Annotated in this window: 50 protein-coding genes, 1 tRNA gene and 1 pseudogene (2 of these 52 only partly in view); 23 read left to right on the top strand and 29 right to left on the bottom strand. The window is 62.4% G+C overall.

Translation table 11 applies throughout. The features are described from left to right. Both fmt and truA read left to right on the top strand, forming a co-directional pair. Window positions 1-397, top strand: the end of a protein-coding gene (gene fmt / locus BDOA9_RS03150; RefSeq protein WP_025032499.1) for a methionyl-tRNA formyltransferase. 527 nt of this gene lie to the left of the window's left edge; the window shows 397 of its 924 coding nt (coding positions 528-924); the start codon falls outside the window, past its left edge; its stop codon occupies window positions 395-397. Window positions 398-509: 112 nt separating this feature from the next. Continuing rightward, on the top strand, window positions 510-1,247 hold the full coding sequence (gene truA / locus BDOA9_RS03145; protein ID WP_025032498.1) for a tRNA pseudouridine(38-40) synthase TruA: 738 nt from the start codon (window positions 510-512) through the stop codon (window positions 1,245-1,247). A 137-nt stretch (window positions 1,248-1,384) separates the two neighbouring features. On the opposite strand, the gene dapE is transcribed toward truA, so the two are convergent. From dapE to rpmH, 11 genes and pseudogenes are all read right to left on the bottom strand, one after another. Next, entirely contained in the window at window positions 1,385-2,551 is a 1,167-nt protein-coding gene (dapE, locus tag BDOA9_RS03140) for a succinyl-diaminopimelate desuccinylase (RefSeq protein WP_025032497.1), read from the bottom strand. Continuing rightward, on the bottom strand, window positions 2,548-3,141 hold the full coding sequence (locus BDOA9_RS03135; RefSeq protein ID WP_025032496.1) for a DUF805 domain-containing protein: 594 nt from the start codon (window positions 3,139-3,141) through the stop codon (window positions 2,548-2,550). The genes dapE and BDOA9_RS03135 overlap by 4 nt, the downstream gene beginning before the upstream one ends. Window positions 3,142-3,282: 141 nt before the next feature. After that, window positions 3,283-4,128 (bottom strand): 2,3,4,5-tetrahydropyridine-2,6-dicarboxylate N-succinyltransferase, encoded by an 846-nt coding sequence (gene dapD, locus BDOA9_RS03130; protein WP_025032495.1) that lies wholly within the window; start codon window positions 4,126-4,128, stop codon window positions 3,283-3,285. Window positions 4,129-4,266: 138 nt separating this feature from the next. Then, complete coding sequence (locus BDOA9_RS03125) at window positions 4,267-4,956, bottom strand: pyrimidine 5'-nucleotidase (RefSeq protein WP_025032494.1); 690 nt, start codon at window positions 4,954-4,956, stop codon at window positions 4,267-4,269. A gap of 14 nt (window positions 4,957-4,970) precedes the next feature. After that, window positions 4,971-5,957, bottom strand: coding sequence for a DUF1036 domain-containing protein (locus tag BDOA9_RS03120; protein WP_025032493.1), 987 nt, complete (start codon window positions 5,955-5,957; stop codon window positions 4,971-4,973). Between the two features lie 164 nt (window positions 5,958-6,121). Continuing rightward, complete coding sequence (gene argB / locus BDOA9_RS03115; protein ID WP_025032492.1) at window positions 6,122-7,009, bottom strand: acetylglutamate kinase; 888 nt, start codon at window positions 7,007-7,009, stop codon at window positions 6,122-6,124. 276 nt (window positions 7,010-7,285) lie between these two features. Further along, window positions 7,286-7,650 (bottom strand): annotated as a pseudogene (locus tag BDOA9_RS03110) (DUF423 domain-containing protein). Beyond that, a complete protein-coding gene (gene yihA / locus BDOA9_RS03105; RefSeq protein ID WP_025032491.1) occupies window positions 7,650-8,303 on the bottom strand; it encodes a ribosome biogenesis GTP-binding protein YihA/YsxC in 654 nt (217 codons plus the stop codon). Before yihA ends, BDOA9_RS03110 begins: the two are co-directional and overlap by 1 nt. Before the next feature lie 114 nt (window positions 8,304-8,417). Next, a complete protein-coding gene (gene yidC, locus BDOA9_RS03100; RefSeq protein ID WP_025032490.1) occupies window positions 8,418-10,289 on the bottom strand; it encodes a membrane protein insertase YidC in 1,872 nt (623 codons plus the stop codon). Between the two features lie 16 nt (window positions 10,290-10,305). Continuing rightward, entirely contained in the window at window positions 10,306-10,692 is a 387-nt protein-coding gene (rnpA, locus tag BDOA9_RS03095) for a ribonuclease P protein component (protein WP_025032489.1), read from the bottom strand. A 27-nt stretch (window positions 10,693-10,719) separates the two neighbouring features. Further along, window positions 10,720-10,854: a 50S ribosomal protein L34 gene (gene rpmH / locus BDOA9_RS03090; protein WP_008542748.1), complete on the bottom strand. Its 135-nt coding sequence runs from the start codon at window positions 10,852-10,854 to the stop codon at window positions 10,720-10,722. A gap of 350 nt (window positions 10,855-11,204) precedes the next feature. Between rpmH and BDOA9_RS03085 the strand changes: the two genes are divergently transcribed. From BDOA9_RS03085 to BDOA9_RS03050, 8 genes are all read left to right on the top strand, one after another. After that, window positions 11,205-12,704, top strand: coding sequence for a sensor histidine kinase (locus BDOA9_RS03085; RefSeq protein ID WP_025032488.1), 1,500 nt, complete (start codon window positions 11,205-11,207; stop codon window positions 12,702-12,704). 219 nt (window positions 12,705-12,923) lie between these two features. Further along, window positions 12,924-13,000 (top strand) — tRNA-Arg (locus BDOA9_RS03080). 554 nt (window positions 13,001-13,554) lie between these two features. After that, window positions 13,555-14,754: an IS256 family transposase gene (locus BDOA9_RS03075; protein ID WP_025032487.1), complete on the top strand. Its 1,200-nt coding sequence runs from the start codon at window positions 13,555-13,557 to the stop codon at window positions 14,752-14,754. 281 nt (window positions 14,755-15,035) lie between these two features. After that, window positions 15,036-15,413 (top strand): hypothetical protein, encoded by a 378-nt coding sequence (locus tag BDOA9_RS03070; RefSeq protein WP_152033100.1) that lies wholly within the window; start codon window positions 15,036-15,038, stop codon window positions 15,411-15,413. Window positions 15,414-15,437: 24 nt separating this feature from the next. Continuing rightward, window positions 15,438-18,956 (top strand): protein NO VEIN domain-containing protein, encoded by a 3,519-nt coding sequence (locus BDOA9_RS03065; RefSeq protein WP_244521449.1) that lies wholly within the window; start codon window positions 15,438-15,440, stop codon window positions 18,954-18,956. 21 nt (window positions 18,957-18,977) lie between these two features. Next, window positions 18,978-19,892 (top strand): ASCH domain-containing protein, encoded by a 915-nt coding sequence (locus BDOA9_RS37645; protein ID WP_210183834.1) that lies wholly within the window; start codon window positions 18,978-18,980, stop codon window positions 19,890-19,892. Continuing rightward, window positions 19,882-22,833, top strand: coding sequence for a DUF1156 domain-containing protein (locus tag BDOA9_RS03055; RefSeq protein ID WP_025032483.1), 2,952 nt, complete (start codon window positions 19,882-19,884; stop codon window positions 22,831-22,833). The genes BDOA9_RS37645 and BDOA9_RS03055 overlap by 11 nt, the downstream gene beginning before the upstream one ends. 18 nt (window positions 22,834-22,851) lie before the next feature. Next, entirely contained in the window at window positions 22,852-26,172 is a 3,321-nt protein-coding gene (locus tag BDOA9_RS03050) for a DUF499 domain-containing protein (protein WP_025032482.1), read from the top strand. A 143-nt stretch (window positions 26,173-26,315) separates the two neighbouring features. On the opposite strand, the gene BDOA9_RS39365 is transcribed toward BDOA9_RS03050, so the two are convergent. The 10 genes from BDOA9_RS39365 to BDOA9_RS03000 all read right to left on the bottom strand — a co-directional run bounded on the left by BDOA9_RS39365 (window position 26,316) and on the right by BDOA9_RS03000 (window position 36,687). Beyond that, on the bottom strand, window positions 26,316-27,902 hold the full coding sequence (locus BDOA9_RS39365; RefSeq protein WP_025032481.1) for a hypothetical protein: 1,587 nt from the start codon (window positions 27,900-27,902) through the stop codon (window positions 26,316-26,318). A gap of 252 nt (window positions 27,903-28,154) precedes the next feature. After that, window positions 28,155-29,189 carry a hypothetical protein gene (locus BDOA9_RS03040; RefSeq protein WP_025032480.1) on the bottom strand — a complete coding sequence of 345 codons (1,035 nt, stop codon included), beginning with the start codon at window positions 29,187-29,189 and terminating at the stop codon, window positions 28,155-28,157. Window positions 29,190-29,370: 181 nt separating this feature from the next. Continuing rightward, window positions 29,371-30,459: a hypothetical protein gene (locus tag BDOA9_RS03035; RefSeq protein WP_025032479.1), complete on the bottom strand. Its 1,089-nt coding sequence runs from the start codon at window positions 30,457-30,459 to the stop codon at window positions 29,371-29,373. A 1-nt stretch (window position 30,460) separates the two neighbouring features. Further along, window positions 30,461-31,732 (bottom strand): hypothetical protein, encoded by a 1,272-nt coding sequence (locus BDOA9_RS03030; RefSeq protein WP_025032478.1) that lies wholly within the window; start codon window positions 31,730-31,732, stop codon window positions 30,461-30,463. 195 nt (window positions 31,733-31,927) lie between these two features. After that, on the bottom strand, window positions 31,928-32,986 hold the full coding sequence (locus BDOA9_RS03025; RefSeq protein ID WP_025032477.1) for an AAA family ATPase: 1,059 nt from the start codon (window positions 32,984-32,986) through the stop codon (window positions 31,928-31,930). Further along, window positions 32,983-33,954: a toprim domain-containing protein gene (locus BDOA9_RS03020; protein WP_025032476.1), complete on the bottom strand. Its 972-nt coding sequence runs from the start codon at window positions 33,952-33,954 to the stop codon at window positions 32,983-32,985. Before BDOA9_RS03020 ends, BDOA9_RS03025 begins: the two co-directional genes overlap by 4 nt. Then, window positions 33,947-34,153: a helix-turn-helix transcriptional regulator gene (locus BDOA9_RS03015; RefSeq protein ID WP_025032475.1), complete on the bottom strand. Its 207-nt coding sequence runs from the start codon at window positions 34,151-34,153 to the stop codon at window positions 33,947-33,949. Before BDOA9_RS03015 ends, BDOA9_RS03020 begins: the two co-directional genes overlap by 8 nt. Before the next feature lie 76 nt (window positions 34,154-34,229). Beyond that, a complete protein-coding gene (locus tag BDOA9_RS03010) occupies window positions 34,230-34,943 on the bottom strand; it encodes a hypothetical protein (protein ID WP_042335452.1) in 714 nt (237 codons plus the stop codon). A 15-nt stretch (window positions 34,944-34,958) separates the two neighbouring features. After that, window positions 34,959-35,426, bottom strand: a complete 468-nt coding sequence (locus tag BDOA9_RS03005) for a hypothetical protein (protein WP_025032473.1) — start codon at window positions 35,424-35,426, stop codon at window positions 34,959-34,961. Window positions 35,427-35,517: 91 nt separating this feature from the next. Beyond that, on the bottom strand, window positions 35,518-36,687 hold the full coding sequence (locus BDOA9_RS03000; protein WP_025032472.1) for a site-specific integrase: 1,170 nt from the start codon (window positions 36,685-36,687) through the stop codon (window positions 35,518-35,520). A gap of 286 nt (window positions 36,688-36,973) precedes the next feature. On the opposite strand from BDOA9_RS03000, the gene queD reads away from it, so the two are divergent. The 3 genes from queD (at window position 36,974) to BDOA9_RS02985 (ending at window position 40,414) form a co-directional block, all read left to right on the top strand. Beyond that, a complete protein-coding gene (gene queD / locus BDOA9_RS02995; protein ID WP_025032471.1) occupies window positions 36,974-37,330 on the top strand; it encodes a 6-carboxytetrahydropterin synthase QueD in 357 nt (118 codons plus the stop codon). Between the two features lie 259 nt (window positions 37,331-37,589). Next, window positions 37,590-39,455, top strand: coding sequence for a tetratricopeptide repeat protein (locus tag BDOA9_RS02990; RefSeq protein ID WP_025032470.1), 1,866 nt, complete (start codon window positions 37,590-37,592; stop codon window positions 39,453-39,455). Window positions 39,456-39,514: 59 nt separating this feature from the next. Beyond that, a complete protein-coding gene (locus BDOA9_RS02985) occupies window positions 39,515-40,414 on the top strand; it encodes a hypothetical protein (RefSeq protein WP_025032469.1) in 900 nt (299 codons plus the stop codon). A 77-nt stretch (window positions 40,415-40,491) separates the two neighbouring features. On the opposite strand, the gene BDOA9_RS02980 is transcribed toward BDOA9_RS02985, so the two are convergent. Both BDOA9_RS02980 and BDOA9_RS02975 read right to left on the bottom strand, forming a co-directional pair. Continuing rightward, complete coding sequence (locus tag BDOA9_RS02980) at window positions 40,492-41,283, bottom strand: phytanoyl-CoA dioxygenase family protein (RefSeq protein WP_025032468.1); 792 nt, start codon at window positions 41,281-41,283, stop codon at window positions 40,492-40,494. 184 nt (window positions 41,284-41,467) lie between these two features. Then, complete coding sequence (locus BDOA9_RS02975) at window positions 41,468-41,794, bottom strand: hypothetical protein (RefSeq protein WP_025032467.1); 327 nt, start codon at window positions 41,792-41,794, stop codon at window positions 41,468-41,470. 237 nt (window positions 41,795-42,031) lie between these two features. Between BDOA9_RS02975 and BDOA9_RS02970 the strand changes: the two genes are divergently transcribed. Continuing rightward, window positions 42,032-42,718 carry a class I SAM-dependent methyltransferase gene (locus tag BDOA9_RS02970; protein WP_152033099.1) on the top strand — a complete coding sequence of 229 codons (687 nt, stop codon included), beginning with the start codon at window positions 42,032-42,034 and terminating at the stop codon, window positions 42,716-42,718. Between the two features lie 15 nt (window positions 42,719-42,733). Then, window positions 42,734-43,777, top strand: coding sequence for a zinc-binding dehydrogenase (locus BDOA9_RS02965; RefSeq protein WP_025032465.1), 1,044 nt, complete (start codon window positions 42,734-42,736; stop codon window positions 43,775-43,777). A 46-nt stretch (window positions 43,778-43,823) separates the two neighbouring features. Here the strand turns inward: BDOA9_RS02965 and BDOA9_RS02960 are convergent, their stop codons facing one another. Next, the gene (locus tag BDOA9_RS02960) at window positions 43,824-44,687 is read right to left on the bottom strand and encodes a LysR family transcriptional regulator (RefSeq protein ID WP_025032464.1); all 864 of its coding nucleotides are present in this window, start codon (window positions 44,685-44,687) and stop codon (window positions 43,824-43,826) included. A 99-nt stretch (window positions 44,688-44,786) separates the two neighbouring features. Between BDOA9_RS02960 and BDOA9_RS02955 the strand changes: the two genes are divergently transcribed. From BDOA9_RS02955 to BDOA9_RS02925, 7 genes are all read left to right on the top strand, one after another. Continuing rightward, complete coding sequence (locus tag BDOA9_RS02955; protein WP_025032463.1) at window positions 44,787-46,097, top strand: aspartate aminotransferase family protein; 1,311 nt, start codon at window positions 44,787-44,789, stop codon at window positions 46,095-46,097. Between the two features lie 21 nt (window positions 46,098-46,118). Continuing rightward, window positions 46,119-47,741, top strand: a complete 1,623-nt coding sequence (locus BDOA9_RS02950; RefSeq protein ID WP_025032462.1) for a gamma-glutamyltransferase family protein — start codon at window positions 46,119-46,121, stop codon at window positions 47,739-47,741. 144 nt (window positions 47,742-47,885) lie between these two features. Next, a complete protein-coding gene (locus BDOA9_RS02945) occupies window positions 47,886-50,030 on the top strand; it encodes a GumC family protein (protein WP_025032461.1) in 2,145 nt (714 codons plus the stop codon). A 2-nt stretch (window positions 50,031-50,032) separates the two neighbouring features. Then, entirely contained in the window at window positions 50,033-51,196 is a 1,164-nt protein-coding gene (locus BDOA9_RS02940) for a glycoside hydrolase family 5 protein (RefSeq protein ID WP_025032460.1), read from the top strand. A 57-nt stretch (window positions 51,197-51,253) separates the two neighbouring features. Further along, window positions 51,254-52,813, top strand: a complete 1,560-nt coding sequence (locus BDOA9_RS02935) for a hypothetical protein (RefSeq protein WP_025032459.1) — start codon at window positions 51,254-51,256, stop codon at window positions 52,811-52,813. A gap of 111 nt (window positions 52,814-52,924) precedes the next feature. Further along, window positions 52,925-53,143 carry a hypothetical protein gene (locus BDOA9_RS02930; protein WP_025032458.1) on the top strand — a complete coding sequence of 73 codons (219 nt, stop codon included), beginning with the start codon at window positions 52,925-52,927 and terminating at the stop codon, window positions 53,141-53,143. A 10-nt stretch (window positions 53,144-53,153) separates the two neighbouring features. After that, window positions 53,154-53,612, top strand: coding sequence for a hypothetical protein (locus tag BDOA9_RS02925; RefSeq protein WP_025032457.1), 459 nt, complete (start codon window positions 53,154-53,156; stop codon window positions 53,610-53,612). A 91-nt stretch (window positions 53,613-53,703) separates the two neighbouring features. Here the strand turns inward: BDOA9_RS02925 and BDOA9_RS02920 are convergent, their stop codons facing one another. The 3 genes from BDOA9_RS02920 to BDOA9_RS02910 are packed head-to-tail and all read right to left on the bottom strand — an operon-like array spanning window position 53,704 to window position 55,074. Continuing rightward, window positions 53,704-54,138 carry a hypothetical protein gene (locus BDOA9_RS02920; protein WP_025032456.1) on the bottom strand — a complete coding sequence of 145 codons (435 nt, stop codon included), beginning with the start codon at window positions 54,136-54,138 and terminating at the stop codon, window positions 53,704-53,706. 22 nt (window positions 54,139-54,160) lie between these two features. Next, a complete protein-coding gene (locus BDOA9_RS02915) occupies window positions 54,161-54,514 on the bottom strand; it encodes a hypothetical protein (RefSeq protein WP_025032455.1) in 354 nt (117 codons plus the stop codon). A 56-nt stretch (window positions 54,515-54,570) separates the two neighbouring features. Beyond that, the gene (locus tag BDOA9_RS02910; RefSeq protein WP_042335447.1) at window positions 54,571-55,074 is read right to left on the bottom strand and encodes a hypothetical protein; all 504 of its coding nucleotides are present in this window, start codon (window positions 55,072-55,074) and stop codon (window positions 54,571-54,573) included. A gap of 456 nt (window positions 55,075-55,530) precedes the next feature. Between BDOA9_RS02910 and BDOA9_RS02905 the strand changes: the two genes are divergently transcribed. Further along, entirely contained in the window at window positions 55,531-56,850 is a 1,320-nt protein-coding gene (locus BDOA9_RS02905; RefSeq protein WP_025032453.1) for an aminotransferase class V-fold PLP-dependent enzyme, read from the top strand. 16 nt (window positions 56,851-56,866) lie between these two features. Here BDOA9_RS02905 and BDOA9_RS02900 read toward each other — a convergent pair whose 3' ends face one another. Both BDOA9_RS02900 and BDOA9_RS02895 read right to left on the bottom strand, forming a co-directional pair. Continuing rightward, window positions 56,867-57,298, bottom strand: coding sequence for a TA system VapC family ribonuclease toxin (locus tag BDOA9_RS02900; protein WP_210183833.1), 432 nt, complete (start codon window positions 57,296-57,298; stop codon window positions 56,867-56,869). Continuing rightward, window positions 57,295-57,403, bottom strand: partial view of a hypothetical protein gene (locus BDOA9_RS02895; RefSeq protein ID WP_025032451.1) — the 3' portion only. The gene runs 137 nt beyond the window's last position; 109 of the gene's 246 nt are visible here — the last part of the coding sequence; its start codon lies beyond the right edge, outside the window — the gene reads right to left on this strand; the stop codon is at window positions 57,295-57,297. The genes BDOA9_RS02900 and BDOA9_RS02895 overlap by 4 nt, the downstream gene beginning before the upstream one ends.

Genomic DNA, 57,403 nt, shown 5'->3' with positions numbered 1-57,403 from the left:
CGACCTGATGGTGCGCGCCATGGCCGCGCTCGAGCGCGGTGGGCTCCAGCTCAAGAAGCAGGGCGAGGACGGCGTCACCTATGCCGCCAAGATCGAGAAGGCCGAGGCGCGCATCGACTGGAGCAGGCCCGCGCGCGCGGTGCTGCGGCACATCCACGGCCTGTCGCCGTTCCCCGGCGCCTGGGCCGAGCTCGACAATGCGCGCGTAAAAATCCTGCGTTGCGAATTGGCGAGGGGGGCGGGCGCGCCGGGCGAGGTGCTCGACGATCTCCTCACCGTCGCCTGCGGCGACGGCGCCATCCGCATCATCGAGCTGCAGCGCGAGGGCAAGGCCCGCATGCAGGCCGCGGACTTTTTGCGCGGTGTGCCGTTGAAGGCGGGATCGAAGTTCAGCTAGCCACCTCGTCATACGCGGGCTTGACCCGCGTATCCATCTGCTAACAAGACTCTTTCCTCGGCGATGGATTGCCGGGTCAAGCCCGGCAATGACACCGGACAAGATCGGATAGATGCCCCGCTACAAGCTCACCATCGAATATGACGGCGCGCCGTTCTTCGGCTGGCAGGTGCAGGACACGCTGCCGTCGGTGCAGGGCGCGCTCGAGGCCGCCGTGAAGGCGATGACCGGTGCGGATCTGCGCGTGCACGGTGCCGGCCGCACCGATGCCGGCGTGCATGCGCGCGGTCAGGTCGCCCATGTCGACGTCGACAAGCCGTTTCCGCCGGGCCGTTTCCGCGACGGGCTCAACGCGCATCTGCGCCCACATCCGATCGCGGTGCTCGAGGCCGAGATCGTGCCCGACGATTTCGAAGCGCGCTTCTCGGCGGTCAAGCGCCACTACCGCTATCGCATCGTCAACACCCGCGCCAATCTCGCGCTCGATGTCGGCCACGCCTGGCGCGTGCCGCGCAAGCTGGATGCCGAGGCGATGCACGCGGCCGCCCAGCGCCTGCTCGGCAAGCACGATTTCACCACCTTCCGCGACACCGAGTGCCAGGCCAAGTCGCCGGAGAAGACGCTCGACCAGCTCGACGTGATCCGCGACGGCCGCGAGATCACGATCATCACCTCCGCGCGCTCGTTCCTGCACAGCCAGGTCCGCTCGATGGTGGGCTCCCTGGTCTGGGTCGGCGAGGGCCGCTGGACCGCCGACGATCTCTCCGCCGCGCTGGAAGCCCGGAGCCGCGCGGCCTGCGGAATCGTGGCGCCGCCGGAGGGGCTGTATTTGATGAAGGTGGATTATTAGCGCCTGATACCGCAACGGGCGTCATGGCCGGGCTTGTCCCGGCCATCCACGTTCTTTCTTGTCAGGGGTGCCGAAGAACGTAATTGCCCGGGACAAGCCCGGGCATGACGGCGGTGGGTTGGGCGGAGATTGATGCCCTATCCAAAATACCTTGCCAAAATCCCGCGATACACCTTGGTCAGCTTTTCCAGATCCGCCACCGGCACGCGCTCGTCGATCTGGTGCATGGTCTGTCCGACCAGGCCGAACTCGATGACCGGGCAATAGCTGGAGATGAAGCGCGCGTCCGACGTGCCGCCTGACGTCGACAACTCGGGCTTGCGGCGCGTCACCTCCTCGATCGCGGCCACCGCGAGATCGGTGAACGGTCCCGGCTTGGTCACGAACACGTTGGAGTTCGAGGGCTCCCAGACGATGCGGGCCTTGATGCGGTTGCCGCAGGCCTTGGCGAGACGCGTCTCGACCAGTTCGCGCAAGGAGCCTTGCGTGTGGTTGTCGTTGTAGCGGATGTTGAATCTCGCGCGGGCCTCGCCGGGAATGACGTTGAAGGCCTTGTTGCCGACATCGACCGAGACGAATTCGAGATTGGAGGCCTGGAACTGCGCGCTGCCGTGGTCGAGCGGCTCGTCGGAGATCGCGACGATCAGCCGCGAGATATCCGGCACCGGATTGGAGGCGCGGTGCGGATAGGCGACGTGGCCCTGCACGCCGTCGACGATGAGCGTGCCGGATTGCGAGCCGCGCCGGCCGATCTTGATGGTGTCGCCGAGCGTCTCGACGTTGGAGGGCTCGCCGAGCACGCAATGGTCGAATTTTTCGCCGCGCGCGGCGACCCATTCGAGCAGCTTGATGGTGCCGTTGATGGAGACGTCTTCCTCGTCGCCGGTGATCAGGAACGAGATCGAGCCCGTCCCGCCCTTGCGCGGCTTGCCGCCGTTGGCGGCCAGATGCTCCAGCACCGCGGCGACCGAGCAGGCGATCCCGCCCTTCATGTCGACCGCGCCGCGGCCGTGCAGCACGCCGTCCTTCACCTCGCCCGAGAATGCGCCGACGCTCCAGGCGCTCTCGTCGCCGGGCGGCACCACGTCGGTGTGGCCGGCAAAGGTGATGTGCGGACCGTCGATGCCGATCCGAGCGTAGAGATTGTCGACGTCGGCGGTGCCTTCCTCGCTGAACGTCACGCGGTGACAGGTGAAGCCGGCGGCGGAGAGGATTTTTTCGAGCACCCCGAGCGCCCCGGCATCGGCCGGAGTGACTGAGGGGCAGCGGATCAGGTCGCGAGCAATGGAGAGAGCATCGGTCATGCCTCCGGCTTAACACGCCATTGCGGCGGCGGGCCAGCCTTCTGCGCGGGCATTTCGAGCTCACGCTGCTGATCCCATCCAGGCCTGGCTGGAGGCGAGACGTGGAGCGGATCGGCGCCGAACCGGTTTGTCTTCTTAGAGCCGCGGAAGAACAGCAGTTCGATGCCGCCCCAGGTCGCGAGGATGAACGAGATCAGCCCGAGCGTGAAGCCGATATAATCGTTGCTGATCCGGTCCAGGAACTGGTTGATGAGGCCGGGCACGACGAAGAAGGGCAACACCCACCAGGCGCTCTTGTCGCGGTCATGGAGACGCTTGACGGAGGTCGCGGCGAACACCCATGTGAACAGCGGCGTGCCGATCAGCTTGGTCAGGATCAGCGGGAGATCGTCGCGCGATACTTCTCGATAGGTTTCGGGATCGACGACCTTGAAGACGTCGCCGACCGAAAAGCCGAAGGGCCGGGGGTCGAACGCCGCCACGATCGCGGCCATGAAGATCATCCAGCAGAGAATGATCAGCCCGGCCAGCCAATATTTGGCGCGATTGATGCGGCCGTCGAAGCGGAAGAGATACCAGGTCCAGTCCATGCGAGTGGCTCCGGGCGGAACGGAGCCGCCCGGAAATTGGTCGCGATGGAGGGTGGGTGGGTTCGATCCCAGCAGCGAATAGCCAATCGCGAGTAGGGTGCGCGCCCTATTCGCCACTGGCCATTCGCTACTCGCCTTGCATCAATCCCGCAGCAGCTCGTTGATGCTGGTCTTGGAGCGCGTGCGCTCGTCGACGCGCTTGACGATGACGGCGCAGGCGGTGCTTGGCCCGATCTGGCCGTTCTTCATCGGCTTGCCGGGCAGCGCGCCGGGCACCACGACGGAATATTCAGGCACTTCGCCCATGAAGACCTCGCCGGTCTCGCGGTCGACGATCTTGGTCGAAGCGCCCAGGAACACGCCCATCGCCAGCACCGCGCCCTTGCGCACGATCACGCCTTCGGCGACCTCCGAGCGCGCGCCGATGAAGCAATCGTCCTCGATGATGACGGGCTCGGCCTGCAGCGGCTCGAGCACGCCGCCGATGCCGGCACCGCCCGAGATATGCACACGCTTGCCGATCTGGGCGCAGGAGCCGACGGTGGCCCAGGTGTCGACCATCGTGCTCTCATCGACATAGGCACCGAGATTGACGAAGGACGGCATCAGGACGACGTTCTTGGCGATGAAGGCCGAGCGGCGCACCACCGCGCCCGGCACCGCGCGAAAGCCGGCATCGCGAAAGCGGTTCGGGCCCCAGCCTTCGAACTTCGAGGGCACCTTGTCCCACCAGCTTGCCTTGCCGGGGCCGCCGCCAATGACGTCCATGTCGTTGAGGCGGAACGACAGCAGCACCGCCTTCTTCAGCCATTGATTGACCTTCCACTTGCCGTCCGCGCCGCGCTCGGCGACGCGCGCCTCACCCTTGTCCAGGGTCTCCAGCGCCTGGTCCACGGCCTCGCGCACCTCGCCCTTGGTCGAGGTCGAGATGCCGTCACGCGCCTCGAAGGCGCTGTTGATGGTGGATTCGAGGGCTGCAAGGGACATCGTGATTTCCTCTGGGGAGCGCGTGGTTTCGCGAGAATTGGAGCGCTTTTTCGGGATTTGCAGGGGTGGAGTCAAGGCTCGACCGTAGTTCGCCGTTACCCTCCCCCTCCAGGGAAGGGTAAGATCCGGGCTGCGAACTTAGCGCGACAACCTCGCCAAGAACCCCGCCAGATCATCCGTGACGTGGTCCACATGGGCGGCGTCGCGGCCTTCCAGCTCCCAATCCTCACGCACCACCTCCTTGGTGCCGTCGGGCACCACCAGCACCGTGGTCATGCCGAGCTGATGCGGGACGGTGAGGTTGCGGGAAAGGTCCTCGAACATGGCGGCGCGGGTCGGATCGACCGCATGCTGGCCGAGGAATTTCCGGTAGGTTCTCTCCGCCGGCTTCGGCTCGAACTCGGCGGCGATGATGTCGAACACGCCGTCGAAATGCGAGGCGAAGCCGAGCCGCGCCAGCACGGCATCGACATGGTCGACCGAGCCGTTGGTCAGGATCAGTTTTCGACCCGGCAGCTTTGCGATGGCCGCGCCAAGCGCCGGATTCGGCTCCAGCGGTGAATGGTCGATCTTGTGCACATAGGCGAGATAGTCGTCGGCGCGGACGCCATGCAGGGTCATCATGCCCCGCATCGTGGTGCCGAAGCGGCGATAATAGTCCTTCTGGATCGCCCGCGCTTGCTCCGGGTCGACATTCAGCCAGTTGCAGACGAACTCCCCGATCCGCGCATCGACCTGCTGCCACAGATTGACGTGATGCGGATAGAGCGTGTTGTCGAGGTCGAACACCCAGGTGTCGACATGGCTGAAGCTGCGGGGTGATTTCATCACAAGTCTCTCGTTCACGGCACGGCAAAGCGCAGCGTCTTGCCGCCGCTCGACATGTCCACCGCGCCAAAGCCCGTCGGTGCAAAGCCGCGCGTGCCGCAATCGGTCTGCTCGCTGGTCTCGAACTTGGTCTCGCGCGTGCAGAGCTGCCTGTCGCCGCCCCAGTTCAGCGGCCTGTCCTTCAATTTCACGACGCGGTTGTCGGCATCGACCGCTTCCGCGAAGCTGAAGATCTGCTTCGGCTGGCCGGTCACATCGGGGTGCAGGCAGGTCTTGGGATCGATGCGATACCAGCCGCGGCTCGTCACCGCCTTGCCGTCGTCGGTCGCGATCGCCGCCATCACCTTGTGCGGCGTGTCGTTGCACCAGGTGAGGCCGGTCGCGGACGGCGTCTGCACCGCATCGACCATGGTCTTGAAGAAGTTTTGCGAGCCCACGATGTCGGACGACAAGCCGCGGCTCTTCAGGAACGCGGCCAGCGCGCTCTGCGTCTTCGGCCCGTCGACGCCGTCGATCGGCGCGGCGTCGTAGCCGGCGATCACCAGCAGCCGCTGGATGCCGGCGAGGCGCGCCTGCTCGTCGTCATATTCGGAATCCTCGGCGAGATAGGCGACGAGGTTGCCGTCCGCACCTTGCGTCGGCGTCACCTGCGTGAACGGAACCTGGGTCTGGCCGCTGCGGCACTGCCGCGCCGCGGCGATGACGAAATTGTCCTGCGCGACACACAGCATGTCGTTGCCGCTTTGCGGAATCGGCGAGGCGCCGTAGACGCCGAGCGCGCGGGCGTTGAGCAGGATGCGGTCGGCGGTCAGCGTGCCCTGCACCACCACGCGGCAGGCGGCGGGATCGATCCTGAACCAGCCGCGCGTCGCTGTCGCCGCCTTGTCGTCGATGCCGATCGCGGCCTCGACGACATAGGACATGCGGTTGCAGATCTTGAGGTCGGCGATCGCCGGCGCGGAGGAGAAGAAGAAGGAGACAGCTGCGGCTGGCAGCGTCATCAGGAAGCGGGTGAGGTGGGAGCGGCGGTTGCGCTGCGATCCCCGCTCGTCATGGCCGGGCTTGTCCCGGCTATCCACGTGCAGCGGCGCGCGCGGAGAGCCGTGGATGCCCGGGCCAAGCCCGGGCATGACGACGACCATTTTCCGCTGCGCGCGCTCCCGCATCACTTGTGGATCAGCGTGCCCGTGCCCTGGTTGGTGAAGAGCTCGAGCAGCACCGCGTGCTGCATCTTGCCGTCGATGATGACGACGCCCTCGACGCCCTGCTCGAGCGCGTAGATGCAGGTCTCCACCTTCGGGATCATGCCGCCGGAGATGGTGCCGTCGGCAATCAGCTTTCGCGCGTCCTTGACCGAGAGCTGCGGGATCAGCTTCTTCGACTTGTCGAGCACGCCGGGCACGTCGGTGAGCAGCAGCAGGCGCTTGGCCTTCAGCGCGCCCGCGACGGCGCCGGCAAAGGTGTCGGCGTTGACGTTCAGCGTCTGGCCGTCCTTGGAGGTCGCGAGCGGCGCCAGCACGGGGATCAGCTCGTAGCCGATCAGCTGGTTGAGCAAAGTGAGGTCGACTTTCTCGGGGTCGCCGACGAAGCCGAGGTCGACCGCCTTCTCGATGTGCGAGTCCGGATCGACGATGGTGCGCGTCGTCTTGGTCGCCTTCACCATGTTGCCGTCCTTGCCGGACAGGCCCACGGCCTTGCCGCCGGCCTCGTTGATGTAGCCGACGATCTGCTTGTTGACGGAGCCGGCCAGCACCATCTCGACGATCTCGATGGTCGCGGCATCGGTGATGCGCAGGCCGGCTGCGAATTCCGAGACGATGCCGAGGCGCTTGAGCATGGTCGCGATCTGCGGCCCGCCGCCATGCACCACCACCGGATTGATCGCGGTCTGCTCCAGGAGCACGATGTCGCGGGCGAAGTTCTTCGCGGTCTCCTCGTCGCCCATGGCATGGCCGCCATATTTGATGACGATGGTTTCCTCGTCATATTGCTGCATGTGCGGCAGCGCTTCGGACAGGATGCGGGCCTGGTCGAGCGGAGAGATGTCGGTCATGTCGCGGGTCTCGCTGGCGGGTCGGTCGGTTGCGCGTTCTATCCGATTGGCGGAGACAGCGCAAAGTGTGGCGGTCGCTCTCTTACCATCCCCTGGAGGGGAGGGTCGATCGCGCGCAGCGCGAGCGGGGTGGGATGACGGTCTCTCCGCGATGAGCAGTGCCCGAGTGGAGAGATCACCCCACCCCGGCTCACATTTCGCTACGCTCAATGTGCGCCGACCCACGGGCGAGCTACGCTCGTCCCGGACCCCTCCAGGGGAGGGTAAGAAAGAGCATCAACCTTTTGGCGCCACCGCCGCCAACGTCACCGCCAGCCAGCCCAGAATCATCACCGTTCCGCCCGCCGGCGCCGCCATCGGAAACAGCGCGTGGCCGGCATATTGCCGCAAGGTGAGGTCGCCGCGAACAGCGCGGCGCCGATCGCGAAGCCGAGCGCGGCCACGAGCCCAATTCCGCCGTGCAGAAGGCCGCGCGTGAGCAAGGCGATGGTCGCGAGTATGGCCGTCGCATGAAACAGCAGCATGGTGCTGGCGGAAGCAAGACGGCTCGCGTCCGCGCCATGCGCGGAAGCGGCGGCCAGCGCGACGCCGGCGGCGCCCATCACGCCGGCAAGCGCGATCAGCAGGCGGTGCGCCGGCATCACGAGGCCCGCTCTTCCAACAGCTTCGCCATCGCGGCGCGCAAGCTCTCCATGCCGGTCGAGCTGCGTGACGAGGTCGCGAGCACGGTCGGGAACGCGGCCGGGTGTTTTGCCAATGCAGCCTCGGTCTCGGCGATGCGCGCCTGCAGCTCGGAGGCCTTCACCTGGTCGGCCTTGGTCAGCACGATCTGGTAGCTGACCGCGGAGCGGTCGAGCGTCTTGAGCACTTCGAGATCGACGTCCTTGATCCCGTGCCGCGCGTCGATCAGCACGTAGACGCGCGCGAGGCTGGCGCGCCCGAGCAGGAATTTGTGGATCAGCTCGGTCCAGGACGCGACCTGGCTCTTCGGCGCCTTGGCATAGCCGTAGCCGGGCATGTCGACGAGGCGCAGGTCGTTCTTGCCGGGGACCTCGAAGAAGATCAGCTCCTGGGTGCGGCCCGGCGTATGCGAGGTGCGCGCCAGCGCGTTGCGCCCCGTGAGCGCGTTGATCAGGCTCGACTTGCCGACATTGGAGCGCCCGGCAAAGGCGATCTCCAGCCCCGCCATCGGCGGCAGCGTCTCGATCGAAGGCGAGGCCCAGATGAACTGCCAGTCGCGGGCGAACAGTTTCCGCCCGGCCTCGATCAGCTTCGCATCTTTGTCGTCGGTCATGCGAAGCCTCGCTGTTTCCTTACGTCATTGCGAGCGAAGCGAAGCAATCCAGAAATGCATCGGCCGAGGGACTTTGGATTGCTTCGTCGCAAGGGCTCCTCGCAATGACGGCGCTTACGTCGCCTTTCTCGCGAACGTCGCCTTGAGATTGTCGAATAATTCCACCTTCACGCCGTTGCGGCGCATGATGTAGCCCTGCTGGACCACCGAGAGCAGGTTGTTCCAGGCCCAGTAGATCACGAGGCCCGCCGGGAAGCCCGCCAGCATGAAGGTGAAGATCAGCGGCATCCAGTTGAAGATGATCTGCTGGGTCGGATCGGGCGGCGTCGGATTCAGCTTCATCTGGATCCACATCGTGATGCCCATGATGATCGGCCAGATGCCGAGCGCGAGGTAATGGCCGAACACCGGAATCGTGGTCGGATCGAACGGGATCAGCCCGAACAGGTTGAAGAGGTTGGTCGGGTCCGGCGCGGAGAGGTCCTTGATCCAGCCGTAGAACGGGGCGTGCCGCATCTCGATGGTGACAAACAGCACCTTGTAGAGCGAGAAGAACACCGGGATCTGGATCAGCACGGGGAGACAGCCGGCGACCGGATTGATCTTCTCCTTGCGGTAGATCTCCATCATCTCCTGCTGCTGCTTCACCTTGTCGTCGGGATAGCGCTCCTTCAGCGCCAGCAGCTGCGGCTGGATCGACTTCATCTTCGCCATCGAGGCGTAGGACTTGTTCGCCAGCGGGAAGAACAACAGCTTCACGATCACCGTCACCAGCAGGATCGAGATGCCGAAATTGCCGAAGAAGCGGAAGAAGAAGTCGAGGCCGAGGAACATCGGCTTGGTGAGGAAGTAGAACCAGCCCCAGTCGATCAGCAGGTCGAACTGGTTGAGGCCGAGCGCCTTGTTGTAGCCGCCGAGGCCTGCGAGCGGGAAATTGATGCCGACCACGCCGGCTTCCTTGGCGCCGGCGAACAGCCGCGCATTGGCCGTCGCGGTGCCGCCGATCGCGACGGTGACGGGGTCGAGCAGATAGTCGGTCTGGTAGGTATGGACCTTGCCGACGGGGTTCGACGAGAACCGCGCCTGGAGCTGGGCATTGGTGTCCGGCAGCAGCGCGGAGGCCCAGTACTTGTCCGTGATGCCGAGCCAGCCGTTGGTTGCCTTGAAGTTCACCTGCTTGGCTTCGTCGATCTTGCTGTAGGCATATTCCTGCAGCCTGTGTTCGCCGAGATAGCCGATCAGGCCCTCATGCAGGATATAGTAGCCGGAGACATGCGGCGCGCCGTGGCGCGAGATCAGCGCGAACGGATAGAGCGTGACGGGCGCGTTGCCGACATTGCTCACCTCGTCCTTGATGGTGAAGAGATAATGGTCGTCGACGGCGATGGTGCGGCGGAAGGTCAGGCCGTCGCCGTTCTCCCATTTCAGCACCACGGGTGTCGACGGCGTCAGGCTGCCGCTGCCCTCCTGCTGCCAGACGGTCTGGGCATCCGGCATCTTTGCCGTCACGCCGGTCGCTGCAACCCAGCCGAACTCGGCGTAATAGGGCTCCGCCGTGCCCGACGGCGAATAGAGCACGATCGGCGGCGATTTCGGATCGACCGTCTCGCGATATTGCACCAGCGCGATGTCGTCGATGCGGCCGCCCTTCAGCGAGATGCTGCCGGCAATCCGCGGCGTCTCGATCTTGACGCGCGGGCTCGCTGCAATGGCGGTCTCGCGCGCAACGACCAATTGGGGCGCGCTCGCGGCCGGCGTTGCCGGCTGGGCCGCACCTCCCGGCTGCGGCGCTGAGCCCGGCGTCGCCGGCGCGCCGCCTGGCGTCGCCGAGGCGGTCGGCTGCGGCGTCGTCTTCTGGAGCTCGGCCTGCGCCTGCTGCTGGGCGCGCTGCTTCTCCATCTGCGGCACGTTGTAGAAATACTGCCAGGCGATCAGCACCAGGCCGGACAGAATGACGGCGAGGATGGTATTGCGATTGTCGGTCATCTCGATTGTCTCGTCATCAATCCGGTTTGCGGCTGGTCGCGGCGGCGTGACCCGGCCTGTGGCCGCGCGCCTTGGCCGTATGCCGCGCGGGCTTCGTGAACGCTATGCGCAGATCGTCGAGCATGGTGGCGAAGTCGCGCGAGAGCGCGTCCCTTCGTCCGACCAGGACATAATCATGGTGGGGCTGCACCGATGTCGGATCGAGCCGCTTCACCAGTTCGCGCAACCGGCGCCGGATGCGATTGCGCTCGGGGGCGTTGCCGTTCTTCTTGGTGACGGTGAAGCCGATCCTGACGGGGCCGGAATCATCGCGGGGGCGACTTTGCAGGACGAACGCGGGACTATTCACCCGCGCGCCATTGGCAACGGCGAGGAAATCCGCCCGCTGCCTCAGCCGATCCATGATGAAATCCCAAAAAGGGGGTCCGGCTCAGGCGCTCAGACGCTTGCGGCCGCGGGCGCGGCGGGCGGCGAGAACCTTGCGGCCGCCGGCAGTGGCGAGACGGGCGCGGAAGCCGTGACGGCGCTTGCGCACCAGTTTGCTGGGTTGATAAGTCCGCTTCACGGGTTTTTCTCCGCTGACCGGGCAAGTTGCCTGTGGAATTGATGGTAAAGTCCGGAAGATGCGGCCCAAAACGGGCCCTTTTTCGGCCCCAAGAGAGCCGCTCCCGGTGTCGCACCGGGTCATCGCGGACAATTCGCGCGGCTTATAAGGGAGCGCCTTGTTTTCGTCAACGCCGCACAAGCGCGCGTTTTCGGTGAATATCGCTGTTTGCGCGAGGTTTTTAACCCTTGAGGTAGCGACTCGCGCTATCAGCGCCTACATCCCACCTCGGCAGATTAGCGATCCGTAATTTGACCGGACATCGGTCGGGTCGCATCCTTCATCAGCCAAGGCCAACAGGGGCGAGTTTCGTGCCAGCCACAGATCGCCAGCCGATCCAGGATCTGGATCAGCCGGACCAGCCGGCGACGCGGCCCCGCGGCTCGCGCGGGCTCGGCCTGTCCGGCAAGCTGCTGCTGCTCACGATTCCCCTGGTGATGATCGCCGCGGTGCTGCTCTACGTGCCCGCCATCGCGAATTTCTGGGTCAACCGGCTGAATGATCGCGTCGCGGCGGCCAACACTGCGGCGCTGGTGCTGGATGCGGCGCCGCTCGGCATGGTCCCCGATTCGCTGTCGCGGCAGATCCTGAAGAGCATCAATGCCCGCGCCGTCGCCATCAAGATGGGCCAGCAGCGCCGGCTGCTCGCCAGCGACAACATTCCAGCCGCGATCGAGCACGACATCGACCTGCGCGACATGACGGCCTGGGAAGCCATCACCGGCTCGTTCCGGATGATGCTGGAGACCGGCAACCAGGCCATCCGCATCGTCGGCCCCGGGGTCGGCAATGCCCAGTTCATCGAGATCGTCACCGACGAATTGCCGCTGCGGAAGCAGATGTACCGCTTCTCCCGCAACCTCGTCGTGGTCGCGCTGATCATCGCGGTGCTGACCGCGGGCCTCGTCTATCTCGCGCTCCATTATCTCTTCGTGCGGCCGATGCGGCGGCTGACCGCGAGCCTGGTCGGCTTCCACGAGAACCCGGAAAGCTCGGCCGGCATCATCGTGCCCAGCCAGCGCAGCGACGAGATCGGGGTTGCCGAGCGCGAATTGTCCGACATGCAGCGCGACCTGATGTCGATGCTGAATCAGAAGAGCCGGCTCGCCGCCCTCGGCCTCGCCGTCTCCAAGATCAACCACGATCTGCGCAATCTGCTCGCCTCGGCCCAGCTGCTGTCGGACCAGCTCGCCAGCGTGCCGGATCCGCGCGTGCAGCGCTTTGCGCCCAAGCTCGTGCGCTCGCTCGAGCGCGCCATCGCCTTCTGCCAGTCGACATTGTCCTACGGTCGCGCCCAGGAGGCCGCGCCCGACCGCCGCATGATCCTGATCGAGCCGGTGGTGATGGAGGTGCGGGAGACCGCAGGGCTCGCCAACGAGGCCTCGATCGCCTGGGTTGCTGCGATCGAGCGCGGGCTCGCGGTCGATGCCGACCCCGACCAGCTGTTCCGCGTCTTGCTCAACCTCGTCCGCAACGCCGCCCAGGCGCTCGAAAGCCATGCGGCGGGTGAGGGTCGTGTGCAGCAGATCCGGATCACCGGAAAGCGCGAAGGCGCCGTCGCGATTCTCGAGGTCTCCGACACCGGCCCCGGCGTCCCCCCGAAGACCCGGGAGCGCCTGTTCGAGGCCTTCCAGACCTCGGGCCGCCCCGGCGGCAGCGGCCTTGGCCTCGCCATCGCCGCCGAGCTGGTCCGCGCCCATGGCGGCGAGATCCACCTGGTCGAAGGCACCATCGGCGCCACGTTCCGCATCGTCATTCCCGACCGTCCGGTGGAACTGCTCTCCATCCGCAACGAGCGCCAGAGGGCTTAAGCCGGCCAGCGGCCGACTAAGCGAGGGGGGCGATCTCCATTCCTTCCGTCATTCCGGGCCATTCCGGAATGACGACGGTGACGTCGAAATGCGCAAAAATCTCCCCCTCCCGGACCTTGCCAATCGGGGCAAGAGCGGCTAGTCAGAGCGCTCTTTCGCACCCCCTCCGGCTCCGCCGGGGGCTGCTTGCGGGCCCTGCCCGCGCTGCTTGCGAAACACGCGCCCGTAGCTCAGCTGGATAGAGCATCAGACTACGAATCTGAGGGTCGGACGTTCGAATCGTTCCGGGCGCGCCATCATTTCAATGACTTAGCCGAACTGACGACCGGCTTTTTCCTGTCTAGCTACCAAGTAGCAACCACCGTTTGCAAAGTGGATTTTGAGTCCGCTGAGACTGATCTGCCTCGGCAGAAGCGGGTTCATTTTTTTATTTGACATAGCCCCCCATCGAGCGAGCCGGATCAGACTACGAACCGACAAAAGGCGTTTTTCTCTAACGCCCCTCATCGCAGTCGGCGCGCAGCTTTCGATCTGTAGGGGCATCGTTTCCCGAGCCACTCGGTGTCAGCCTTCTCATGGCGCAGAACAATGAACCAGATCTCAGCCTGCTCCCGTCTCGCCAGGGTCCGCAAGGCTCTCAACACCGCGACCCGGTGCTTCTTCTGGATCGCTTCGGTGCGATAGACCAACTTGGGTCGTGTCCCAAGAAGTGGTGTAGCTGATGAGCAAAGTCGCCCGCCCGCGCGCCCTCCGATAGCGCCGTAGCGGGCGGGCGGCTTTGCGGGTGGTCACCGATGATTCGTCGGTAAGGTTTGGATTGCGACAGCCAACCTGATTCGAGGAACCACCGATGACCGACGACATGATGAACTTGCGCGCGCTCGTAGAGAAGACCCCTGATGCCGATCTGTTGCGCGAGATGATCGGCTTTGCCGCCCACCGGCTGATGGAGCTGGAGGTCGAAGGCCTGACCGGAGCCGCTTACGGCGAGAAGAGCCAGGAGCGTCAGGTCCAGCGCAACGGCTACCGCGATCGGAGCTGGGAGACCCGCGCCGGCACGGTCGAGCTGCGTATTCCCAAGCTGCGCAAGGGCTCCTACTTCCCGGGTTTCCTCGAGCCGCGGCGGATGGCCGAGAAGGCACTCACCGCCGTGGTGCAGGAAGCCTACGTGCAGGGCGTCTCAACCCGCTCCGTCGACGATCTGGTGCAGGCGATGGGCATGAGCGGCATCTCCAAGAGCCAGGTGTCGCGGCTGTGCACCGAGATCGACGACAAGGTGAAGGCCTTCCTCAACCGCCCAATCGAGGGCGACTGGCCGTATTTGTGGATCGATGCCACCTACGTAAAGGTGCGCCAGAACGGGCGCATCGTCTCGGTCGCGGTGATCATTGCGGTGGGTGTCAACAGCGACGGCCGGCGCGAGGTGCTCGGCATGGATATCGGCCCGTCCGAGGCCGAGACGTTCTGGACCGCGTTCCTGCGCAAGCTCGCCCGCCGGGGCTTGCGTGGCGTCAAGTTGGTCGTCTCCGACGCCCACGAGGGCATCAAGGCCACCGTCGCCAAGGTGCTCAACGCCACCTGGCAGCGCTGCCGCGTGCACTTCATGCGCAACGCGCTGGCGCATGCCGGCAAGAGCGGACGGCGCGTCGTCTCCGCCTTCATCGCCACCGCGTTTGCCCAGGACGATGCCGAGGCGGCACGCGCGCAATGGCGGCGCATTGCCGATCAGCTGCGTCCCAAACTGCCCAAGCTCGCGGCGTTCCTCGACGAGGCCGAGACCGATGTGCTGGCCTACATGAGCTTCCCAGCCGCGCACCGGGCCAAGCTGCACTCGACCAATCCGCTCGAACGCGTCAACGGCGAGATCAAGCGGCGGACCGAAGTGGTCGGCATCTTCCCGAACGAGGACGCCATCACCCGCCTGATCGGCGCCATCCTGCTCGAACAGAACGACGAGTGGGCGGTTCAACGCGGTCGCTACATGACACTGGAAACCATCGCCCCGTTGGGCGATGATCCCGCCGTCAGCTTCCCGGCAATCGCCAGCTGACCGATCCGGCCCATGCCGGCGAACGCGGTGAACTGCACTCAGCTACACCACGCCACGGGACACGATCCCAACTTGCACAGTTCGGAGGTCGAAAAGGACGCTGCAGGGGCCTCATCGAAAATCTCCTTGAGCCGTGCTCCGACCTTTCCTAGACCCCTGCTCAAGCTATCTGGCCACGAAGTTAAGTGTTTCCCAACCCTCCGTTCTAAAGTGTAGGTTGCGTGGGTCAATTCTTTCTCGCAAGTAGCGGTGACCCACGCGAGGTGCATTGGATAGCGGGGGTGATCATGCGACTGACGTTGGTCGGGGCTGGGAGAACGGTTTCATTCGAGACTATGGAGGCAGCGGGCGAATGGCTACTGGAACAGGCCGGCGTTCGGAATCTGGCTATTGTAAAGCGGAGCGGGACGGTATGGGCGCTCTGTGAGGCGCTGCAGGACGGGACCAAGAAAGCCTTGGTGGAAGTTTCCGCGAGGAGCGAGCCGCAAGTTGCCTCGCTTCTACTTCGGAAGTTCTATCAGGAATGGCGAGCCGTGCTGGGTTTCGAGGAGTTGAGCAAACCTGCTCAGCAGTCGACCACGCGAGTCGAACGTCGCTCTAACCAGCAGCCTTCGTATTTGCTCGACGAGCGGGCCTATATAGCCGCGTTCGGATACTAGTCCGCTACTTGGGGGGCGGTTCGGTTGGAAAAGCAAACATCTGTGTTCGATTTGATCCGGCCTGGAAGTGTCGTTCGTGGACTCGACGCTTCCGGCCCGGCCGAGATCATTCAAGTCGCCAAGTTTGGCCCAGATGCGATCAACATAGCCTTTCGGGTCAATGGTCGGGTCTCTGAACGGCTTCTCTACCGCGGCGAAGATGCGTCTTTCGAATTGGTTGACAGCGGCCGAGCATACGCATTCGATGCTGATGGTGGGTTGCTGCGCTTAGCGTCGGAAGCCTACCGCATCCGGCTCGCTCATTTATTCGATCCCTATCTCGCCGTCAGTGCGTCCCAGATCGAAGCACTCCCTCACCAAATAACGGCTGTGTATGGCGAGATGCTGCCGAGGCAGCCGCTCCGCTTCCTACTCGCGGATGACCCCGGAGCAGGAAAGACCATCATGGCTGGTCTTCTGATCAAGGAGCTGATGATCCGTGGTGACGTGGATCGGTGTCTGATCGTTGCCCCCGGGAGCCTTGTCGAGCAGTGGCAGGAAGAACTCGCTGAAAAGTTTGGGCTCGGGTTCGATCTCCTAACGCGAGATCAGATCGATGCCTCCATCACCGGCAATCCATTTGTCGAGAAAAATCGCCTGATTGTACGGCTGGACATGGCTGCGCGTTCAGACGAGTTGAAAGCCAAGCTGGAGGCGGCTCCAGACTGGGACCTGATCATCTGCGATGAAGCTCATCGCATGGCGGCCTCCTACTTCGGTGGCGAGGTCAAGGAAACCCAACGTTACAAGCTGGGCAGACTGCTCGGAACAAGAGCCCGCAACTTCCTGCTCATGTCGGCGACACCGCACAACGGCAAGGAAGCGGATTTCCAGTTGTTCATGGGGCTTCTCGATGCGGATCGTTTCGAAGGGCGATTCCGCGAAGGTGTCCACAAGGCCGACGTGTCAGACATGATGCGGAGGCTCACCAAGGAGGAGCTATATCGTTTCGATGGCACTCCGCTCTTTCCGGAGCGGCGAGCCTACACAGCAAGTTATGCGTTGTCGCCGGTCGAAGCTGACCTGTATCAGGCAGTCACCACCTACGTTCGCGAGGAGATGAATCGCGCTGATCGAACAGGCGATGACAAGCGCCGATCGAGCGTGGGTTTCGCTCTCCAAATCCTTCAGCGTCGGCTGGCTTCTTCCCCTGCAGCCATTCACAGGTCACTGGAGAGGCGCAGAAAGCGGCTGGAGGAAAGACTGCGGGAAGAGAGGTTGCTGCGACAGCCGGGCGCTACACCCCTCAGCCGGACGCCAGTGCTCCCCTCTTATGATCCCGACGACATTGACGAAGTTCCAGGAGCCGAGGCCGAAGCGGCGGAGGATCAGATCGTCGATCAGGCGACGGCCGCCGCAACGCTGGCCGAGCTTGAAGCTGAGATCGTGATACTTAGGGACCTAGAAGAGCGCGCATTGCGCCTGAAATTGTCCGGCCATGATGCCAAATGGCGTGAACTCGAGTCCATTCTTGATGAGCCCGTGATGCTTGACCGAAGCACGGGCCTCCGTCGGAAGGTGCTTATCTTCACTGAGCCAAAGGACACCCTCGAATATCTGCAGCAGAAGATCGCCGCGCGCATTGGAGATCCGTCTGCCGTCGTAGTGATTCATGGAGGCATTGCGCGTGAGGCGCGGCGGGCTGCAATCGCTGCGTTCAATTCCGATCCGGTGGTTCGCGTCATGATCGCGAACGATGCCGCGGGCGAGGGCGTCAACCTTCAGCGTGGCGCTCACCTGATGGTGAACTACGACCTACCTTGGAATCCTAATCGGCTTGAACAGCGTTTCGGCCGCATTCACCGTATAGGTCAAGCAGAGGTTTGCCATCTTTGGAACTTGTGCGCCGCCAATACGAGAGAAGGCGAAGTCTATCGGCGCCTGCTCGAAAAATTGGAGGAGGCGCGCGCAGCTCTCGGTGGTAAGGTCTACGACGTGCTCGGCGAGCTGTTCGAAGGGCATTCCTTGCGTGATTTGCTTGTCGATGCCATCCGCTACGGCGATCGTCCAGAGAAGAAGGCCGAACTCTTCCGCAAGGTCGATGGCGCGGTGGACGCCGATGCCATCGAGAAGCTCGTAGCCGAGCGGAAGCTTACCTCAGAGGGCATGAATCCGAGTGCGGTGGCTGAAATTCGGGAGCAAATGGAGCGAGCACAGGCGCGTCGACTTCAGCCGCACTTCATAGGCGCGTTCTTTCGTGAAGCGTTCACAATGTTCGGTGGCCGAATTGCAGAGCGTGAGAAGGGGCGCTTTGAGATCCTTCGTGTTCCTTCGATCTTGAAAGAGCGCGACAGGTTGATTGGTCGCTCCGATCCGGTGCTGGACCGATACTCGAGAATTACGTTCGAGAAAGATCTCGTAGTAGGTCAGCCACAGGCTGAACTCGTTGCCCCTGGCCATCCGCTGCTTGAGGCAGTAGTTGACGTGGTGCTCGAACGTTACCAACCGCTCTTGTCTCAAGGGGGTGTGCTGGTCGATGAGACAGATGAAAGCGAGAATGCTCGCCTTCTTGTTTATCTCGAACACGCAATTCGCGATGCAAGGACTAGCAGGTCTGGAGAGCCGCGCGCCGTCTCGCAACGCCTTCAGTTTCTTTTCCTGAAGGAGGAGGGCTCGGCAGTCGATGGAGGCCCCGCGCCCTATCTCGACTTTCGCCCGATCAGGGCAGAGGAACGGTCGGCCGTCGCAGATGTGATCTCTGCGCCTTGGCTGGCAGACGACGTAGAAAACCGGGCACTTAGCTACGCAGTTCGCATTCTCGTCCCCGACCATCTGAGCGAGGTCAAATCGCGGCGACTCGCTGAAATCGACAAGGTCGAGCGTGAGGTTCGCGCCCGGCTGACCAGGGAGATCAATTACTGGGATGCTCGCGCTGCGCGCCTTCGGGAAGAGGAGCGGGCTGGCAAAGAACAGCGTATTAACGCTCAGAATGCCGAGGCGACAGCGGCGCGTCTTGTCGAACGCCTACAGCGGCGTCAGACGGAGCTGGATCGTGAGCGGCAGATCTCTGCATTGCCACCGATCTTGAAGGGCGCTGCGCTCGTCATTCCGGTTGGGCTTCTCCGAGCAAAGTTGGGACATGCGTCTAAAGCCGGTCCGGATGCTTTTCAGGAGGATCCGATCGCCCGCGCGCTAACTGAACGGCTTGCGATGGAGGCAGTGATCGCGGCCGAGCGTGCCCTTGGTCACGAGCCTCGCGATGTCTCAGTCGAAAAGAGAGGATGGGACATTGAGAGTCGAGATCTCAAAGCCGGTCATCTCCGGTTCATCGAAGTGAAGGGGCGGCAAGCAGGGGGCCGCGAAATTATCCTTACCAAGAACGAGATTCTGGCGTCCCTGAATGCGCCCGATGCGTTCATCCTCGCTATTGTGCAGATCGAAGGAGGTTATGCACAGGAGCCGGTCTATGTACGGCGGTTTTTCAACAGGGACCTAGCGTTCGCCGAAATGGCAGTGATGCTGAATGTGCAAGAGCTGCTAACGCTGGGACAGGCGCCTTCCTGAGACGGAGCGCCGGAAATTCTGATGACATCAGATTCGAACGAAAGTTGGGGAATGAAAGGCCTAATTGTTGACGAGCCGTGGATCAGCCTGATTCTTCAGGGCGAGAAGATTTGGGAGATGCGCAAGACCGCTTGTCATCACCGTGGCCGCATTGCGCTCATTCGCAAGGGCAGCGGTCAGGTTGTCGGCACCGCTGCCCTCGTCAACTCCCTGAACCCACTCTTATCAGCGACCGAATACGCCGAGGCTGAACCGAAGCATCGGATTCCTCGGGGCCGTCAAGCCCAGGCGTTCGCGGACGGGTGGCGGACACCCTGGGTCCTGGCCAATGCCCGTCCACTATCCCGTCCCGTTCCCTACAAACATCCATCTGGGGCGGTGATCTGGGTTAATCTGGGGCAGGACGTACTTCGGGCGATTGAGGCCCAGAGTAACCAAGTCGTGGACAAGGTGCGCATTCCGGCGAAACCAGATTCGGTCGAATTGGATGAAGAGGGTGATAGACACCGATCATACTTCCCGCGTGCATTGCCCCCGCTACCGCTGGAAAAGACAGCCAAGTCGCCTCCTCATCCGCGAAGTGCGGTACCGGTCGAGCCGCGCACGGACGTTGCGCGATCGGGGACCAGTCGCATCGTCAAAGTTACAGGCGGTAATATTCGCAACAATCACATTTATGTTCCGCTGGATTTCTTCCCCAGCGACGCGATTGGAGGCGGCAACCGGTCAGAGATAGCTCCGAGGGCAGTCACTATCACCTTCAGTCCTGGGAGTACGATCGAGACCGACATAGACGGTACCAAGCGCATCCTGCGTGCGCGCAGCGCAGTGGCTGACTTCATTTCGCGTGCCGGGCTGAAGGAGGGCGACGCCGTCCGCTTGAGCAGCACTGCTCCCTACTGCTATAAAATCTCGAAAGAAACGAATGCAAGATAAGAGCAACGGTCTTCCTCGCAAGAAGCTTATTGAGGTTTCGATCCCGCTTGAGGAGATCAATAAAGCTTCCACGCACGAGAAGTCGATCCGCCATGGTCATCCCTCAACTTTGCATTTGTGGTGGGCGAGACGGCCTTTAGCGGCATGCCGCGCGGTACTGTTCGCCCAGCTCGTTGATGATCCATCAGCATGGCCGGATCGGTTCCCGACTGAGGCTGCACAAGATGCTGAGAGGCGCCGACTACACAAAGTCATCGCCGACATGGTGCCTTGGGAGGCCTCGAACAACGACACAATCTTGGACGCAGCGCGCTGGGAAATTGCACGCTCCGTAGCGTGGGGTCTGGACGAAGAGCCTCCGCCGAAGGGTGACAGCCAGGCGATCCTCAACTATCTGCAGACGAAGGCGCCACCTGTCTATGATCCGTTCTCTGGTGGCGGCTCGATTCCGCTGGAGGCGCAACGGCTCGGCCTGCGCGCGTTCGGCTCGGACCTCAATCCGGTGGCAGTACTGATCGGTAAGGCTCTGGTAGAGATCCCGCCAAAATTCGCCGGGCTCCCACCGGTCAATCCAAAGGCGCAGGCAGAACTCAAGCGTAGCCAGGCCTGGCACGGGAGGGGCGCACAAGGCCTTGCCGAGGACGTGCGCTACTATGGTCAATGGATGCGCAATGAGGCCGAGAAACGCATCGGGTATCTCTATCCCAAAGCGAAGCTGCCGGATGGTTCCGAAGCAACAGTTGTCGCTTGGCTCTGGGCTCGCACCGTGCGTTCACCTGATCCCGCTGCGAAAGGCGCGATGGTGCCGCTGGTATCCTCGTTCATGGTCTCGACGAAAGCTGGTAAGAAGTCGTGGGCGCAGCCGGTAATCGATCCGAAAGCTGCCGAGGGCTGGCGTTTCGAAGTAGAGACAGGAACCCTTTCAAAGGAAGATGAAAAGCGACGAAGCGAAGGAACGAAAGCGGGTCGCGCGACCTTCCGCTGTGTGCTTACAGGCGCGAATATCAGTGGCGCCTATATCGACGACGAAGCACAGGCCGGTCGCATGGGCGCGCGTTTGATGGCCCTCGTCGCTGAGGGTGCGCGATCGCGCGTATATCTTTCGCCTAACGTTACTCACGAAGAAGCCGCGGAAAAGGCAGATCGCAAGGTCTCGGAAAGCGGAGATGAGATGAATCTTCCGCGGCAAGAATGCCGCGGAACATTCGCTAGTAACGCGCAGGGACGTCGATATTGTTTCAATACATTTGCAGACTACTTCACTTCACGTCAGCTTGTTGCACTGACCACGTTTTCTGATCTGGTTACCGAGGTGCGGGAGCAGGTACTCAGCGATGTTCGTGCGGGCGGCTTTGGTCATAGCTCTTTGTTAGAACAGCATGGCGGCGATGCCACGCCGCTGCATGCCAACGGCAATGGCCCTGAAGCTTATGCGGATGCAATAGCTACGTATCTTGCGTTTGCCTTGAGTAAACTTGCAGATCGCGGATCATCAATATGCACGTGGTTCACAGAACGGGACAGTACCCGCCCGACCTTTGCAAGGCAGGCCATCCCGATGAGTTGGGATTTTGCAGAACTCAATACGCTGCTCGATGGTACGGGAAGCTTTGCCGGCGCGGCCGAGTGGACAGCAGAATCTGTTGAGAACCAGGGTGTTGGGGGCTCAATTGCTGCTATCGCGAACATTGATGCGGCGAAAAATTCCTTTCCAGTGCGGCCCATCGTTATCTCAACGGATCCACCTTACTACGACAATATCGGTTACGCGGACCTTTCCGATTTCTTTTATGTATGGCTCAGGCGTTCGCTATCGCGAACTTGGCCAGATTTGTTCCGCCGTCTGACCACGCCCAAAGCAGAGGAGTTGGTCGCCACACCCTATCGACATGGCGGCAAAGACGAGGCTGAGGCATTCTTCATGCAGGGAATGGGTGAGGCGCTTACTGCTATGCGCAACGCCGCAACCGATGCCGAGCCACTGGCTATCTACTATGCGTTTAAGCAGTCTGAGGTCGCGCAGGACGGGGTGACGTCGGCAGGCTGGGCATCGTTTCTGCAAGCAGTTGTCGATGCCGGGTTGGGAGTCGACGGAACATGGCCGATCCGCACTGAACTAGCTAATCGAATGATCGGTAAGGATGCCAACGCGCTCGCCTCCTCCATTGTCCTTGTCTGCCGCAAACGCACAAGTGAAGCTTCGGTTGTCACTCGGGCTGATTTCGTTCGCGCCTTGAAGCGTGAATTGCCCGAGGCAATTGACGCCATTCGCAAGGCTGGCGTTGGCCCGGTGGACATGCAGCAATCGGTGATCGGTCCTGGCATGGGTATATTCTCGCGTCACGCTAGAGTGCTCGAGGATGACGATAGCGCCATGACTGTGAAGACGGCGCTTACTCTGATTAATCGGGTCTGGGATGAGATAGAGAACGAAGCTGTTGCTTCCTTTGATCCGGAAACTCAGGTCGCATTGGCATGGTTCGAGGCTTACGGATTTGATGCCAAATCATCCGGTGAATTAATCGTTGTCGCCAACGCCAAGGCGGTTCCGCTCAACGCGCTTTTTGAGTCTGGGGTGTTTTTCGATGGCAGAGGGAAGGCCGGCCTGACACCGCGCGCCGATCTGCCTTCCCGTTGGAATCCAACATCAGACAAAACGGTTACGATATGGGAATGCGTGCAGCACACGGCGCGCGTTCTTGCTGCCGAAGATGGAGGTCAGCTTGCCGCAGCCCGGCTGATCCGTTCGATGGGACGGAGGTCGTCGGATGCGCTCACCTTGACTGACCTTCTCTACAAGGTCTCTTCACGCAAGGGGTGGCATAAGGAAGCTTTAGTTTACAACGAGCTTGCCCAGGAATGGCCAAAGCTTGAAGAGCTGGCGCAGGATATCGAAGCGGATCGGCTCCCAGGTGGGCCGGCCCAAGCCAGCTTGCTGTGATCGAACGGGGGAGCCGACATGTCGAGGGATAAGGAAACCCTGCAGCGCGTGCAGGAAGGCCTTTTTCATTTGCAGAAGGCCATTCAGCCCTTCGTGGCCGAACGCATGGAGGCGAAGCTTGGCAAACGCTGGATCATGCACGCGAGCCGGGCGCAGGGATCATCGCCGCTCGATCCGCTCGACACCTATGGTCTGCTCAAGACAATGCTCGACAACTGGCGCGACGTGTTCGACGAAGGTTTTGCCCGCAACGAGAAATTCAAGGTTCGCAATTTTGTATCGACGTCCTTTGAAGCCAGAAACACCACCTCTCATCTGGCGCTGCCGCTGACCGATGCAGAGGCGCTGCGCTACCTCGATGCGATGGTTTGCCTCGCTCGCGCAGTGAAGGGGCCGAAGAGGGAAATCGATGAAATCGCGAACCTTTACGACTCTCAGCGGCGCGAAGGTTTCGCAACTGGCTCCATCGAAGTATCCGAACCGGCAGTCAAGGCGCAGGAGAAGCCCGGAACCCTAAGCCTTGGGCTGGACTCATCGGAAACCTCTGTCGGCGCTTTGCGGCCATGGATCGAAGTGGCCTTTCCGCACACTGACGTGCTGGAGAACCGCTACAAGCAATCCGAGTTTGCTGCCGACCTCGCCGCTGTCGACCTTGGGCATGCGAGTGAGGACTACTCTAAGCCAGACAATTTCTTCCGCATTACTTTTCTGACTGAAGGGCTGCAGCGCGTGCTCCGCACTGCGCTAGAGAGACTTTCGAATACCGGCGGCGACCCGATTCTCGGACTTCAGACTTCGTTCGGTGGTGGCAAAACCCACACAATGCTGGCGCTGTATCACCTCGCAAACGCTACGGATCTGACCCTGCTTCCGGGCGTGCGCGAGCTTGCGGCGGAAATGGGCGTGAAGTCCTGGAAGCCTGTCAGGACGGCGGTCTTTGTTGGGACCGCCAAGGGCATAGACTCTTCACTAGTCATCAATGGAGGCCCGAAGGTTCGAACCCTATGGGGTTTCATCGCTTGGCGGCTTGCTGGCGATGTCGGTCTCAATCTCCTCCGTGAGGCGGAAGCGAACGGCAGCAATCCAGGCTCGGAGCTGATGGTCGAGTTGTTCCGCAAGGCCGGTCCAAGCATCATTTTGCTCGATGAGGTCGTGGCATTTGCGCGCCAGTTGCCCGATGATCGCTTTGAGGCGTTCCTCTCGTTCATCCAATCGTTGACTGAAGCAGTCAAAATGGTGCCGAACGTACTCCTCGTCGGGTCCCTACCTGAGAGTGACGAAGAGGCGGGCGGTGCGACGGGTATTGCGGCGCTTCGTCGACTTGAGAAAGTGTTTGGCCGTGTCGGTTCTCCTTGGTTAGCCGCACATGGAAACGAAACGTACGAGATTGTGCGCCGCCGCCTGTTTCAAGAACTCGACGCGGAAGGCGAGAAGGCGCGCGATGAAACGGTGAGGGCATTTCACGAACTCTATAGGCGCAACCCCGGTGAATTTCCTTCTTTCACCCGTGAGGCAGCCTACAGCGATTTGCTGAAGCTATCCTATCCGATTCACCCCGAATTGTTTGATCGGCTGTCGAGGGACTGGTCCACGCTTGCCAACTTTCAGAAAACACGCGGAGTGCTTCGCTTCATGGCTAACGTAGTGAGCGTGTTGTGGCAGGCTCGTACGCGGGATCCGATGATCTTGCCCGCCCGTATCCCGATCGCCGACCCGCGCATCAAGGCCAGCGTGATCTATCCGCTCGATGCGGCTTTTTCTGCGGTCATTGACGCCGAAGTCGACGGTGAGGGTTCGCGTCCGGCCCGGATGGAGGCCAACACGTCAAGGCGCCTTGCCCAGGCGCGGGCGGCGACGCGCGCTGCACGGGCTGTGTTCTTGTGCTCGGCACCGACAGTTGGCCAGCCAAATGCCGGCGTGACTGGGCAAAACGTGCGGCTCGCTGCTGCGGAGCCTGGTGACCAGCTGGCCATCTTCGGTGAGGCTCTGCGCGAGCTGCACGAAGGTGCAACCTATCTCTATGAAGATGCTGGGCGTTACTGGTTTTCCACACAGCCGACGCTGAATCGCCTAGCTGATGAGAGAGCCAGGTCTTTGCCAGCCCACGAGGTAGATGGCGATATTCTGCGCGTACTGCGGTTGGAGGCAAATCAGAGGAGCGGCTTCAGCAAGATACATGCTGCTCCCGATGAACCCAGCGCAATTGACGAGGCGACGGCGTTGACGCTGATCATTCTGGGGCCTTCATACATCCATGCGAAGGGTGCCACGGTATCGGCAGCCATGGATGTGACCGTTGACGCATTAACCCGGTGCCGGACTACGCAACGCCGCTATCGGAATACACTGATCTTTGTCGCCTCCGACGAAACGGCCTTGAACAGTGCTCGCGATGTAGTGCGCAAGGCGTTGGCATGGAGTTCCATCGAGAACGACAGGGGCACCCAGCAGCAGCTTACACAGGGACAGGCAGCTGACGTCAAAGAGAAGGCGAGAACAAGCCGCGAGGCCGCTGAGCGGGCGATACGCATGGCTTGGACTCATATCCTGTATGCAGAGAAGGACGAGACGGTCCTCGACGGAAAGCCGTTCGAGATCGGACAAGCTACGCTGCTCTCCCGTGAACGCCCGTCGATCACGGCGTCAGTATACGAAAAGGTATCGCCGCGCGGCGACGGCCTGGTCAAGGATACGCTGGGACCTCGCATGTTAATGGGAAAGCTGTCGGCGCTTTGGCCTAGCGACAAGCCGCACATTCCGATCTCGGAAGTTCGAGAATGGTTTGCGGTTTACCCCTATCTGCCAAAGCTGCGCGATCCTGCGGTGCTTGAGAGTGCTATCAGTGAGGGCGTATCCAGCGCCGATCCACAGTTCGCCTATGCGGATCGCTTTGACGAAGCTACGCAGCGTTACGTGGGGCTTGTATGTGGCAGACTCGCCCCGCCAACATTCTCAATGGATGCAGTCATCGTTCGAAAGGAGATTGCCACAGCACAAGCCCCTGCTGGTGAAAAGATCAACGTAGGCCCAGATGGTCCGCCGACGGTAGCGGTTCATGAAGGTGGCGACAGCCGCTCACCAACAACGACTGCACCCCAACGCCCCAAACGATTCTATGGATCTGTTGAGATCGATATGGTCCGGCCCGTGAAGTCGTTCGATGCGATCCTAAATGCTGTCGTGATGGAGCTTCAGCGCACGCCCGGAGCTAAAGTTAGATTGACGCTCGATGTCGAGGCTGTGGCGGACGGGGGCTTTGCTGACGCCGACGTCGGGATTGTCCGAGACAACGCTCGCCAGCTCAAATTCAAGTCGGAGTCCACCGGTTTCGAGGAATGAAAGTGGCGGGACCTGGAATGCGGTAAATGCAAACCAAGTTGCCCACTCCATAAAGGCCGAATTTATTTAAGGGCGATAATTGCCTAAGTTATTGTTTTACAACGAGAAAAAATTCGTCCGAGAATGGGGAAAAATTCAGAAATTCATGAGTTTTGGGTGCTGCTCCTTTGTCGCGCGTCTCCTGGGACAAGTCGTATCAATGAGGTCATTGATGCCCAGACATGATGGTTGGGGATGATCGAGAACTGGGAGTCCTTTTCGAAATAGAACTGTGCGAGTCCGGAGAGCCATTCGTGTGTTAGGGGTATACGGGCGTTCGGGTTGTGAAATATCTGCAACTCGTCGGACCAACCTTCGACATAGGATGGATCGGCGACATCTTCCGAAAACCAAATGCCTCTTGTGGCATTTGGATCCGGATCGAAACGGAAACCCATTCGAAAGTACTTGTGCTCCGGTGCTGCGAAGCCCGCGACCACGCCCATGCGATCAAATTTGGCGATCGTTCCGGCATTGGAAAAGAGAACAGCCGAAACGTTCTCAGCCCCGGGCTGGTCAAAAAAACCAGAAGGGATGCTCTTGGTGCCGAAGGTGTGGGACGAATTTTTCACCGCCCGCGTAATGAGCTGGCCATCTTTCATTTCCCATTCTACGCGGTGACCATAGAGGTAGGGCCATAGAGCAGAGTGCGTGAATGTCATCGAGCCGAGCTGGTCCTGTTCCGCCTGTTTGTGGAAGTCCGCCACAGCAAGAACAAAGGGCTTATCTTTAGTTTCTTCGCGCTCCCAATAATGACGTCCTTGAGCGTCCGTCTTGTTGAGCTTGCTCATCAAGGATGACCCGAATTTCATGGGCATGTAGTTCGCCAGGAAATCCTTCACTTCCTCGGGGGTCTGAGGGTTGGGATGGGCTGCCAGAGGGCCTGTCTGCGAAGGAGAGACTGTGGTCGCTTCGACAGTGAAAGCGATTCCTGGAGCACTGCAGGCAAAGTCGGGCGCCTCCAGTTGCTTGACATCAAAACCAAGTTCACGGAATGCCGCCCAAAGGTAAAGCTCCCACAATCGTTGATCAAAGTGTTGGCATTGAAATTCCTGCACGAAATGCGGGTCGGATGGCGCCAACCACGGACCAATCTCCCTGACAGCGGCTCGTGCCGGTGCCCGGCCGGCGGTGTCCGTGAGCTGCCGAAAATAAGGATGAAGCTTGGCCGGATCGATTTCAGGTGACACTCTCAAGAGGTCGAAAGGTTCGTTTGGCTCATCTCCCTGAGAACCCAGCTCGGCGAGATTCTCCGTCCTGAGCGTAGAAGCTATCGCGCTGCGCAGGCCAACTGTTGCGTAGTCCTCGCTCCTCTTGCTGTGCTCCATTTTCACCCAACGGAATCGGCCGGCCCGATCCCTAGCTAAGAGTATCCAGCCATAGTCATCATCCTGCCTATCGCGGAATACGAGGCCGATAATCTGCTCATCAAGATCGGACCAACATGAAAGCTCCTGGGCCAAGACACGCGCCATCGAGTGCCGCGTTCCCAACGTGTACAGATCGAAGCGAGCACGGCTTAGCCGCTTGCTCAAGAGGCTGTCCTCTTGCCGCTGCTTCTTCTTTCGCTTGCCCTCTCCCATTGATTGCTCCTGAATGCGGATGATCGACTCGCTCGTCAGCATAAATCGGTGGCGCACGGCAGTCGTCGCCTCGCGGGTCCGCAGCTCGACAGCCGACGGCGGACGCAAGAAGCAAGCGCTTCCTGCTGCATGCGATGCTCTGGGCGACACCAGGGGAGACCGCCCCCGAGATAAGTCTGCACTGGGGTCATGGATTGTCCCGGTGTCCCACCGCTAAGGACGGGGACAGCGGGACGGCAGTGCTCTGCCTCGGCAATGTAGGCTCGCATCGCGATGAGAGATCGAAACGGCAGCTCGTTTGCTAAGCGACCCACTTCTGGCGCCAATAGCTAATACCTTCACCGCTTCGAACATCCCCGATCACTTGTCCCAATTCGTCGGCAACATGGGGCTGCGCGTATCATCGGTATCGTTCCATGCGTGGCAGAGTTTCTCAAAGGTCTGTTTTGCCGCATCCGCCGCCTCGGGCCTCACGGATAAAGGAGGCTCCCAGTTCGAGTTCCAGATGCCGTTGAGCTGAAAAGCTTCAGCGATGGCGTTTGGATGATCGGTGAGATTCCATTCAGTATTGAGAAAAATGATCCCGGCGATAGACGGATGATCGCGCAAGATTCCAGCGCGCTCCAGCCGACCGAGATTTTTGATCTCGTTGCCCCATTCCTCAAAGAAATAGAATGGCTCTCCAACGAGGTGTGCTGCGACCGCAAACAGTTGACCGCTCGCGGCCTGCACCTGATGCGGCCAGGGAATGGCCTTACGCAAGTCGTTTGCGCGCTGATGGAGCGCAGAACGCACTGCCGATACGACCAGGAATGTGGGCAAAGCTTCATACTGCCCGGTCTTTACGTTGCCGTCGATCTTCTTCATGATTTGCTCGACGACCTCGAGTCTGTCTTTCGCCTTGCCGTGTGGCGAGATCGAGCCGGCAACAATGCCGACTCCGTGTTGACGGGCGAGTTCATGCGCGCGGAGTTTGGCCTCCAATCCCTCTTCCATCGTTTGATCGTAGGTCGCTTTAGGATCCGCAACATCGATGGTCTTCACCTCGAATCCGACCACCGGCTCGGCTTCGGTCCTGAAATCGGGAGTCTTCCCCTTGTCAGCGCCTGCCTGGATTGAGCGAAGCCGCACGCCCCGCATTTGCGCGACGAGATAGAACACTGCCTCGTAGTACGTCTCGAACAGCATGCTAAAGTTCTTGTGGTCTTGTAGTCCTTTCCAAGCCGTCATCGCGGCGCGCAGCTTGCCGCGAATGTCGGCAAGAGAAGCGTCCTGGTCGGCGCCATCATCGATGGCGTCGAGAACCGGGAGAGAGATGTGATGAGCCGTGAAATTTCCGCCGTACTCATTGAGCGTCTGCACAAGCGGAAGCAACGTGTCGTAAAGTCTAGCCATACTGAAGCTCTCTGCGAAGTCGTGGTACCGTCGAGCTGTTTGTCTCCCCGTGTGGGTCCTGTCCCACCGTCCCGCGCGCAAGCAGCGGGACAGGCGGGACAATCCCGAGAGTGTTACCCGATGTTCGATTTCCTTGGTACGTTGAGCCGAATAGCCTTGACCAGACCGCCCCGCCGAACGACTACAACCTCAGGGCTCCTGGATGCGGAGTGTTTCGTTGATCAGGTGCGGAGGTATTTGGTGGTTGTTCAGGTTCGGTGCCAATCCAAATCAATGTGTTGTTCGGACCACTGTCGTCAGCAGACTTCTTACTGAGCGCCTTCCCGGCCTGATATAAATCTCCAAGGTTCTTCCCAATTGACATCAACTTTTGGATCGCAGCAATGCGGGCGTTGTGATCCCTTATGGCGGCAGCCTCCTTCCGCATTTCGTTGGCGGAGGTCACGGTAGCTTGGATATCGTTCTTCATCTTCACTTGAAGATCGCCGATCGCTGAAGGGCTTGACGCTGCTACTGGAACATTCCAAATGCGATCTAGCGCCTCCCGCGCTTCAGTGAAGGTTTTCAGATCTCGCTCTGCGCTGGCGATCTCCGCGTCATAACGCTTTAATGCCGCATCCGCAGCTCGCACACGATCCCATAATGCTGGCTGCAGTTCTTGAGATAGATCGTACCAACTCATCGGCAGAGAGTGCCCTTCGAAGAGCACAACTATGTTGAGGGGCACGTTTCCGAGTTCCCTCCCTATTCTATCTGCGACCTCGCGTGCAGTTGCTTCCGTTGTCGCGTAGGCTTCCCGCGTGCGAGTGAGGTCATCGCGCTGCCGTTCGAGTGCATGAATTTCATTTCTTCGAACGTCGACCGCTTGCTGCATCTTGCGAAGCTCCGCGCTGCCGGAAATGACCGTCGTCTCGCCCGCGGTAGCAAATCTCCGCAAACTGGGGCGGCTCATAAGCGGCTCTAATTGAGCGGGGCTTAACTTATCCAGCTTTTCAATATCGACGCGAACTCGCTCCACGTCTTTGTAGTCAAGAAACGATTTGGATGGTTTTGTTTGATCGCTCAACCATTTCGAAACACCAGAAAAGAACTGCACGATGCGCGACGATTCAGGCGTATGCTTGTTCAGCTCCGCCAAAATCGAGACAGCGCTATCGACAATCTTCTTCCCGATTGCCCCCGTTCCGTCCGTCGTTCGTTGCTGCTCTTTGGCTGATGCCGTTGGAGCGAGAACCATCAAGAACAGAATGACTAAAATGTGCCTGTACACGTCACGCCCTCAATATTGAACTGATCCGTTTGCAACGTTCTAAATCCGCGGAGGCAACAGCTTGAATTGACAGAAGGCGACTCTCTTCAGCGACGTAGCTGTCATAGAGCTGAATAGCATTTAAGAAAGCATCGAGTTCGCCTGGGGGCAGGCCCGTCTTTTCGTCGATGAACACCGATCTGCATCCAGCGATTTTTCCCGGATCATCAGATTTGGAATCTGGAAGGGTGCTCCAATTTTCGCCGCTGTGCTTTATGCGCGACACATGTCTCACCCACGTAAAGCGTTCCCACTGATCAGAAGGGATGTTATCTAGTTCGTAGAAGGACTTTCCGCCGTAGAAGACCTTTCTTCGCAGCTTGAATTTGGATCTAATGACATTTGTGTATACATCAACATTGACGGAGTAGGTGCAGAACTCGGATGCATAGTCACCCTTACCACGAGTAACGCAGAAAGAGCTGGTGTTACTGGTTGCCTTCTCGCCTCCAGCATGCATGGTGCACACCTGCCGTACATCCTCAATTTCTTGGCCAACATCTTGTCGCTTCGCATCGAAGTCCTCCGGCAAGATCCGCAGTACCTTATTGTGATTACGCAGGGCCGAGGTGGCTTGTTGATACGTCGCCGGATTAGGAAAGTTGGCTTTGATGCCGCGAGCTGTCATCCGTTCTAGTGAGGCCCGCAAATATGTGCTTGCGTCCACCAGCCTTGAACGAACCTCGTTCAGGGTCTGCTTGCCGGCCTTCTTCGCGACAGCGTCGATCGAGTTCAGAACGTTATGTGCGGCCAATGCGACGTTGGGCGCGGGCAAGGCATAAGAGGATGCGTGATCAAGTCGGGCCGCCAGCTCGTAAGCACCGTTAGGGCCGTTGATGCGCGCAACGATATCTTTCGGAGTCCCGTGATCGAAAGCGTCGGCCAAAGTACTGCATAGTAACGCGGAGTCGGACAGATGCTGGGCTGCTATTACTTCGGTTGGTATCTTGCCAAGCTTCTCAACGATTAGTTTTACGTCAGTGGCGAGATCAGATACTGCCTGCAGGATCGTTAGTTGATTGCGGAGAAGCTGGTCGAGCTTCACATGGAGAGCATTCAGCTCGTTTTCGAAATCACCGCTCTTCTTGAAAAACTCCAGAGCGCTTGAGCCGACGTTGGATGCCGCAGAGACAACTGCCATCACGGTCATCGGCTCAACCGCGTAAGCTCGTCTCGTCGGGTAACCAAGTAGTGTTAAGGCGCTAATGAGGAACGTTCGACGGTCGAACTGCATGCCACCCCCCTGCCAAACCGACGGTAGAATTTAACACTACTGCACGCTTAGAGTTCAAGTGTGAAATAGCAGCGGAGATAGTCGCGCAAATATGTCCCTGCGCTCTGGCGGCTGTCTTTCAGTGGCGGGGGCTTCGGTCCTGTCCCACTGTCCCACACGCAGGCAGCGGGACAGTGGGACAGTTTAGACGCCGTGTTACTCCTTGTTCAGTTTTCTCGCTTCTTTGAGGCGCCGGCCAACGACCGACTTAGATTTGCCCATCATCTCCGCGATCTCACGAACGGATTTTCCTTCTTGGGACAACGTCAACATCTGATCCAATTCCTCCTCATCCTCTTCTCCGAGATCGCGGCAGACCCATGCCGAAGCTCCACCCTCCGTCTGAACCAGCCTCGCTTCGAAGCCCAACGCTTTCTCCCCGAAGATGCCGCGCGCTTTCTCCAGATGGACCTCGAACCGAGCGCCCTCCGACGGATCGTAGTCGTCCGGGTGCTTGAGTTTGATGACCGTATCCAGGACATCCTCTCGCTTCGAGGTACCGCGAGCATTGCCGTTCCGCGCAGCATGGTGGACCAGGAGCACGGTGATGTCCCGGCGGCGCAGCTGCAAGAGCCACTCCTGCATAGAGACCCAAGACTCAGCATCGTTCTCGGGACCGCCGTTCATTAAGGTGGAGAGATTGTCCAACACCAAGAATGCTACATCCTCTAGGTGGCGGTCCAAGAAGCCCTGGTGCTTGGGGTTGGCCAGGTTGAGCGAAAAGCCGAGTTCCTGTCGATCCATGCAGAGCAGCCTGAAAGCGCCGTCTTCCGGCTGTTTCTCAGATGCATCCATCAACGCTGACAGGCGCTCCTGCAGCGCTTGCTGGGGCATTTCGCCGTCGACGTACAGCACGTTCCTGGGCTTCTCCGCGTGCCATCGGAGAAACTCCCCACCGCAGCTAACTGCATACGCCATCCCGAGTGCCGTGTGTGTCTTGCCGATGCCACGCCCTGCAAACAACATCCCCAGCCCCTTCTGAGGCAGGATCGGATCCAGGATCATCTTCCGCGGGGGGAGCTTCAGTCGGGCGAACTGTCGGAGGCAGATCGTCTGAAGGCGGGGTGCTTTCCGTTCAGCGCCTTCGTGCACCGTCTCGTCATCACGCGACTGATCCGGATCGGCGTCGCAGTCCATCATCATCTCGTCGAACATCTCTCGCAACCTCTCGGAGCCTTCGCTCATCAGAATTTCGTTGGCATCTTGCTTGATCATTTTTGGACCGGTCCCTCCGAATTGCGGATGGCGGGCCACCGCCCCAGCTCTACGTGAAACCCGTGAGCCCGCAGCGCTGCGGCAAGCTCAGTGGCGTGCTTCAATCCGGCATCGTCGTTGTCGGGGACGATGCAGATAGAGTCGACGTAGCGCGGTACGGCCGCTGCGAGCTTCGGTAGGCGAGACGCCGCTCCTGCAGCCCAGGTTCCGAGCCCCGTAGCTGCATGCCAGGACAGCGCGTCCTCGATGCCCTCTGCGATCGCCAATCCCAGCAGGTCATTCGGCGGCGCGACGATGATCGGAGAGCCCGTGCTGCTGCCGATCATGACCTTGTCGCTCTCGGTGCCTGCTTTCCCGGTGCCATCAGCGCGGATGCGCGTCAGGTGGACGCCGGCAACTTCACCCGGTGCTATCTCAAGCACTCCAGGCTCATTCTCCCGCGCCATGCCGAAAGCGGCGATCATGGCTGCCGGATATCGGCCCCTCGGCTTCAGATACCGCACTGTCGACGGCAGTTCGCCCGAATAGCTCCGCGCAACCCGCAGGTAGGTCTCAGCCGGAGACCCGGCGATTGGTGCCGCCTGTTTCCAGAGCCATCGGGCCTTCTCCAACTGCTTCGCTGAGCGGTTGTCGCCGGGCACATGCCGTTGTCCGCCCACGCGACCAGGAGCCGATTGGGTCTGCAGCCGACGCGGACGGTGCTTGGCGATACCGAATGCCGGCAAGCCGAGCGCGCGCCGCACGTAATCCTTGCAGACGATCGGATCGTCGCCTGCAAAGGAATGGACCAAGAAACCGTCTGCCGCGTCCGGTTCGAGCTTGACGCTGAGAGACCGATCCTTGCGTGAATGACCGGGGCCCGGTGCTTGCACTCGGTTCCGGCCGACCACGTCACCGCCGAGGGCGCGAGCGACGGCATGGGCATCGACCAGCGCTCGGTGGTTTCCGGCTTGACCCCTCTCAGACATTGCAAGCTCCCCGATCGGACGTGGAGGTACGCGCGTTGTTGTCGAGCCACTGGTCTACGTCGCTGCGGCGGTAAAGGACTCGCCTGCCCGCTTTGAGGTAGGCCGGGCCGCATCCTTCGACGCGCCACCGTTCGAGCGTGCGTTCCGAGACGGCGAGGATGTGGGCCAGTTGTTGTTGGGGAAGTAGGTCTGTTGTCATTCGTGCCTCTTGCAGTGAATTTCTGCGAGGCTTCTGTCACGGGCGAGAACGTGTGTCGGCCGGTAACGGTCGGTAACTAGTTTCCGACCTCCTTCCTGAATCTGTCCAGGAACCGGCGGATGCGTCCCTTCAGCTCCGTGTCACCAGGTTCGGTGTCCCAGTTGTTCTGACACCATTGAGCCATTGCCTTCACCATGTCCGCCTGGGTCTTCGGAATACCGCTTTCATAGATCCAAGCCGCAGCTGCAGCATAGAAATCAGGCCAATCGTATTTTGCAGGTCGACCACCGACATTCGTTCTGACGGGCGCACCGGAGACCGGGCTCGTAAGGGCAGGGAACGCGGACAATACCTCATTGGTCGGGAGGACCACGGGCTCAAAGAAGGCTCGGTTTCCCCACGCAAAGAAATCGCCTGAGAAATCGAGCGCGTCAAACATCTCACCTGGCAGATCAAACCCTTCGGTTATTTCCAGTGCAGATGCGTTCCATCGAATGTCCCCTGAATACCAAGTTGAGGATGGCACCTCGAATGGCCCGATCTGGGGAATAGGGACGGGCGTCAGTGGATCTTCACCCTCGTAGACGACGCTGATCTTGGCAGTGGCCGTTAGCTCCCCGTCAGCCAGCAGCGCGAGGAGCCGGCGCAAGGTATCGTTGGACCCAAGTTCATCCTCGTCCAAGCGCACCTTCGTGCGTGCAAACAACTGTTCGGGTACTGGTCTGATTCCCCGAGCGATCCATAGCGCCACCTGGGCGAGAGAAATCTGATTGGGCAACTCGGAAGGCATGCTTGACTCCGCTCGTTACTGCATCCCGGACTGCACTAGCTGGCCGTTATCGACCGCCCGACTACTCGGCACCGGAAAGGTTGGTCCGGTGAAATGAAAGCTCGTCACATCCCCATGACCGCGGAACGGCTTGAGGTAGGTAGCTTCGATGCGGGTGATAGCACCGGCCTCGCACCTGGCCTGAAGGCCCCAAAGCAGGCCCTCCGGCACATAAGCGAATAATGACCGGGTGGTTCGCGACAGCTGTATTGAAAAAAGGCTCAGACGTGAGTCGGAATCGCCAACACGATCTTCCCTAAGGCTGCGCTCAAAGGTGAATGCGCATTCGATGGCCTGGCCGATGTGCTCGGGTTGAGGGGGATCGATTTCAACTATGCTGCCGAGCAGGGTGATGATTGCTTCCTCTGTCGTATGGCGCGGCCGTTCCGACGAGTGACAGCAGGCGAAGTAGCTGAATGAACAGTTCCGGATGTCGATGATCATACGGTGTTCGGGGACCTGGGATTTGCGGGCAGAAGATTTCGGGCGGGACATCTCGATCTCGCTCTTGCGTGATGGATTTATTGAGAAGGGCTCAACGCGCCTCTGGCGCCTTGGGGGTTAGAGCGGCTCCCAGGCTATCGGCGATTTGCTGGCCGACGGATCTGAGCGGATCGTTTGCGAGATGGGCGTAACGCTGGGTCGTGGCTGGATTCTTATGACCCAGCAGCTTGCCGATGATGTACAGAGATGCGCCAGAACCGGCGGCAATGCTGGCGAAGGTGTGACGCATGTCGTGGAGCCTAACGGTCTCCAAGCCTGCTCGGTGCCTAATCGATTTCCAGGTGGTCTTCAGTTCCTTGACTGACTCTCCCTCCTTCCGTCCTGGAAGGACGTATGGGTTACCCGCCAGCCTGGGCAGCTCGCGAAGAACCGCAGTTGCCAAGGCGTTCAAGTGGATGGGCTTCCTGCCGCTCTTGCTGTCGGGCAAGAACAGCATCGATCGCTCGAAATCGACGTAGTCCCATTTGAGTGTCAGAATCTCACCGCGGCGGGCTCCTGTGAACAGAAGGAGACGGATAGCCGCGATCGTGGATGGCAGGCTGCGACCGCTTTGCTCGGCCTCCTGGATGGCCTCGGCTAGGCGGTTAATCTCCTCCGTGGTGAGAAAACGCTCGCGAGGACTCTCGCGATATTTCTCGATATGGCGACATGGGTTGCTATCTTTGGGAACCAGTTCCCGCGCTTCAGCGAACGAGAACATCTTTGAGACGACGGCAACGGTCCGATTTGCCTGGTACGGGGTCTCATGCAGATCGTGATGGAGGCCGGCAATGTCAGCGTTCTTGACGTCCTTAGCGATCCGCTTTCCCAGCTTCGGGAGAACGATCCGGTTCAGGATGTCGCGGTAGAGGCTGGCCGTACTGGCTTTGCGCTTCGTATCGACGTGTTCGGCTAGGAACAGCTTTGTCAGCTCCTCGACGGTGAGGTCTTTCGTCGTCGACCTCCCGCTCGACGGATCTCCGCCACGAGCGATCTCACCTAGCATGCCGACGGCATGACGCCGCGCTGTGTCCGGCGTCCATGGGGCGCCATGCTTGCCTATCGTGAACCATCGCTGGCGCCCGTTCACGCGCGTCTTCAGGCCATAGACCTTGTCCCTCCGCTGGCAACGAACGGAGAACCCGGACAGCTCGCCGTCCCAGACGATTTCGCCGGGTTTGAGGGAGTCGACGACGCGCTTGGTAATACGTTTCGTAGTCATTATACCGGCCGAAATAGCTACACCGAGTAGTAGCTACCAGATAGCAACCTAGCAACCAGGAAATAGGGCGTAGATCCGCGACCGGATGTCGCTGACTTGATTGAAGAATATGGCTAAATCGTAGTGCTTCGTACGTCTGAGTATTTAGACCCTGAAACTACGAATCTGAGGGTCGGACGTTCGAATCGTTCCGGGCGCGCCATTCTTCGCCGAAAGGTCAGGACAGGACAGCATCTGGTCGCCAGACCGGCCCGAGACCGGATGGCCATGCCGTGTGGGGAGCTGGATGAGGATATCGCAGGCGTTCAAGTTCGAGGCGGCGCATCGGCTGCCAAACGTGCCCGAGGCCCATCGATGCAGCCGGCTGCACGGCCATTCCTACCGGGTCGAGGTCCAGCTGGACGGTCCGGTCGACCCGCACACCGGCTTCGTCGCTGATTTCTTCGATATCGAAACAAGTTTCGCCGGCATCATGGCCGCGCTGGACCACCAGTGCCTGAACGAGGTCGACGGCCTCGCGAACCCGACCGCCGAGAACATCGCGGTCTGGATCTGGGACCGCTTGAAGCCGAAGCTGCCGCAGCTGTGGGCGGTCCGCGTCTATGAGACGGCGGAGTGCTGGGCCGAATATCAGGGGCGGTGACGACGGTCCGACCACGCTGAGCCGGCGCCGGCCTCACCGCCGCCATGAGGTGCAGCCGCTCATCTGCTCCGCCAAATGGGACCCGGCAGGGAAACCCAGGATCGGCCGTCTGCGCGGAGTGTCCCTGCCTGCAGACCATCTGACGGGTCTCATTGCTCACGCACATATGAGCTGTGTTGATAACCGCATGCGGGTTGGAAGGTTTAGTTTCAAGCTGGCGCCGAATGTCCGCAATGCCCCTGTTCAGGGAAAACCGCTGATGGAACGCAAGCTCGCCGCGATCATGGCCGCCGACATCGTCAGCTACAGCTTGATGATGGCCGAAAACGAGGCCTCGACCTATAAAGAGCTGCGCGCGGTCTTCGACAATCTGATCGAGCCCACAGTCGCGCAGCATGGCGGACGCATCTTCAAGAAGACCGGGGACGGGTTCCTGGCGATGTTTCCCAGCGTCAACGAAGCCGTTGATGCGGCCGCTGCCATCCAGCAAGGGTTCGACAACGCCCCATTTGAGCTGCGTATAGGCATCAACCTCGGTGATGTCATCGAGGATAATGGCGATATGTACGGCGACGGCGTCAATGTCGCCACACGGCTTGAGACGATGGCCGATCCCGGCAGCATCTTCGTTAGCGGCGCTGTCGTCATGGCCGCAGACCGCAATCGCGGCGATGTGTTCGCGCGTGTGGGCCGCAGGCGCGCCAAGAACATTCCCGAGCGTCTCAATGTCTACCGGGTCCGGCGCGCGGAATCCTCGTGGTCTCGCTGGCGAAAAATCCCGCGCGTTCTACACAGCACCGCTGCGCGCTGGTCGTATGGCGTCGCCGCCCTAGCCCTTGTCCTCATCGGCACGCAGATCCAACCGCTGTCCCTGGCGGCGATGGTCAGCCGGCTCCCGGCCGCGCTATCTTTCGACCAGACCCGCGCCGACCCGCGGCCGTCAGTCGCGGTCATGCCCTTTGCCACCATGGGCGGGGACCAGTCGTACTTTGCAGACGGGCTGACCGAGGATGTGACCACGGCGCTTGCAAGGAATTCCGAGCTTCAGATCATCGCGCGCGACTCCACCTATGCCGTGCGCGGGCAGGAAAGCGATATGCGCAGGCTCGGAGCAAAGCTGGGCGTTTCCTACGTTGTGGAAGGCAGCGCGCGCCGCGAGGGGGACCGGCTTCGCGTCTCGGCGCAGCTGATCGATGTGAAATCGGGCGCGCACCTTTGGTCGCGCAGCTTCGACAGGCAGGTTGCCGACGTCTTCACCGTACAAAGCGAGCTGACCACCGAAATCGTCGCTCAGCTCGCGCCGTATATCGGCCGAAATGAAGCTATCGCTGCCGCGCAACGTCCGACCGACAACCTTCAGGCTTACGATCTGCTCCTGCGGGCTCGTCATCGATACCGGCACGGCGTCCAGGATGCGGAAGCACTTACGGAGGCACGCGGCCTATATCAGCGCGCGCTGGAAATGGACCCGGCCTATGCTGCCGCCCGTGCGGGTTTGGCCCTCACTTACATCGCGGATGTGGCCAAGAGGTCGAGCGGTCGGGCGACAGCGCATGAGCTGGAACTAGGTCTCAGCGAAGCGCGCCAGGCTGTGCGCCTCGATCCCAATCTCTCGCTCGGCTATCAGGTGATCAGCTTCGGGCTGGCGGTGCAGGGCGATTATGCGGGCGGCTTGCAGGCCGCCAAGCGCGCCGTCGAACTGAATCCCAACGACCCGGATAGCATGATGGCCTTGGCAAAAGCGCAAGTCCGTTTCGGGGACTACGCGGACGCCGTTGCCAATGCCGAGCGGGCACGTCGCCTTCATCCCATGGCGCCGGAATATTACGCCTATGTGCATGGCCAGGCTCTTTACGCCGCTGATCGTCGTGATGAGTCGGCTAGCGTGATCTCCGAATGCCTTGTAAGGGCGCCGCGCGATGCCAACTGCCTGCTCATCCAGGCTGCGCTGCAAGGGCGGCGCGGTGATATCGAAGCGGCGCAGCTGACCATGGCAAGCTTGGTAGGGGCCCAACCGACCTTTTCGTTGGAGGCAGAGCGCTCTTATCGCCGCTTCGGCAACAAGCCGCTCATGGAGCAGTTCCTGAACGACCTGACGCGGGCGAAGGCGCCGGGGGCTGCGTAGGAGGATTTTTGTTCAGTTTCATCTCGTCGGGCGCGCCGTTTCGATAGTAAGTTCGTCCGATGCGCACGATCGATCGTCTATTTTCCCGCCTCGTTTTATTCCTTGCCATCGCCGCCGCCCCGCTTCCCGCGCGCGCGGCCGAAACCTGCCCGTTCATCAGCGCGCAGGAGCTCGCCCGCGCGATGCCGGCGCTGAAATGGTCGCTGATCTCGAACCAGGACGGTCGCGGCTGCATCTACCAGGCCGGGCGCGGCGACACGATGATGCTCTCCGTGTTCCGCAATCCCGACAAGGACCGCGCCCGGGAATTGTACGCGACCTTCGTCAAGACGCTCGGTGAGCGCATGAAGCTGAGCGCAGTGTCCGGAATCGGCGACGAAGGCCAGGGCGGAACCAGCGCCGCGGGCGCCGAGCGCCAGGAGGCTTCGGTCGTCGCCCTGTCCGGCGATTACATCCTGCAGATCAGCGTCTATCCGATCGGCCGGCGCGCCGACGATGCGCTGCTCGGACCCGTCACCGAAGCCGCACGCATTGCCGTCGCAAGCGTGAGCAAGAGCAGCGAGCGGTTCGGCAATTGCGAGTGGCTCACGGCCGCCGATGCCGACGGCTTTCTCGACAACGGCACGCTGACGGTGCAGCGCACCGGCGCGGGCAGCTGCATGATGTTCGATCGCGAGGCCAACACCATGACGGTTGCGGTGATCGCGACCTCGCGCGATACCGCCATCGGCATGATGAAGCGCGCAGGGCCGTGCACGCACGTGGCGATCCCCGAGCTCGGCCGCGAAGCCTTCGGCGAGCATTCCTGCACCAAGGGCAACGGCAATGCCGTCACCATCTATGTCTGGAGGAACGGCCGGCAGGCCTCGATCCTGTTCGCCCCGGTCAAGCCGCATCCGCAGTCCGGCTCGGTCGAGCGCCTGAAGGCGGTTGCCGCGCGGGTGTATGGGAAACTGTGACGGCGTGACGTTGCGGCGTATACGCCCGCGGGTCAGGCGGCTTGGGAGATGATCTTCTCCGAGAGATCGTCCATCCCCTACACCGTCAGCCCGCAAGCCCGCCGGATCGCGATCTGAATCGGTGAAGGCGGCAATGCCGGATCGAACTCGCCCCTCGGCAGCAGCGGAGGCTGTGCCATGAAGCGCGGCCGTTTCCCGCGGTGCGGTTGCGCGGCATGAACCAGGAACGGGTGGCACAGATAGACGGTGCCTGCCTTGCCGGTCGCAAGTTCAACCTTGCAATCCCTGGTCGACGCCCAGTCGCCGGCAGCAAGTTGCCGGAGCGTCGCGCCCGCCTCGCCATGGGGCAGCAGCTCCCGCGCGATGGCCGCATGCGAGCCTTTCCGGATCCGCGTGGGCGCATCATCGTTTCCGACCTCCGAGAACAGGAAGAGCATCAGCAGCGCACGGCCGCTGCTCTTCACATCGGCACGCCATTCCATGAAGTCGGCATGGGCGGTGCCAAAGCTCATGTCCACATGCCAGCCGTCATCGCCTGGCGATTGCGATGACGGGAAGCGGATCGGAAAGGTTCCGAGGCCCCTGGGCGCAAGCCAGCGCCCTTCGCCGGCGAGCTGATCATAGGCCTTGTGCAGACGCGGCGTATTCGCAGCTTCACTGAAGGGGGGCGTCGCTTTGGACGCTACCCGGACAACGGGCTGGGTCCAATGTTCCGGCTCGTCCGGCGACAGGCCGATATCCGCCCACAGCTCGTCCCTGCATTGCTTGGCAAGGTCGGCGCTGAAGGCATTCTCGAGTTTGACGAAACCGTCGTCGATGAAGCTCTGGACCTGACTGGGCGTCAGGCCAGCCTGTTCGGTCTTGGGCATTGCACATTTCTCCGTTCGGCTACCGCATCGCGCGAAGCCGTTTGATCTGAGTGGCGCAGGAGCGCCGGAACGGCGTTCTGCCGTTCAGATCAGCGGGAAGAATGTGGAGATGAACTTCATGGCGGGAACGTATAGCGCGGCGGAGTGCGGAATCAAGACACGGACAAACGGATGGGCGAGGCTTTCACCGCAGGCCCTGCTCGTCGATCAGGATGCGGTGGATCTCGATGCGCTCCGGCAGCTCGATCAGGAACTCCGCGTCGCGCGCGAGATGATGGACCTTGGTCGGCTCGCCCTTGGTGAAGGCGGTCATGGCTGCGATGTCGGCCCAGTAGGAAATGGTGGTGAACCACGTCTCCTCGTCGCGGTCCTCGCGCAATTGCTGCACGCCGAGCGCGGTCTTGCGCAGCGGCGGGATGCCCTCGGCCTGCAGATAGGCCTGGTAGGCGTCGGCGAGGTCGCGGCGAGTACGGCCGCGCCAGATGCGGGCGATGGTGGGCTTGGTCGGCATGGCAGGATTCTCCTTGCTGCCGAACGCCGCAAGGCGCGTTCGCGTTCCAGCGTCGCCATGTCACGGCCACCGGCAGCCGCAGCTGGGAACCTCGCGCCCAAATCATCGGCCGGTTCTTGACCGGCGCCGCCGCAGCATTTCCACATCATTGATCTGAAACAATGATGGCCTTGGCCACAAATGCTAGGGCGAGTCGCAAGGTCACGTGCGAGGCTCCTCAGGCCGCACTCTCCGCGCGTGATGAAATCCGAGGGCTCAATGGGACGACTGCTGAATATCGTGACGCCGCTGCACACTGCGACCAAGCGCGACTACATGGGCCGCATGAACGACGACAAGATCGGCTGCTCGCTGAAGGCGCGGGAATACGAGGCCGATTATTGGGACGGCGACCGCCGCTTCGGCTATGGCGGCTACCGCTTCATCGAGGGGCGGTGGGCCCCGGTCGCCAAGGCGCTGATCGAGACCTACGGCCTGAAGGACGGGTCGAGCGTGCTCGACGTCGGCTGCGGCAAGGGCTTCCTGCTCTACGAGATGCAGAAGATTCTGCCGGGCCTCAAGGTCACGGGCTTCGACATCTCCAAGCATGGACTTGCCAACGCGCACGAGCAGGTGAAGCCCTATCTGTTCAACTATCGCGCCCAGGACGTCTATCCTTTCGGCGACCACAGCTTCGACCTCGTCATCTCGCTCGGCACGCTGCACAATCTCAGGCTCTACGAGCTCGAGGCCGCGCTCAAGGAGATCGAGCGGGTCGGCAAGAACAAATACGTGATGGTCGAGGGCTACCGGAACGTCGCCGAGCTGCACAACCTCGAATGCTGGGCGCTGACGGCGGAATCCATCCTGCACACCTCGGAATGGATCTGGCTCTACGGCAAGCTCGGCTACACCGGCGACTACGAATTCATCTATTTCGAGTGACCGGGCGCGCGATCCATGGACATCAAGACCGCAAAGGCCGCGATCCTCGTCGAATCCGGCAAGCCGCTGATCGTCGACGAGTTCAATTTGCCCGACAGGCTCGAGCACGGGCAGGTGCTCGCCCATGTGCACACGTCGAGCATTTGCGGCGCGCAGATCAACGAGATCGACGCCGTCAAGGGCGTCGACAAGTTCCTGCCGCATCTGTTGGGGCACGAGGCGCTGGCGACCATCGTTGAAACCGGACCCGGCGTCGTCTCCTGCAAGCGGGGCGACACTGTCGTCATGCATTGGCGGCCGGGCAAGGGCGTCCAGTCCAACACGCCGGTCTATTCCTGGCGCGGCAAGCGCCTCAATGCGGGCTGGGTCACCACCTTCAATGAATATGCCGTGGTGTCGGAGAATCGCGTCACGCCTGTTCCAGATACGATCGATCGTACCAGCGCGCCGCTGCTCGGCTGCGCGGTGACGACCGCGCTCGGGGTCGTCAACAACGATGCGCAGATCGCCATCGGCGAAGCCGTCGTCGTGTTCGGCGTCGGCGGCGTCGGCTTGAACATCGTGCAATTCGCCGCGATGGTCGGCGCCTGGCCGGTCATTGCGATCGATCGCCTCGACAACAAGCTGGCCATGGCCAAGGATTTCGGCGCCACCCACCTCATCAACTCCGAGGCGGTGGAGGATGTGGCCGCCGAGGTCCGGTCCATCGCGGGGGCCGACGGACCCGACAAGGTCGTCGAGACCACCGGTGTCAAGAACCTGATCGAGCTCGCCTACGAGATCACCGCGAAGAAAGGCCGCTGCATCCTCGTCGGGGTGCCCCGCGAGAAGGCCGAGATCTATACCCTGCCATTGCACTTCGAGAAGGTGCTGAAGGGATCGGAAGGCGGGCAATGCCAGCCCGCCCGCGATATCCCGCGCCTGGTTCGCCTCAGCGATGCCGGCAAGGTGAGCTATCGCGGCATCGTGACCCACGAATTCACGCTCGACGACATCAACGCCGCGCTGGACTTGATGCGCAGCGGCACCTCGGGCCGGATCCTCCTGAACATCAGCTGAGCGCTGCGCCCGCCGCACACGCGCGAACATCGAGATGCAGAGGTCGCTAATCGATCTCCGCCTTGGTCTTCAGTCCGGGCAACACGGTACGGACGTGCTCGGCCAGCGTCGTCGCCAGCAGCGAGGGCCTCGCCTCCGAGAATTCGAGCGCGATGCCGATGGTCGGAAGCAGAGGCAGTCCGGCCGAGACGACGTGAAGATCGAACGGAACGGCGGTTCGTGTCAGGACGCTGATCGCATGACCGGAGCGCGCGATCGCGATCAGGCCGGCGAGGCTGTTGCTCGCGTAGGCAACCCTGTAGCGCCGATTGACCGCGTCCATTGCGGCGCAGGCCGCGCGGTAGTCGAGGCTCATCGGTGCCGACAGCGCCAGAGGCAGGACGTCTTGCGTCAGTATTTTCGGTTCGGCCTCGTTCGCGACCCAGACGAAGCGCTCCTCGCGGATCACCTCGCGCGCTCCGGCATCGGACAGCGAGACCAGCGCCATATCGATCTGGCGCCGCACCAGCATTGGGCGCAGCTCGGAGGTCGGGGCGCAGACCATGCGCAGTTCGACATGGGGATGAAGCGCGCAGAATCCCTTCAGCAGCCCCGGCAGGAAGGCGATCGAGTAGTCCTCCGGGCAGCCCAGGCTCAGCGTCCCCTTGAGACTCTCGCCGCTCATGTCGGCGAGAATCTCGTCGTGTTGCGCCAGCAGCGTCTCGGCGTGGGCGAGCAGTTTCTCGCCGGCCGCGGTCAGCCTCATGCCGGATCCGCTGCGGTGAAACAGCGGCTGCGTGATCGTCTGTTCCAGCCGTTGCATCTGCATGCTGAGCGCGGACTGCGTCCGGCCGATCTGCAAGGCCGCCAGGCTGATCGAGCCGGTGCGGGCCACGACGACGAAATTCCTCAGAAGGGTGAGATCCAGCATCTACATCAGGAAGATTGATATCCAGATTGAATTATATCAATTAGCCTGAAGTCAAATTCTTGACTAGAGGTCAGACGTCCCAAGCCAGAGGTGGCTGTCATGACCTTGAATGCCGATCCCGATTTCTGGGCGTCCGCCAACACGCATCTGACCCGCTATGGGCCGAGTTTCGAACCCGTCATTATCGAGCGGGCGGCCGGCAGTTTCGTCTACGACGCCGACGGACGCGCCATCCTCGATTTCACCTCGGGTCAGATGAGTGCCGTGCTGGGGCACACGCACCCCGATATCGTCGCCACCGTCGCGCGGCAAATGGGTGCGGTCGCTCATCTCTTCAGCGGCATGCTCTCGCGCCCGGTGGTGACGCTGGCCGAGCGTCTCGCTGCGCTTGCGCCCGGTCTCGACCGCGTGCAGCTGCTGACGACAGGCGCGGAAGCCAATGAAGCGGCGATCCGGATGGCCAAGCTCGTCACCGGCAGGCACGAAATCGTCGCCTTCGCGCAAAGCTGGCACGGCATGACCGGCGCGGCGGCGTCGGCAACCTACAGCGCGGGCCGGCGCGGCTATGGGCCGGCCGCGGTCGGATCGTTCGTCATTCCCGCGCCGAACGCCTATCGGCCGCGCTTCAGGAACGTCGACGGCAGCAACGACTGGCAGACCGAGCTGGACGATGCGTTCGCGTTGATCGACAGCCAGTCGACCGGCAATCTGGCGGCCTTCATCGCCGAGCCGATCCTGTCCAGCGGCGGCATTCTGGAACTGCCGCTCGGCTATCTCGCGGCCTTGAAGCAAAAATGCGAGCAGCGCGGCATGCTGCTGATCCTCGACGAAGCTCAGACCGGAATCGGCCGCACCGGGCACATGTTCGCCTTCGAGCGCGACGGCGTGGTGCCCGATATTCTCACGCTGTCGAAGACGCTCGGCGCCGGCCTGCCGCTCGCCGCGGTCATGACGACGAAGGCCATCGAGCAGACTGCGTTCGAGCGCGGCTTCCTGTTCTACACCACGCATGTCTCCGATCCCTTGCCCGCCGCGGTCGGCGTCACGGTGCTCGACGTGGTCGCGCGCGACGGGCTGGTGGCGCAGGCGACTGCCAGGGGCAGCAGGCTCCGGGATGGATTGCTGTCGCTGCAGCAAAGATTCGAATGCGTCGGTGACGTCAGGGGCCGCGGGCTTCTGCTCGGTCTCGAAATCGTCGTCGACCGGCAGTCGAAGGCGCCGGGCTTCGAGCTCGGCGCGCGGATCATGGAGGAGACCATGCGTCGCGGTCTCAGCATGAACATCGTCAAGCTGCCCAGCATGGGCGGGGTGTTCCGCATCGCGCCGCCGCTCACGGTGTCCGAGGCCGAAATCGATCGCGGTCTCGAGATCATGTCGGAGGCGATCCAGGCTGCTGCGACGACGCACTGATCGGCGGAAGGCCTTCTCCGGATGCAGCTCGCCAGGACATATGGGCGTCCGACGCTGTTCTCGCGGCACGGCATGGTCGCCGCCGCGCATCCGCTCGCGGCACAGGCCGGTGCGCGGCTTCTGATGCAGGGCGGCAATGCGTTCGATGCGGCCGTCGCCGCGGCGGCAGCCCTCAACGTGGTCGAGCCGTTCATGTCGGGGCTTGCCGGGTTTGGACTGGCCACGGTCTGGGTCGCAAGCGAGCAGCGCATTCGCGTGCTCGACTTCGCGCCGCCGGTGCCCGCGAGCTTCCCGGTCGGCAGATACACCAGCAGATTCGAGCTCGAGCGCGGTCCGCAGGCGGCCTCGACGCCCGGCAATCTCGCGGGCTGGTGCGAGCTGCTCTCACGCTATGGACGCAAATCGCTTCCAGACGTCTTTGCGCCGGCGATCACGCTGGCGCGGGACGGCTTTGCGCTCTCGGATTTCGGCGTCGATGAGATCAACGAGCAGGTGCCGCTGCTCGAACCCTGGCCGGAGCTGCACGCCGCACTGGTCAGGAACTATCTCCCGGATGGAATGCCGGTGAAGCTCGGCAGCATCGTTGCGCAGCCTGATCTCGCGCAGACTCTTGCCGAGATCTCCGAATCGGGGCCCGAGCATCTGTATGGCGGCAAGCTCGGCCGGCGCATCGTCGACTATCTCGCCACGCTCGGCGGCAGCCTGACGCTGGACGATGTCATCGCCGTCAAGCCGCATTGGTTCGATCCCCTGACCGTGTCCTATCGGGGGCTCGAGCTTCACGTCCCGGCGCAGCAATGCGGCGGCTTCCAGTTCGCCCTGACCCTCAAGATCCTTGAAGGATTTGACCTCTCCCGTCTGCGGAAGGACGGCGCCGATCATCTCGACACGGTTTACCGCGCGATCCGTCTCGCCGCCGGCGAGCGCATCGCCCATAACAATCTGGGAGGCGATCTGGGACCGGATCAAGCCGCTGCAGCAATGTCCGAAGCGACGATCGCGCGGCTTCGCCAGCGCGTCAGCGACGGCCAGCCGATCACGGGCCCGACCGAGCAATGGATGCCGCAGGATCGTGCCGATCCCGGCCACACCACCTCGTTCTCGATCGCCGACGCCGAAGGCAATGTGGTCTGCATTACCCAAAGTCTCGGCAGCCCGTTCGGCAGCGGCGTCGTGGTGCCGGGGACCGGCGTTTGCCTCAACAACCATCTGCATTGGGCCGACGTGCAGCCGGCAAGCCCGAACCTCGCCAAGCCGGGCGACGCGTTGCCGGTGACGGTGGCACCGTCGATCGCGACACGCGGCAGCCGTCCGGTGCTCGCGCTGGGGACGCCCGGCAGCTACGGCATCCCGCAAACCCAGGCCCAGGCTTATGTGCAGCACATCGAGTTCGGACTTCCTCTGCAGCAGGCGATCGAGGCGCCGCGTGCGCGGCTGTGGGACGGCCGCTTCATTCAGGCAGAGAACCGCATCGCGCCGGAAACGATCGCCGAACTGAAACGCCGCGGCCACGAGATCGAGATCCTGGACACCGGGTGGACCATGCTCTGCGGAGGCATGCAGGCCATCGCGCTCGATCCGGTCACCGGCGTGATGACGGGTGCCGCCGATCCCCGGCGGGACGGGTATGTCATCGGCTTGTGAGCGGTCGCATATCGCCGGCCGCGTCTCGTTAACGAATCGTTCACTGCGCAAGGCCAGCCCAGCCGTAACCGGCGGTTAACCATGGATATTTACGGTGTAGCAAGCCTCTGAACTATGACTGTCAGTTGATTTCGAGTCCAACCCATGGCGTTCGGTAGCCGCGCATCTCCGCGAAGCATCGCCCCGACGGAGCAAGCGGCTTCGTGGGAAGCGCCGCGCGCTGCGAAGGCGAAGCCTGACGGCGCCGCGCCGGGATTGACCAAGGGATCGCTGACCGTCTCCGGTACGCTGGCCTTCCTGCGCGAGAACGGCCGGCGCATTCTGACGCTGGCCCTGGCGCTGTTCGCCCTCGGCGTCGTCGCTCTGATGATCCTTCCGGTCCGCTATGCCGCGACGGCCCTGGTCGTGCTCGATCCGCGCGAGCTGCGGGTGACCTCGGAGCAGGACGTGCTGCCCGGCATCGGCCAGGATGCCGCGGCGCTGCAGAGCCAGATCGAGATCGCCAAATCCGACGGCTTCCTCCGCCCCCTGATCGAGCAGCTCAAGATCGCGGACGACGAGGACGTCTCGGGCGGCTACACCGACATGACGCGCCTGCTCGAAAGATTCCGCAACCGCCTCGAGATCACCCGGCGCGGGCTGACCTACGTCATCGCGATCTCCTTCACCTCCAACCGGGCCGATCGCGCCGCCTACTACGCCAATGCCATCGCCGAGGCGTTCGTCGCCAGCCAGGGCCGCGTCCGCACCGAGGCGACGGATGAGGCGGCCGACTGGCTCAAGGACCGGCTGAAGACGCTGAGCGAGCGCCTGCGCGCGTCGGAAGACGCCGTCGCCGCCTTCCGGCTCGAGCACAACATCGTCAATGCCGGCAAGGAATCCACCACGCAGCAATTGCGGGTGACCGACCTGACGCAGCAGGTCTCCGCCGCCCGCGCGCGCACCGAGGAGGCCAAGGCGCGCTTCGAGCAGGTGCAGCGCGACGTCAAGGCCAATGTCGAAGGGCCGGTGAAGCAGGATCTCCTCAGCATGCTGCGCGCACAGCGCTCGGCCCTGAACGACCAGATCGCGCAGAAGAAGGCCGTCTATGGCGACCGCCATCCGGACCTTGCGATCTCCTACAGCCAGCTGGCGGACATCAACCGGCAGATCGAGATCGAGCGCAAGAAGAGCATCGACACCGCCAAGTCCGAATACGAGGCCCAGCTGGAGCAGCAGAACGCGCTGGAAAAGCAGCTCAAGGCGGTCGAGACCAAGATGCTGCGCGACGGCCAGGCGCTGGTTAAGCTGCAGGAGCTGCAGCGCGACGCCGATGCCAACCGCAACATCTACGAGCAGTTCCTGTCGCGGTTCAAGACCACCAACGAGCAGCGTCAGCTGCAGGCGTCGCAAACCAAGATCGCCTCGGTTGCCATTCCGCCGTTGCGCTCGACGCGTCCGCCGCTCGCCTTGCTGCTTGCGGCGCTGGCGATCGGCTCGCTGCTGACGTCGATCGCCGCGGTTGCGGTGACGGCGAGCCTGTCCGCCGACAATCCCGAATCCGTTCCGGCGCCTGCCTCACGTGAAGCGGAGGAGGCGCCCGGCCGGCAAGCTCCGCCTCCGGTCGCCGCCGCGCGCCATGCCGAGGCGATGCCCCGCCTTCCTGTCTGGGCCCGCATCCCCGAGCTGGCGCCAGGCGCCGGGATCAACACGGTCTGGCAAAGACCGGTCAGCGCGTCGGCCGAGCCCGATCTCGGGCCTTACTTACGGCCACTGCTCGAACGCGTCGACCGCGTGCCGGTGCGCGGCTGCAAGGTCGCGCTGGTCTTGTCGGTCGGCAAGAGCGCCGGCGGCAACACCGTGGCGCGCGGCCTCAATCGTGCCGCCGTGAACTTGGGCATGATGAGCGTGCTGATCCGGCTCCAGCCGGAATTTGCAGGCGCCCAGCCGCCCGTGACCGAATGGCAGGACGGCTCGACCACGGCGGGACTTCAGTCGATCGACGAGCTGCTCAGCGCCGGCCGCAAGCCCGATGCGCGGCCCGAGGACGACATCCGCTCGGAGTTCGACCTGATCGTCGTCCACGCCGGCGATCTCGCCTTGCAGCCGGACGCCATCGCGCTGGCCGCGCATGCCGACCTGATCGTGCTGGTGGCGCGCGCCGGCGAGCTCGGCTCCTCCGCGATGCGCAGGGTGACCGCGGCGCTGTCGAAATATGCGGCCGTGCCGACCGGTCTCGTCGTCAATCACGTGCCCGCCGATTCGATGGTGCCTCAGCCCGACGGCGGCGCCCTGGGCCTTGCGGTGTGACGATGACAGCCTTGCGCCGCGGTCTGCTGGCTGCGGCGATGCTGTTGTCGATCTCGGTCGGCCGGCCGGCGTTTGCCGACGATTGCGTGCCCCTGAAGTCGACGGTTTCGCCCGCGCGGCTTGCCGCGCTCTCGCGCGGCTTCAACGCCGACGGCTGGATCAACGGTGCGCCGCCGGGCCGCGCGCTGCTGCAGCAGCTGCGCAAGGCGGGCATGAGCCATGTCCGCCTGCCGGTGCCGGCAGAGCGCGTGATGCCGCGCTTTGCCGCAAAGGACGAACGCGAGGCGAGCTTGCGCGTGCTCGACGGCGCATTGAAGCAGCTGACCTCGCTCGGCTATGCCATCTCCGTCGACCTTCATCCGGGCGAGCGCTTCAATCGCCTGCACAAGGACGATCCGGATGCGGCGAGGACCGAGCTGCAGGAGGCCTGGCGCGCGCTGGCAGGGGTCATTCGATCCTATCCTGCCGATCTAGTCTTCGCCGAGCTGCTCAACGAGCCCGATATCGACGCGGACAGATGGCAAAACGAGGCCGAGGCGCTCGCCGCCTTCGTTCGCGGGTTGCTGCCGGCCACCACGCTCATCGTCGGTCCGGTCAACTGGCAGCGCGCGGACTCGCTGCCGCGGTTTCGTCCGCTGGCGGACCCTGACGTCGTCTACGCCATCCATTTCTACGATCCGATGGTGTTCACCCATCAGGGCCACTGGGACGAGCGCGATCCGCTGCACGACATCGTGGATCTGCCTTATCCGATCAATGCCGGCGATCCCGAGGTCCAGGCGCTTCGGCGGGATTTGCAGGCGAGGGGCGCGGTCAAGGCCCTCGCCATGCTCGACACCGCGATTGCCGCCGCCAGGGACAAGCCGGGGGCGGATGGCTGGCTCGCGCCCGCGCTTCAATGGCAGCAGCAATTTTCGCGGCCGATCATCGTCAACGAGTTCGGCGTGCTGAAAGCCGGCGCCCCCAGGCAGAGCCGGTTGCGCTGGCTGGCGGAGGTCACCGCCTATGCCCGCGCGCATTGCTGGGGCTGGGCGCATTGGGAACTGGCGCAAGGCTTTGGCCTCGTCGACGCCGCAACCGGCAAGCCCGATCCCGGCGCGATGCGCGCGCTGCTCGGCGCGCCCGGCCGGCCTGAAGGGGCTCCCGCCGCACGCCGTGATCGTTAACGGATCCTTACACCTCGCGCGGCTATCATGTCCCGGCGCGATGCCAAAGGACGATTGATGAGCGCCGGGTATTCACCGCAAGGCCAGAGCGTGCAGGCCGCGCCGTCGCCTCCGGCCTGGCGCGAGCTGGCCGCGACCTTCTGCATCGCCATCGCGACGATCAGCTCTGCACCGGTTCTGCACCTTGCCAATCCGGCCCTGGCCATCGCCGTCGAGGTCCTGATCGGCATCGCCATCGTCGTTGCGGTTCCGACCTCGGCGCCGGCCGTCGCGATCTTCGTCCTGTTCTTCCAGAACCTGTTCGTCTCCATCCTGTCGCCGCTGGTCCCGCTGCCGTCCGATCTCGATTTCATCAAGGGCTACAATTTCCTGGTCTGCTCGGTGATGTGGCTGGCGACGTTCGGCCTTTACCTGCTCGGCCGGAGGAGTCAGTCGAGAGAAATCAATCGGATCATGCGCTGGGGCGTCGTCACCCTCGCGGTCGTCTCGCTCTATTTCGCGATCGGCTTCGTCCAGGACGGACAGCCGGCAGCGGTCTATTTGCGCAACATCGTTCTGCCGCTGTTCCTGTTTCAGCTGTCGCTCCTGACCGCGGCAACCTTCGAGGTGCGCATCACGCCGTTCCTGGTCGCGCTCGCAATCATCCTCATGCTGTGCGGCTATGTCGAGCTCGTCTTGCGCGATGTCTGGCTGGCCGTCACCAACGGCCATACGTTCTGGGGCTTCGACGAGCTCAAGGCGACCCATTCCGGCGTCTGGGAGGCCCAGATGCGGCAGACCGGCAACGTGCCCGTCACGCTCAAGGATCGTTTCAGCTTCGATTTCCTGAACACGCCTTTGCTCGAAGACTTCGGCCTGTCGAAGATGCTGCGCATCAACGGTCCGAACATGCACCCGATCAGCTTCGCCTACGGGATCGGCTTTCTCGCCCTGTTCCTGTTCTCGGTCGGACGCCCGCTGCTCGCCCTGGCAGCCCTGCCGCTGCTGGTCTTTTGCAGCGTGAAGGGAGCGCTCATCACCGTCATCTTCGTGGCTGCGGGCTGGATCGGGACGCGCCTCGTCGGTGCCGTAGCGACGTTGTTGCTGGGGTTCGCCGGCATGATCGCCTTTGCGATCCTGGCGATCCGCCTCGGCCTGCAGATCGGCGACTATCACGTCATCGGCCTGATGGGCGGCCTCGACGGATTCGTGCAGAGACCTTACGGCCGGGGCCTCGGCATCGGCGGCAATCTGTCGGACAGCTATTTTTCGATCGACTGGAACGCTGCGCAGGCGGCCGGCACGATCGACGGCGCGGTCGAAAGCGCGATCGGCGTTCTCTTGTTCCAGATGGGCATCGGGGCCTTCGTGCCGCTGGCCTTCTATTTCGCGATGGCGCTCAAGGCCTGGCGCCTGTACGCATCGTCGGGATATCTGACACAGGGCCTCGCCGGCTTCGGCGTCCTTGTCGTTCTGCTCAACGGATTGTTTCAGGAAGAGGCCCTGTTCGCGCCGCTCGCGCTGGGCCTGATGCTCTCGCTCGCCGGCCTCGTCATCGGCAGCCATGCGAGAGTGCAGAGCGTCGCCGACGCGAATGCCGAGCCCGCCCGGCTCACCGGGTACCAGCCCGCCACGTGAGCTGCCGGCGCACCAATGGTCCTGCTCGACCCGGTACTTCGCCCACGTCTCCAGGAACTTCCATTTTTTCCCGGCGTTGAACCGGATCCGCACAAGCGGCCGACGCGCGCGATGAAGAATTTTTCCAACGCCGAATTTTCTCCGGAGGTGATCGAGATCATGACGACCGCGCTGGAAGCTGCCGTTGCGACCCTGCCGGACCCCGTGCACTCCTCCCACGTCAACGCGCTCGCCGAATCCATCCTGCGCACCGCCAGCGCAGGTGAGCGGAACGTCGCCGACCTGCAAAGGATCGCCTTGATGGAGCTGCAGCTGGCGCCGCGCAAGTGACGAGGCGGACATGAAGACGCTTTTTGCCGTGATCATCGCGCTCTGTGCGACAGCCTCGATTGCCTCGGCAAACGGCTGGAGGACCTACCGCATCCCGGAATCCGGAACCTCGGTCGACATTCCCGCCTCGATCTTCACCGAGCCGGCCGGGAAGCCCGACGGGTATGGGCAGCAGTTTCGCAGCCGCGATGGCAGTGCGGACCTCACCGTTCAGGCCGTCGAGAACCAGCAAGGTCTGTCGCCGGCCGAATTCCTCGCCAGCAAGAATCCGCCGACGGGGCTCATCTACAAGCGGATCACCTCGAACTTCTTCGTGGTCTCGAGCATCAAGCGCGACAAGATCTGGTACAACCGGTGCAATTTCGCGCGGGGCTATGTGCACTGCGTTCTGATCAATTATCCGGCCGCCCAGAAGCGGCGATGGGATCCCGTCGTGACCCGGATCAGCCGCAGCCTGCATGGTGGCTGAGCCGGATCACAAGACGGAAAAGTCACAAGACGGAAAAAGCTGCCCGGGCAAGCCGGGCAGCAGGTCGTGAGGAATAGGGCCGCACGATTCTTTAGCGCGCCGTCGTCGTCGTCCGTGACATGGTCGGCTTCGAGCCCGGCACATGCGACATGGTCTTGGTGGTCGAGCCGACTTCCTCGCCGGCCTTGACCTTGGTGCGCGTGTGCGAGCGGCTGAACGTGCCGCCGTCATGAGCCTGGGCGCGGGCGTTGGAGTTCAGCACCGGACCGTTGCCCTTGTTCATGTTGACGCCGGTCTGCGTCTTGCCGCTGGCGGCAGCCGCGCTGCCGCCGGCCGCGATCGAGGAGCCGGTGCGCCCCGTCGCGGAGGTGGACGTGCCGCCGGTGCCGACCGTGGAGGCGGACGTGCCGCCCGCCGCGGCCGAGCCGCCGCTGCCGCCGGTGATGCTGGTCTGCGCCAGCGATGGTGAAGTAGCGGCAAGCAGAAGCGCGACCGCCGAGGTCGTAAGAAGCGTTCTCATGTTCATCCTCTTTTCGATGGCTTCGTGTCTAAGGCGACGAGGTCGAGATCGTGCAGCCGTTGACGGTGATGGTGCTGGCGCTGGTGGAGCCAGGTCCGCCCGCTGTCGATGACGAGCTCGAGACGTTGCCGCCGCCTGCCTGCACATTGACCGACGATCCGCCGGCCGAGCTCGAGCTCGAAAGCGAGCCGCTCGATGCGGTCGAGCCCGTCGTGCCCGAGCTCGATGCGCCGGCGGCGGTGATGCTGCCGTCTGCATGCTTCTCAACGGTGACCTTGCAGGTTGCGCCCGAGCTCGTCTTTCCGGTCTTTTCCATGGTCTCTGCCGATGCAGCGCTCCCCGTCAGGGCGAGCACCGTGATCGCAACGATTGCCTTGTTCATTGCGGCTCCTCCTCAATGGACGAAAGGGAGCGGCGCGTGCCGCTCCCCGGATCGGACTAGTTCTTGTCCTTCTTCCACTCGTCCTTGTTGTGGCCCTTGCCCTTCTCGAGGCCCATGTCGCTGGCATGGCTGCCGGACTTGCCGTCGCCCGTGCCGGGCGATTTCGACGCGCCGGACTGGCCAACGGTGGAGCCGCTGCCCGCCGCAGAACCGCCGGTGCCGACGCTGGACGAGCTCTTGCCGCCGCCGGCCGACGAGCCACCGGTGCCGAGCGTCGAGGCCGAGCCGCTGCCCGAACCGCTGCCCGCCGCGGAGCCGCCGGTGCCAACCGTCGAAGAGCTGGTGCCGCCGCCGGCCGACGAACCGCCCGTGCCGAGCGTCGATGCAGAGCCCGATCCGCTGCCGCCAGCCGAAGAGCCACCGGTGCCTACGGTGGAGTTGCTGGTGCCGCCGCCGGCCGATGAGCCACCGGTACCGATCGTCGAGCTCGATTGCGCAACTGCGAGCGCCGTGCCGGCCAGCAGCGCGGCCGCAGCCGCAGAGAGCTTCAGGATCCTCATGTTCACTTCCTCCAGGGTTTCCAAAAATCAAATCGCCAATCAGGCACGGGATAAATTGGTAATCGCGCAAACGTTCCTTCTTCGGACACGCTGACGCATCGATGTGGCCTGGTGCAGTTCCGCGCCGCAACGCACATCGCGTTCATTCATTCACCGTTCATCTGCCCGGCGAGGACGCCGCTGTCGCCGCCAGCGCCGGACTCGATGGCTCGCGAAATGGTTCGACTTCCGTAGACTTCCGCGCGATTCGCTTCGATCTGAAGCGCGGCGTCGGCGTTCCGATCATCGCATTGTCATGCTCCGGTCATCTCAGCTGCATCATCCGTTGCTCTTTTCCCGGCGCGCCGGGGCTCCGTTCCAATGACGTCGGCACGGAGCTCCGGATTGTTGTTTGGCGCGTTCTCTTGATGCGAGCCCGACGGCGCTTCGCTCGAAAACGTTCTGGGGAGAGCTGACATGCAATCGATCAAGAGGATTTCGGCGGACCGCCGCGCGATGCTCAAGGGCCTTGCGGCCGCGGCTGTGGCGCCGCTTGCGGCGCCCGTCTTTGCCGCCGAGAGCCTTCCGCCGCAGCCGACCGGTCCGGCGGCCATTGTCGTAACCGACAAGCCCTATTGGGCGGCCGTGAAGGGGCTCTATGCCGTCACGCCCGACGTGGTCAATTTCGAGAACGGCTATTGGGGCATCATGGCCGAGCCCGTCAGGCGCGAGTTCATCCGCCAGTCCGACATGGTCAATTATCAGAACACCTATTACGCGCGGCTGCGTGCGGGCACGGATTTCGAGGCGGTGCGCACCAAGGTGGCGGAGGCGGTCGGCGCGCTGCCGGAGGAGATCGCGCTCACCCGCGGCGCGACCGAAGCGCTTCAGCTCCTGATCGGCGGCTACAACAGGCTGAAGCCGGGCGATGGCGTGCTCTATGCCGATCTCGACTATGATTCGATGCAATATGCGATGAACGCGCTGAAGGCGCGCCGCGGCGTCGACGTGGTCAAGTTCAACCTGCCGGAGCCCGCGACCCGCCAGGCGGTGCTCGATGCCTATGCCCGCGCCATCGAGGCGAATCCGAGGACGCGGCTTCTGCTCCTCACCCATGTCAGCCATCGCACCGGCTTCGTCATGCCAGTCGCCGAGATCGCCCGCATGGCCAAGGCCAAGGGCATCGACACCATCGTCGATGCCGCCCATTCCTGGGGACAGCTCGACTTCCGGGTGAGCGAGCTCGAGGCCGATTTCGTCGGATTCAATCTGCACAAATGGATCGGCGCGCCGCTCGGCGTCGGTTTCCTCTACATCAGGAAGGATCGCCTCGCGGCCATCGATCGCGACATGGGCGACGAGGATTTTCCGGAAAGCGACATCCGCTCGCGGGTGCATACCGGCACGGTCAATTTCGCCACGGTGCTGACGGTGCCGACGGCGCTGGCGCTGCATCAGCAGATCGGCCCGGCGGCCAAGCAGGCGCGCCTGCGCCATTTGCGCGACTATTGGGTGAGCCGCGTCCGCGGATTCAGGGACATCGAGATCCTGACGCCGGATGAAGCCGGCTCCTATGGTGCGATCACGTCCTTCCGTCTCGCCGGCAAGACCGGAAAGGCCGACAACGAGGCCATCGTCGCGAAGCTTCGGGACAGCTACAGGATCATGACCGTGCGCCGCGCCGGCGTTGCGAAGGGCCAGTGCATCCGCGTGACCCCGGCGCTGTTCACCGAAGAGGCCGATCTCGACCGCCTCGTCGAGGCGCTGGCCGTCATCACGGGGACGAAGACGGGGTGAGCGCGCTGGGAGCGCGTCACGCGGCAAGCGGATTGAACCAGGTGAGTTCCGGAAATCTCGCAAAGTCTCCATCGGTCGAACACAGGGTGAGCCCGTGCTCGATCGCGAGCGCTGCAAGATGAACGTCCGGAACGAGATTTCCGTAAATGCCGGGAAGCGCCAGGAGCTTGCCTAACACAGCGGCGTGGTGCTCAGCTGGTTCGGGCACCCAGACCGTTTCCGCAGAGAGCCAGCTCGAAACCTGCTCCCACGCGTCCGCGATGCTCAGCGGCTTGCGAAACGCTCTTGGGTTCGTTGCGATGCGCAGGAATGCGAGCAGACTTGGCCACGGCAGTCCCACGCGAGCCGTTCCATTCAGCTTCTCGTCCAGCCACTTGCGGCTTTCGGCGTGCAGATCGGCCGTCGAATTGCAGGCATAAAGAAGAATGTTCGCATCAACAAGGATCACTTGAAGCCATCGCCTTCGAGATGCGACAGCGCTTCCGCGACGTTATCGATGTTGATGAGTGGCTTACCCATGTCGAAGGCCCGGGTACGCAAGACCTCGCGCCTT

It is taken from the genome of Bradyrhizobium sp. DOA9 (genome assembly GCF_000617845.2).
Lineage (GTDB): Bacteria > Pseudomonadota > Alphaproteobacteria > Rhizobiales > Xanthobacteraceae > Bradyrhizobium.
Note: the sequence above shows the minus strand (reverse complement) of the source record. Positions and strands in the feature narration are given on the sequence as shown.

Coding starts and splice junctions, on each gene's coding strand:
- truA (WP_025032498.1), top strand. CDS start 510: ATGCCCCGCTACAAGCTCACCATCGAATATGACGGCGCGCCGTTCTTC.
- dapE (WP_025032497.1), bottom strand. CDS start 2,551: ATGACCGATGCTCTCTCCATTGCTCGCGACCTGATCCGCTGCCCCTCA.
- BDOA9_RS03135 (WP_025032496.1), bottom strand. CDS start 3,141: ATGGACTGGACCTGGTATCTCTTCCGCTTCGACGGCCGCATCAATCGC.
- dapD (WP_025032495.1), bottom strand. CDS start 4,128: ATGTCCCTTGCAGCCCTCGAATCCACCATCAACAGCGCCTTCGAGGCG.
- BDOA9_RS03125 (WP_025032494.1), bottom strand. CDS start 4,956: ATGAAATCACCCCGCAGCTTCAGCCATGTCGACACCTGGGTGTTCGAC.
- BDOA9_RS03120 (WP_025032493.1), bottom strand. CDS start 5,957: ATGACGCTGCCAGCCGCAGCTGTCTCCTTCTTCTTCTCCTCCGCGCCG.
- argB (WP_025032492.1), bottom strand. CDS start 7,009: ATGACCGACATCTCTCCGCTCGACCAGGCCCGCATCCTGTCCGAAGCG.
- yihA (WP_025032491.1), bottom strand. CDS start 8,303: ATGACCGACGACAAAGATGCGAAGCTGATCGAGGCCGGGCGGAAACTG.
- yidC (WP_025032490.1), bottom strand. CDS start 10,289: ATGACCGACAATCGCAATACCATCCTCGCCGTCATTCTGTCCGGCCTG.
- rnpA (WP_025032489.1), bottom strand. CDS start 10,692: ATGGATCGGCTGAGGCAGCGGGCGGATTTCCTCGCCGTTGCCAATGGC.
- BDOA9_RS03075 (WP_025032487.1), top strand. CDS start 13,555: ATGACCGACGACATGATGAACTTGCGCGCGCTCGTAGAGAAGACCCCT.
- BDOA9_RS37645 (WP_210183834.1), top strand. CDS start 18,978: ATGACATCAGATTCGAACGAAAGTTGGGGAATGAAAGGCCTAATTGTT.
- BDOA9_RS03055 (WP_025032483.1), top strand. CDS start 19,882: ATGCAAGATAAGAGCAACGGTCTTCCTCGCAAGAAGCTTATTGAGGTT.
- BDOA9_RS03050 (WP_025032482.1), top strand. CDS start 22,852: ATGTCGAGGGATAAGGAAACCCTGCAGCGCGTGCAGGAAGGCCTTTTT.
- BDOA9_RS03040 (WP_025032480.1), bottom strand. CDS start 29,189: ATGGCTAGACTTTACGACACGTTGCTTCCGCTTGTGCAGACGCTCAAT.
- BDOA9_RS03030 (WP_025032478.1), bottom strand. CDS start 31,732: ATGCAGTTCGACCGTCGAACGTTCCTCATTAGCGCCTTAACACTACTT.
- BDOA9_RS03025 (WP_025032477.1), bottom strand. CDS start 32,986: ATGATCAAGCAAGATGCCAACGAAATTCTGATGAGCGAAGGCTCCGAG.
- BDOA9_RS03020 (WP_025032476.1), bottom strand. CDS start 33,954: ATGTCTGAGAGGGGTCAAGCCGGAAACCACCGAGCGCTGGTCGATGCC.
- BDOA9_RS03015 (WP_025032475.1), bottom strand. CDS start 34,153: ATGACAACAGACCTACTTCCCCAACAACAACTGGCCCACATCCTCGCC.
- BDOA9_RS03010 (WP_042335452.1), bottom strand. CDS start 34,943: ATGCCTTCCGAGTTGCCCAATCAGATTTCTCTCGCCCAGGTGGCGCTA.
- BDOA9_RS03005 (WP_025032473.1), bottom strand. CDS start 35,426: ATGATCATCGACATCCGGAACTGTTCATTCAGCTACTTCGCCTGCTGT.
- BDOA9_RS03000 (WP_025032472.1), bottom strand. CDS start 36,687: ATGACTACGAAACGTATTACCAAGCGCGTCGTCGACTCCCTCAAACCC.
- queD (WP_025032471.1), top strand. CDS start 36,974: ATGAGGATATCGCAGGCGTTCAAGTTCGAGGCGGCGCATCGGCTGCCA.
- BDOA9_RS02990 (WP_025032470.1), top strand. CDS start 37,590: ATGGAACGCAAGCTCGCCGCGATCATGGCCGCCGACATCGTCAGCTAC.
- BDOA9_RS02985 (WP_025032469.1), top strand. CDS start 39,515: ATGCGCACGATCGATCGTCTATTTTCCCGCCTCGTTTTATTCCTTGCC.
- BDOA9_RS02980 (WP_025032468.1), bottom strand. CDS start 41,283: ATGCCCAAGACCGAACAGGCTGGCCTGACGCCCAGTCAGGTCCAGAGC.
- BDOA9_RS02975 (WP_025032467.1), bottom strand. CDS start 41,794: ATGCCGACCAAGCCCACCATCGCCCGCATCTGGCGCGGCCGTACTCGC.
- BDOA9_RS02965 (WP_025032465.1), top strand. CDS start 42,734: ATGGACATCAAGACCGCAAAGGCCGCGATCCTCGTCGAATCCGGCAAG.
- BDOA9_RS02960 (WP_025032464.1), bottom strand. CDS start 44,687: ATGCTGGATCTCACCCTTCTGAGGAATTTCGTCGTCGTGGCCCGCACC.
- BDOA9_RS02955 (WP_025032463.1), top strand. CDS start 44,787: ATGACCTTGAATGCCGATCCCGATTTCTGGGCGTCCGCCAACACGCAT.
- BDOA9_RS02950 (WP_025032462.1), top strand. CDS start 46,119: ATGCAGCTCGCCAGGACATATGGGCGTCCGACGCTGTTCTCGCGGCAC.
- BDOA9_RS02945 (WP_025032461.1), top strand. CDS start 47,886: ATGGCGTTCGGTAGCCGCGCATCTCCGCGAAGCATCGCCCCGACGGAG.
- BDOA9_RS02940 (WP_025032460.1), top strand. CDS start 50,033: ATGACAGCCTTGCGCCGCGGTCTGCTGGCTGCGGCGATGCTGTTGTCG.
- BDOA9_RS02935 (WP_025032459.1), top strand. CDS start 51,254: ATGAGCGCCGGGTATTCACCGCAAGGCCAGAGCGTGCAGGCCGCGCCG.
- BDOA9_RS02930 (WP_025032458.1), top strand. CDS start 52,925: ATGAAGAATTTTTCCAACGCCGAATTTTCTCCGGAGGTGATCGAGATC.
- BDOA9_RS02925 (WP_025032457.1), top strand. CDS start 53,154: ATGAAGACGCTTTTTGCCGTGATCATCGCGCTCTGTGCGACAGCCTCG.
- BDOA9_RS02920 (WP_025032456.1), bottom strand. CDS start 54,138: ATGAACATGAGAACGCTTCTTACGACCTCGGCGGTCGCGCTTCTGCTT.
- BDOA9_RS02915 (WP_025032455.1), bottom strand. CDS start 54,514: ATGAACAAGGCAATCGTTGCGATCACGGTGCTCGCCCTGACGGGGAGC.
- BDOA9_RS02910 (WP_042335447.1), bottom strand. CDS start 55,074: ATGAGGATCCTGAAGCTCTCTGCGGCTGCGGCCGCGCTGCTGGCCGGC.
- BDOA9_RS02905 (WP_025032453.1), top strand. CDS start 55,531: ATGCAATCGATCAAGAGGATTTCGGCGGACCGCCGCGCGATGCTCAAG.